44 protein-coding genes (2 of these 44 only partly in view) are annotated in these 57,671 nt (G+C 60.3%); 19 read left to right on the top strand and 25 right to left on the bottom strand.

From position 1 onward, the window contains the following. A protein-coding gene (locus ACXX9E_RS23235; RefSeq protein ID WP_458556269.1) for a translocation/assembly module TamB domain-containing protein crosses the window boundary here: on the top strand, positions 1-1,545 show its 3' end. Its footprint begins 2,130 nt before the window's first position; 1,545 of the gene's 3,675 nt are visible here — the last part of the coding sequence; its start codon lies beyond the left edge, outside the window; its stop codon occupies positions 1,543-1,545. A gap of 165 nt (positions 1,546-1,710) precedes the next feature. Here the strand turns inward: ACXX9E_RS23235 and ACXX9E_RS23230 are convergent, their stop codons facing one another. The 8 genes from ACXX9E_RS23230 to ACXX9E_RS23195 all read right to left on the bottom strand — a co-directional run bounded on the left by ACXX9E_RS23230 (position 1,711) and on the right by ACXX9E_RS23195 (position 14,762). Then, positions 1,711-4,221, bottom strand: a complete 2,511-nt coding sequence (locus ACXX9E_RS23230) for a fimbria/pilus outer membrane usher protein (RefSeq protein WP_458556268.1) — start codon at positions 4,219-4,221, stop codon at positions 1,711-1,713. Between the two features lie 85 nt (positions 4,222-4,306). After that, positions 4,307-5,056 carry a fimbrial biogenesis chaperone gene (locus ACXX9E_RS23225; protein ID WP_458556267.1) on the bottom strand — a complete coding sequence of 250 codons (750 nt, stop codon included), beginning with the start codon at positions 5,054-5,056 and terminating at the stop codon, positions 4,307-4,309. Positions 5,057-5,128: 72 nt separating this feature from the next. Further along, a complete protein-coding gene (locus tag ACXX9E_RS23220) occupies positions 5,129-5,725 on the bottom strand; it encodes a fimbrial protein (RefSeq protein ID WP_458556266.1) in 597 nt (198 codons plus the stop codon). A gap of 109 nt (positions 5,726-5,834) precedes the next feature. Next, entirely contained in the window at positions 5,835-6,482 is a 648-nt protein-coding gene (locus ACXX9E_RS23215) for a response regulator (protein WP_127652064.1), read from the bottom strand. Positions 6,483-6,504: 22 nt separating this feature from the next. Then, the gene (locus ACXX9E_RS23210) at positions 6,505-9,666 is read right to left on the bottom strand and encodes a hybrid sensor histidine kinase/response regulator (RefSeq protein WP_458556265.1); all 3,162 of its coding nucleotides are present in this window, start codon (positions 9,664-9,666) and stop codon (positions 6,505-6,507) included. An 84-nt stretch (positions 9,667-9,750) separates the two neighbouring features. Continuing rightward, complete coding sequence (gene pvrR, locus ACXX9E_RS23205; RefSeq protein WP_458556264.1) at positions 9,751-10,938, bottom strand: response regulator cyclic di-GMP phosphodiesterase PvrR; 1,188 nt, start codon at positions 10,936-10,938, stop codon at positions 9,751-9,753. Next, the gene (locus ACXX9E_RS23200) at positions 10,925-13,738 is read right to left on the bottom strand and encodes an ATP-binding protein (protein WP_458556263.1); all 2,814 of its coding nucleotides are present in this window, start codon (positions 13,736-13,738) and stop codon (positions 10,925-10,927) included. The genes pvrR and ACXX9E_RS23200 overlap by 14 nt, the downstream gene beginning before the upstream one ends. Before the next feature lie 55 nt (positions 13,739-13,793). Continuing rightward, positions 13,794-14,762: a fimbrial protein gene (locus ACXX9E_RS23195; protein WP_458556262.1), complete on the bottom strand. Its 969-nt coding sequence runs from the start codon at positions 14,760-14,762 to the stop codon at positions 13,794-13,796. Between the two features lie 306 nt (positions 14,763-15,068). Between ACXX9E_RS23195 and ACXX9E_RS23190 the strand changes: the two genes are divergently transcribed. The 4 genes from ACXX9E_RS23190 to ACXX9E_RS23175 all read left to right on the top strand — a co-directional run bounded on the left by ACXX9E_RS23190 (position 15,069) and on the right by ACXX9E_RS23175 (position 19,995). Beyond that, positions 15,069-15,551, top strand: a complete 483-nt coding sequence (locus ACXX9E_RS23190; protein ID WP_222832546.1) for a MarR family winged helix-turn-helix transcriptional regulator — start codon at positions 15,069-15,071, stop codon at positions 15,549-15,551. Further along, positions 15,541-17,010, top strand: coding sequence for an efflux transporter outer membrane subunit (locus ACXX9E_RS23185; RefSeq protein WP_458556261.1), 1,470 nt, complete (start codon positions 15,541-15,543; stop codon positions 17,008-17,010). Before ACXX9E_RS23190 ends, ACXX9E_RS23185 begins: the two co-directional genes overlap by 11 nt. A gap of 15 nt (positions 17,011-17,025) precedes the next feature. Next, the gene (locus ACXX9E_RS23180; RefSeq protein ID WP_123462418.1) at positions 17,026-18,228 is read left to right on the top strand and encodes an HlyD family secretion protein; all 1,203 of its coding nucleotides are present in this window, start codon (positions 17,026-17,028) and stop codon (positions 18,226-18,228) included. A 237-nt stretch (positions 18,229-18,465) separates the two neighbouring features. Further along, complete coding sequence (locus tag ACXX9E_RS23175) at positions 18,466-19,995, top strand: DHA2 family efflux MFS transporter permease subunit (RefSeq protein ID WP_123462419.1); 1,530 nt, start codon at positions 18,466-18,468, stop codon at positions 19,993-19,995. A gap of 180 nt (positions 19,996-20,175) precedes the next feature. Here ACXX9E_RS23175 and lpxH read toward each other — a convergent pair whose 3' ends face one another. Both lpxH and ACXX9E_RS23165 read right to left on the bottom strand, forming a co-directional pair. Beyond that, positions 20,176-20,922: a UDP-2,3-diacylglucosamine diphosphatase gene (gene lpxH / locus ACXX9E_RS23170; protein ID WP_123462421.1), complete on the bottom strand. Its 747-nt coding sequence runs from the start codon at positions 20,920-20,922 to the stop codon at positions 20,176-20,178. Next, entirely contained in the window at positions 20,919-21,425 is a 507-nt protein-coding gene (locus ACXX9E_RS23165; protein ID WP_186744373.1) for a peptidylprolyl isomerase, read from the bottom strand. Before ACXX9E_RS23165 ends, lpxH begins: the two co-directional genes overlap by 4 nt. A 250-nt stretch (positions 21,426-21,675) precedes the next feature. On the opposite strand from ACXX9E_RS23165, the gene ACXX9E_RS23160 reads away from it, so the two are divergent. The 3 genes from ACXX9E_RS23160 to ACXX9E_RS23150 all read left to right on the top strand — a co-directional run bounded on the left by ACXX9E_RS23160 (position 21,676) and on the right by ACXX9E_RS23150 (position 26,459). Then, a complete protein-coding gene (locus ACXX9E_RS23160) occupies positions 21,676-23,376 on the top strand; it encodes a glutamine--tRNA ligase/YqeY domain fusion protein (RefSeq protein ID WP_123462425.1) in 1,701 nt (566 codons plus the stop codon). A 15-nt stretch (positions 23,377-23,391) separates the two neighbouring features. Then, positions 23,392-24,774 (top strand): cysteine--tRNA ligase, encoded by a 1,383-nt coding sequence (cysS, locus tag ACXX9E_RS23155; protein WP_103522141.1) that lies wholly within the window; start codon positions 23,392-23,394, stop codon positions 24,772-24,774. A 467-nt stretch (positions 24,775-25,241) separates the two neighbouring features. Then, positions 25,242-26,459, top strand: coding sequence for an MFS transporter (locus ACXX9E_RS23150; protein ID WP_458556260.1), 1,218 nt, complete (start codon positions 25,242-25,244; stop codon positions 26,457-26,459). Positions 26,460-26,649: 190 nt separating this feature from the next. Here ACXX9E_RS23150 and ACXX9E_RS23145 read toward each other — a convergent pair whose 3' ends face one another. Further along, positions 26,650-28,500, bottom strand: a complete 1,851-nt coding sequence (locus tag ACXX9E_RS23145; protein WP_458556259.1) for a sigma-54-dependent Fis family transcriptional regulator — start codon at positions 28,498-28,500, stop codon at positions 26,650-26,652. 372 nt (positions 28,501-28,872) lie between these two features. Between ACXX9E_RS23145 and ACXX9E_RS23140 the strand changes: the two genes are divergently transcribed. The 6 genes from ACXX9E_RS23140 to ACXX9E_RS23115 are packed head-to-tail and all read left to right on the top strand — an operon-like array spanning position 28,873 to position 34,823. Next, positions 28,873-29,967 carry an ABC transporter ATP-binding protein gene (locus ACXX9E_RS23140; protein ID WP_123462433.1) on the top strand — a complete coding sequence of 365 codons (1,095 nt, stop codon included), beginning with the start codon at positions 28,873-28,875 and terminating at the stop codon, positions 29,965-29,967. Further along, a complete protein-coding gene (locus ACXX9E_RS23135; protein ID WP_458556258.1) occupies positions 29,967-31,076 on the top strand; it encodes an ABC transporter ATP-binding protein in 1,110 nt (369 codons plus the stop codon). Before ACXX9E_RS23140 ends, ACXX9E_RS23135 begins: the two co-directional genes overlap by 1 nt. Next, the gene (locus ACXX9E_RS23130; protein ID WP_007912484.1) at positions 31,073-31,939 is read left to right on the top strand and encodes a carbohydrate ABC transporter permease; all 867 of its coding nucleotides are present in this window, start codon (positions 31,073-31,075) and stop codon (positions 31,937-31,939) included. The genes ACXX9E_RS23135 and ACXX9E_RS23130 overlap by 4 nt, the downstream gene beginning before the upstream one ends. Before the next feature lie 10 nt (positions 31,940-31,949). Then, positions 31,950-32,750 carry a carbohydrate ABC transporter permease gene (locus ACXX9E_RS23125; protein ID WP_123450806.1) on the top strand — a complete coding sequence of 267 codons (801 nt, stop codon included), beginning with the start codon at positions 31,950-31,952 and terminating at the stop codon, positions 32,748-32,750. A 10-nt stretch (positions 32,751-32,760) separates the two neighbouring features. Continuing rightward, a complete protein-coding gene (locus tag ACXX9E_RS23120) occupies positions 32,761-33,033 on the top strand; it encodes a DUF2160 domain-containing protein (protein ID WP_007912485.1) in 273 nt (90 codons plus the stop codon). Between the two features lie 47 nt (positions 33,034-33,080). Beyond that, the gene (locus ACXX9E_RS23115; RefSeq protein ID WP_123462437.1) at positions 33,081-34,823 is read left to right on the top strand and encodes an ABC transporter substrate-binding protein; all 1,743 of its coding nucleotides are present in this window, start codon (positions 33,081-33,083) and stop codon (positions 34,821-34,823) included. Between the two features lie 131 nt (positions 34,824-34,954). Here ACXX9E_RS23115 and ACXX9E_RS23110 read toward each other — a convergent pair whose 3' ends face one another. Together ACXX9E_RS23110 and ACXX9E_RS23105 are read right to left on the bottom strand one after the other, a co-directional pair. Further along, the gene (locus ACXX9E_RS23110) at positions 34,955-36,388 is read right to left on the bottom strand and encodes a heavy metal sensor histidine kinase (protein ID WP_458556257.1); all 1,434 of its coding nucleotides are present in this window, start codon (positions 36,386-36,388) and stop codon (positions 34,955-34,957) included. Next, positions 36,385-37,059 carry a heavy metal response regulator transcription factor gene (locus tag ACXX9E_RS23105; protein ID WP_128614809.1) on the bottom strand — a complete coding sequence of 225 codons (675 nt, stop codon included), beginning with the start codon at positions 37,057-37,059 and terminating at the stop codon, positions 36,385-36,387. The genes ACXX9E_RS23110 and ACXX9E_RS23105 overlap by 4 nt, the downstream gene beginning before the upstream one ends. A gap of 590 nt (positions 37,060-37,649) precedes the next feature. On the opposite strand from ACXX9E_RS23105, the gene ACXX9E_RS23100 reads away from it, so the two are divergent. The 5 genes from ACXX9E_RS23100 to ACXX9E_RS23080 all read left to right on the top strand — a co-directional run bounded on the left by ACXX9E_RS23100 (position 37,650) and on the right by ACXX9E_RS23080 (position 44,106). After that, positions 37,650-38,897 (top strand): TolC family protein, encoded by a 1,248-nt coding sequence (locus tag ACXX9E_RS23100; RefSeq protein ID WP_186744360.1) that lies wholly within the window; start codon positions 37,650-37,652, stop codon positions 38,895-38,897. A gap of 49 nt (positions 38,898-38,946) precedes the next feature. Then, a complete protein-coding gene (locus tag ACXX9E_RS23095) occupies positions 38,947-40,140 on the top strand; it encodes an efflux RND transporter periplasmic adaptor subunit (RefSeq protein ID WP_458556256.1) in 1,194 nt (397 codons plus the stop codon). A 15-nt stretch (positions 40,141-40,155) separates the two neighbouring features. Beyond that, positions 40,156-43,308, top strand: coding sequence for a CusA/CzcA family heavy metal efflux RND transporter (locus ACXX9E_RS23090; protein WP_458556255.1), 3,153 nt, complete (start codon positions 40,156-40,158; stop codon positions 43,306-43,308). 198 nt (positions 43,309-43,506) lie between these two features. Next, positions 43,507-43,707, top strand: a complete 201-nt coding sequence (locus tag ACXX9E_RS23085) for a co-regulatory protein PtrA N-terminal domain-containing protein (protein WP_222832557.1) — start codon at positions 43,507-43,509, stop codon at positions 43,705-43,707. Between the two features lie 66 nt (positions 43,708-43,773). Next, a complete protein-coding gene (locus ACXX9E_RS23080; protein WP_123462451.1) occupies positions 43,774-44,106 on the top strand; it encodes a DUF2790 domain-containing protein in 333 nt (110 codons plus the stop codon). A gap of 169 nt (positions 44,107-44,275) precedes the next feature. On the opposite strand, the gene ACXX9E_RS23075 is transcribed toward ACXX9E_RS23080, so the two are convergent. The 12 genes from ACXX9E_RS23075 to nuoG all read right to left on the bottom strand — a co-directional run. Then, positions 44,276-45,463, bottom strand: a complete 1,188-nt coding sequence (locus ACXX9E_RS23075; protein ID WP_458556254.1) for an acyltransferase family protein — start codon at positions 45,461-45,463, stop codon at positions 44,276-44,278. A 177-nt stretch (positions 45,464-45,640) separates the two neighbouring features. Beyond that, positions 45,641-46,966: an OprD family porin gene (locus tag ACXX9E_RS23070; RefSeq protein ID WP_458556253.1), complete on the bottom strand. Its 1,326-nt coding sequence runs from the start codon at positions 46,964-46,966 to the stop codon at positions 45,641-45,643. Between the two features lie 174 nt (positions 46,967-47,140). Beyond that, a complete protein-coding gene (locus tag ACXX9E_RS23065) occupies positions 47,141-47,455 on the bottom strand; it encodes a helix-turn-helix domain-containing protein (RefSeq protein WP_123462457.1) in 315 nt (104 codons plus the stop codon). Further along, the gene (locus ACXX9E_RS23060) at positions 47,445-47,795 is read right to left on the bottom strand and encodes a type II toxin-antitoxin system RelE/ParE family toxin (RefSeq protein ID WP_128614670.1); all 351 of its coding nucleotides are present in this window, start codon (positions 47,793-47,795) and stop codon (positions 47,445-47,447) included. Before ACXX9E_RS23060 ends, ACXX9E_RS23065 begins: the two co-directional genes overlap by 11 nt. A 578-nt stretch (positions 47,796-48,373) precedes the next feature. After that, on the bottom strand, positions 48,374-49,837 hold the full coding sequence (nuoN, locus tag ACXX9E_RS23055) for an NADH-quinone oxidoreductase subunit NuoN (RefSeq protein ID WP_007920173.1): 1,464 nt from the start codon (positions 49,835-49,837) through the stop codon (positions 48,374-48,376). Between the two features lie 7 nt (positions 49,838-49,844). Next, complete coding sequence (nuoM, locus tag ACXX9E_RS23050) at positions 49,845-51,377, bottom strand: NADH-quinone oxidoreductase subunit M (protein ID WP_016986254.1); 1,533 nt, start codon at positions 51,375-51,377, stop codon at positions 49,845-49,847. Positions 51,378-51,416: 39 nt separating this feature from the next. Then, entirely contained in the window at positions 51,417-53,270 is a 1,854-nt protein-coding gene (gene nuoL, locus ACXX9E_RS23045) for an NADH-quinone oxidoreductase subunit L (protein ID WP_458556252.1), read from the bottom strand. Next, positions 53,267-53,575: an NADH-quinone oxidoreductase subunit NuoK gene (gene nuoK / locus ACXX9E_RS23040; RefSeq protein ID WP_003180046.1), complete on the bottom strand. Its 309-nt coding sequence runs from the start codon at positions 53,573-53,575 to the stop codon at positions 53,267-53,269. Before nuoK ends, nuoL begins: the two co-directional genes overlap by 4 nt. A gap of 3 nt (positions 53,576-53,578) precedes the next feature. Further along, positions 53,579-54,079 carry an NADH-quinone oxidoreductase subunit J gene (gene nuoJ / locus ACXX9E_RS23035; protein ID WP_007951462.1) on the bottom strand — a complete coding sequence of 167 codons (501 nt, stop codon included), beginning with the start codon at positions 54,077-54,079 and terminating at the stop codon, positions 53,579-53,581. A 9-nt stretch (positions 54,080-54,088) separates the two neighbouring features. After that, positions 54,089-54,637: an NADH-quinone oxidoreductase subunit NuoI gene (gene nuoI, locus ACXX9E_RS23030; protein ID WP_003223795.1), complete on the bottom strand. Its 549-nt coding sequence runs from the start codon at positions 54,635-54,637 to the stop codon at positions 54,089-54,091. Positions 54,638-54,648: 11 nt separating this feature from the next. Next, a complete protein-coding gene (gene nuoH, locus ACXX9E_RS23025) occupies positions 54,649-55,656 on the bottom strand; it encodes an NADH-quinone oxidoreductase subunit NuoH (RefSeq protein ID WP_007964859.1) in 1,008 nt (335 codons plus the stop codon). After that, positions 55,653-57,671: the 3' portion of an NADH-quinone oxidoreductase subunit NuoG gene (gene nuoG / locus ACXX9E_RS23020; RefSeq protein ID WP_340134199.1), read on the bottom strand. 696 nt of this gene lie beyond the right edge of the window; the window shows 2,019 of its 2,715 coding nt (coding positions 697-2,715); its start codon lies beyond the right edge, outside the window; its stop codon occupies positions 55,653-55,655. The genes nuoH and nuoG overlap by 4 nt, the downstream gene beginning before the upstream one ends.

Here is a 57,671-nt window from a genome sequence, read left to right as displayed (position 1 = left end):
CAATTCCCGATCGAAAGCCTCGCGCAATGGTTGCCGAAGGATTTCGCCTGGCAAGGCAAGCTCAACGCCGACCTGCAACTGGACCTGCCGGCCAGCGGCCCGAACGGTGTGGTCAGTATCGACGCCAGCGGCGGCACTTTGCGCATGAAGGAAAAGGATCAGTGGCTGGACTTTCCGTACCAGACCCTGAAACTCACCAGCAAACTCACACCGAAGCGCATCGACACAGACCTCAACTTCGTCGGCGGCAAGCTTGGCGAACTGATGGTGCAGGCCCAGCTCAATCCACTGCCAAAGAACAAACCGCTGAGCGGCTCGTTCCGTCTTAGCGGGCTGGATCTGTCGGTGGCGCGGCCGTTTGTACCGATGGTCGAAAAGCTCACCGGGCACTTGAACGGCAGTGGCACGATTTCCGGCGGGCTGCTGGCGCCGCTGGTCAACGGCACGGTGAAACTCAGCGACGGCGAAGTGTCCGGCGCCGAGTTGCCGCTGGAACTGAAGGATCTGCAACTGCAAGCGGTGATCGCCGGTGAAGCGGTGCGCCTCGACGGTGGCTGGAAGAGCGGCAAGACCGGCCAGGGCAGCCTCAACGGCAACGTCGCCTGGGGCCAGGCGCTGATGGTCGATCTGGCGTTGAAAGGCACGCAGTTGCCGGTCACCGTCGAGCCCTACGCCAAGCTGGAAGTAGCACCGGACCTGAAGATTTCCATGGCCGGCGACGAGTTGAAAATTGCCGGCAAGGTGCAGGTGCCGAGAGGCGAAATCACTGTGCGCGAACTGCCGCCCTCGACGGTGAAAGTCTCCGACGACACGATCATCGTCGGTGCGCAGACCGAAGAGGGCAAGCCGCCGATGGCGATGAAAATGGACATCGACGTGGTGGTCGGCGAAGACAAACTGAGTTTTGCCGGCTTCGGCCTGACCGCCAACCTGCAAGGTCACGTGCACATCGGCGACAACATGGACACCCGCGGCGAACTGTGGCTCAACGACGGCCGATACCGCGCCTACGGCCAGCGCCTGAACGTGCGCCGTGCGCGTCTGTTGTTCGCCGGCCCCATCGATCAGCCGTATCTGGACATCGAAGCGATTCGCCAGACCGATGACGTGATCGCCGGTATTCGCCTGAGCGGCAGCGCCGAGCAGCCGACCACGCAGATCTTCTCCGAGCCGGCCATGAGCCAGGAGCAGGCGTTGTCGTATCTGGTCCTCGGGCGGCCGCTGAGCACCAACGGCGAAGACAACAACATGCTCGCGCAAGCGGCGTTGGGGCTAGGCCTGATGGGCAGTTCCGGGGTGACCAGCGGGCTGGCCAAGGACCTGGGCATTCAGGACTTCCAGCTCGACACCCAAGGCAGTGGCAACACCACCAGCGTGGTCGCCAGTGGCAACATTTCCGAGAAGCTCAGTTTGCGTTATGGCGTCGGCGTGTTCGAACCGGCCAGTACCATTGCGCTGCGTTACAAGCTGAGCAAGAAGGTCTATCTGGAAGCGGCCAGCGGTGTCGCCAGTTCGCTGGATATCTTCTACAAGCGCGATTTCTAGATCGCGCTTGCTTCTTGAATCGGGTCGCTGCCATCGCTGGCAAGCCAGCTCCCACAAGTCTGTCCGGCGCACCTGAATGTTGTGCCCGGCAAGGACCCTGTGGGAGCTGGCTTGCCAGCGATGGCGTCCTCTGAGGCGCAATCGCTGGTGGGCGCAGACGAAGGGTTACTGGAGATCCGCTGATTTCTCAGAGGTTGTCGGGCGGCACACCAGCGCCACCCGCTCGTAGTTCAGCGCCTTGTTGCGTTCCGGCAAGGCATAAGGCGCTTCGCAGCGCTGGTTCTGCCAGTTGATGGTCAGGGTACCGGCGTCGGCTTCCACCAGCGCCAGTGCCTTGCCGCCCGGGTCGGAGATCGCCAGTTGCTTGCCGGCGCTGTCCTCCAGCGAGGCGCCAAACGGGATCGGCTGGTGTTGCGCGTCGAACAAGGCGAACTGCACGCGGCGTCCGGTCTTGCTGGTGTAACGCGCCAGCACCACCGCACCACGGCGTGGCACCACTTGCCGGGTCGCATTGTCGATCTCGATATCGCCGCCCAGATCGCGGGTGTCGAGGTTGATCCAGTTCACCCGATAAGGCTGCGCATTGGGCACCACGGCGAAGCCGTTACTGCCGGTCTTGGCCCCGCTGAAACTGCCGATTTTCACCCCTTCCACGCCTTCGACCTGCGCCAGCGCGAATGTCTCGCCCACGGTTTGTCCCAGGTTGACCCCGCCGCCGTGGCCGACGATCGAACCTGCCAGGTTAAGGTTCTGCGAGTTGTAGCCGCGTCCCTGACTGTAGCCGGCACTGATATCCATCACCGAGGTGCGAGTGCTGAGGTTGACCGACCCAGAGCTGCCGCCGGTGCTGCTGTTGCCGGCTTGTACCGAGTAATAGGTGTCGCTGTCTTCCGACAGATAGCCATTGATGCCCATTTGCGTGGTGTCGCTGGATTTCTGCGTGCTGGCCGAGACAAAGGCCCGTGGTGCACGGGGCTTGGAACCCAGCGGGAACGACACGGACAGGTTGACCAGCGTGTCGTTGTTCGCCGGGCCGTAATTGCCGACATCTTTGGAGTAGGTGGCGCCGATGTTGTAACTCACATCCCCCCAATAGTTGCTGTAACCGGCCGACAGGCTTTGCGAACCGCCGCGTCCCCAATAACGCTGGTCGCTGGCATTCACGTAGACGCTGCCAAATTCCTGGTTGCGCCCCAGGCTCTGGTTGACGGTCAGGTCGGTGCGGGTTTTCGAGTTGCCGCTGCGTTGCTGGCCATCGCGGCTCAACTCCTCGACGTGCTCGGTGAGAGTGCGATAGCCCTCGGTCGAGTAACGGTAGGCGGCGAGGGTGAAGTTGGTGTCGGTGCCGGTGAACGTCTTCGCATACAGCGCGCGCAAGCTGTTACCGGTGACCGTTTCGCCGAAGGTGTTGCTCATGGAGTGGGTCAAGTCCAGTGAGATCGCACCGATGGCAGTATTGCGACCGGCCCCGACGGACAACGCCTTGAAATTGTCCGTGGCCTGCACACCGACGATCCCGGACAAGTTGCTGCTGATGCCATACGCCAGTGTGCTGCTGACAAACTGCGGGGTCTGCTGATCCTCGCTGTTGCTGTTGTACTGGCCGGCCGAGACGCTGTACTTCAACTGGCCCTGACGGACCATGATCGGCAGGCTGGAAAATGCTTGCACCGTCACCCGGCGTCGACCATCGGCTTCGATAATCGTCACTTCCAGGTCGCCATTGGAACCGCTGGGGTAGATATCGCTGATCTCGAACGGCCCCGGCGGCACGTTGGCGGTGTAGAGGATGTAGTCGTTCTGGCGAATCTCCACGGTCGCACTGGACTGCGCAATGCCGCGAATCACCGGCGCATAACCGCGCTCGCTGTCGGCACGCATGCCGTCGTCGGACGCCAGTTTCAGGCCACGATAGCGCACGCTGTCGAACAGGTCGGCATCGGAGAAAATATCCCCGGCGCTGAACTGGCCTTTGAGTGCGGTCACGTCATGTTGCAGATAGCTGCGGTTGCTCTTGAACGTGCTGGGCTGGCCGGTGCTGCTGTTGAAGTTCGACTCGTTGCGCAAGCGCCAGCCACCGAGGTTGATCCCGTTGCGCAAGCCGAGGTTGTTGGACAGGGTGTTGTCAGCCTGGGTGCTGTTGCGGCTGCTGCTCAACTGGTAGTTGATGAATGCGGCGGGCACGCCTTCGTCCCACAGCGCCGGGTCGACGTAACCACGGCGGCCACGCTCCATGGCGCTTTGCGGCACGCTGACCATCAGGCGCAGGCGCGGCACGTCGTAACGCACGCTGGCATGATCGATCAGGGCGGGCAAGTCGATGCAGGCGTCGGCGTCATCAGCGGCCAGTTTGCCGCTGGCTTGCAGTTGGCCGATATCGACCCCCAATTGCTGCACCATCTCCAGGGTCAGGCAGGCCTCGACCTTGCCCGTGCCGGGGTGGCGACGGAAGTCGATATCGCGACGGCCGACCAGGGTCTCGTTGCCGTAGAGGTCGACCCGGTAAATGCCGGGTAACACGCGACTGCTGGCGAGCAGCGATTGCAGGTCAACAGAGGAGGGCGCGCCTTGCAGAAACGATGTATTGAATTGTTCTTCGTCATCGGCCAGGCAGGTGCAACTGAACACCAGGGCAATCGAAAATGGCGCCAATCCGTCGCGCTTGAGTAAAAACATACAGGAACCCTATATCACCTCCGAAACGAACTAACGGAGCGAAGAGAAATACAGTGACAGTGCGGCTGTAGCAGCGGCACGGAAGTTATGGCGCTTCTTTATTCAAACTGGCGCGGGCATCGAGATTGTTCGAAAGTTGCGCGCTGTAACGGTCTTGTGCGCCATAGTCATTAATGCTGCTGAATAACAAGCGCACTGTATTGGCGTTGTGAAGTTGTTTGAGGCTGAACTCTTTCTGTTCGCCGGGGGCGATCATCATCGAATCAAAAGGGTGTTCGCTGCCTGCGCCGGATTGCAGGGTGATATCGGCAATCGACACGTGATACTGGCCCGGGTTGTTCACCTGCAGTACTCGTTTGCCGGCGCGATCGGCCAGGCGCCAGGTCAATTCGCTCGGCGCCAGATACGCGTTGTTTTTCAGTGCCGGCGGGCGGAAGAACACCTTGATGCGCTGGCGCACGGCCAGTTGCAAAGTGTTCGCCGATTTAGCCGACTGGGGAATTTCCTGCACGTTGAGCCAGACCACCGACTCGCGGTCGGTCGGCATTCCCGCGCCTTCGTAGATCACCCGCAAGATCTGCTGTTCGTCGCCGCTGACGCGCACCAGTGGCGGCGTGACGGCAAAGGGGACCGCGGCGGTTTCACTGGAATCGGTGTCGATCCACGACTGAATCAGTACATCTGCACCGCTGTTACGCACGGTGATCCCAGCTTCCTTGTGTTGGCCGTCGAAGACCAGACGGGTGCTGCTCAAGGAAATGCCGGCCATGGCCTGATTGGCCACGAGCAGACCCAAAAGGCCCGCACAAAAGGACAATGAGTGACGATAAAACATAGGGGGTACCGCGCAATTGAATGAGGGTGCAGGGCCGACCGGCCCCGCACCAGGCGTGAGTGTTCGCGCGGGTTATTCGTATTGCAGCGTGAACGGCAGGGTGGCATCGCCGCGACCGGCAACAGCCAATTTCGGATCTGCAGTGGTGACGTAGGCGGCCGAGAATTTCAGCGAAGTGTTGCTGTCTTGCAGGGTATTTTCGATCTTCGCGGTGGACGGCGAGCTCAGGTCGATCAACGCGCCGTTGGAGTCGAGCAAGGCGATACCGATGTTCTTCGCAGCGCCCAGGCCGTCGATCAGCTTCAGCACTTTGGTCCCGGCAACGATGCCCGAGCCTGCGCCCTTGGTCGGTTCGAAAATCATCGCCACTTTGGTGCCGGCGTTGCAGTTGATCTTCATGTCGAAGTTTTCGGCGCTCAGGGTGCCGTTGCCTTTAGGTGCAGTGGCGGTGCCCATGTCCTTGATCGACACTTCGCCCATGTTGACCGAAATGGTTTTGTTGCTTCCGGCGCCTTCAACCGAGCAGGCATCGTTGTTGATGGTGCCGGTGAAGTTGATGGTGCCGCTACCAGCCTTGGTCGGGGTTGGGGCCGGTGGATCTTCTGCCAGCGCATTGCCCGTGGCGGCAATGATCGAAAGGGCGAGAAGTGCGCGAGTCAGCTTTTTCATGTTGCTTTTCCATTGGTTGGGGTTAAAGCAACACAATAAAACCCGGGTTCCCGGTGGAACATCAGACGATTCCTAGATGCGGGGATGTTACGTCGAAGTGCAGAGTCGTTTATTTGAACAAGTTGCGTTCTATGCAATAAGCCAGTAACTCTTGATCGCTATTTACTTCAAGTTTGCGCATGGCTGAGATTTTCTGCGTACTGATGGTTTTGGCACTTCTGTTCAATCCTCTGGCAATTTCGTTAACGCCCTGGCCTTGAACGAACAGCCGCAGAATTTCATGTTCCTTGGGCGACAGTCGGGAAAAGCGTTCATCCAGATCGGCGCCATCGTTGAGCACCGACGTTGGCGCTGGTCCTTTGCTACGTACCCGATTGCCTTTGGCAATGGCTTTGAGCGCCACCTCTATTTCAACGTGCAGCTGGCTTTTCTGAATCACCGCCAGTACACCAAGTTCCTGCAGGCGGGTCAGGATCAGAGGATTGGAAATCATGGTCAGGACCAGCACCTTCACTTCAGGAAAATGCCGGGTCACGAACTCCACCAGCTTCAGGCCGTCACCGTAGGGCGAGTCACCGGGCATGTTGAAATCGGTGATCAACAGATCCACCGCCTGAGACTTCAGCAACTCGATCAAGCCATCGGGACACACTGCCTCGCCCACCACGTTGAAGCGTCGGTCACGCTCGACCAGTTCCCGTACCCCCAGAAGGACGATGGGATGATCGTCGGCGATGACAACGTTGAAGGTTTCCATGGGTGCTTTATCCAGAGTGAAATTATTCGAGGGTGTCGAGCAGGTCAGTCAGACGCGCCAGTTGTTGGCGCACTTGCAGGGCCAGCGCCGGGGTGATCGCCATGCCGGTCAAGCGACATTCCAGCTCGACAAACGTGCTGGCCAGGGCCTCGACCCGCACGGCGCCGAGTGCCCCGGCCATGCTGTGCAGTTGCTGTGCGACGCTGCTGGCGTTGGCCGCATCGAGCGCCGTCAGTGTGGCCTGAACGTCGCGGCGCAGGGTCGCGACAAACAGCTCGCGCATTTTGGGTGAGAGGGGTGGCGCGGCGTCTGCCACCGGCGCGATCGCTGTCTGGCAGTGGCTTTGCAGCTGTGTGCGCAGTGTCGCCAGGTTCAGCGGCTTGACCATCCATGCGTTCATGCCGACGGCGGCGCAACGTTCGCCTTCTTCGCGCAGGGCATTGGCGGTGACGCCGATGATCGGCAGCGTTGCATCCTGCTGGCGCAGTGCAGCGGCCAACTGGTAACCGTTCATGATCGGCATGTTGACGTCGGTCAGCAGCAGATCGAAGCGTCCGGGTGCCCATTGCACCAGCGCCTGTTCGCCATTGGCGGCGACCACTACCGAACAGCCCAGCGCCTCCAGTTGTTCCTTGATGATCGCCGCGTTGATCGTATTGTCCTCGGCCACCAGTACGCGCAGGTTCAGCGTTCGGCTGTTTTTCTGCTGCGAAGGCGCACGCGGGTGACTGGCGCCGTGTCGGGCCAGCGCAATTGCCCAGCCAATTGCACGTACATCGTCGGCATCAACCAGCCAGTCGCTGCCGCTCACCTGCGCCGGATTGGGGCCGCCCGCCATGGCGATGATTCGCGGGCCATCGAATACGCTGGCGTTGGCCAGCGGCGCAAGGTCCACCAGCAGCGCCGGGGAGGGCGGCAGCTCGTTCGTCACCAGGCGGCAATCAAGACCAAAGCGGTCAAGCCAGGCGCTCAGATGCTGCGCCAGTTCGGCCACCGGTGCCCGTACATAAACGGCGGCGCCGCCGGCCACGAACGATGGGCAATCGGCGAGGCTGCCAGGTGCGCAATCCAGGGTCAGTTGCAAGTTGAAGCGGCTGCCCAGTCCCGGCTCGCTGACCACGTTCAACTGACCCTGCATCAACTCACACAGCCACTTGCAAATGGCCAGACCCAACCCGGCACCGGCATGACTGTCGGCTTCGTTGACTTGATAGAACGGGTCGAACAACTGCTGTTGCTGCGCCTGGGAAATGCCCACGCCCGAATCGCTGACCTGCCACTGCACCTCGGCGCGCCCGCCAGTGTTTTGCAGCACATGAACGCGCATGACCACACGGCCATTGTCAGTGAACTTGATTGCGTTGCTCAGCAAGTTATTGAGGATCTGGCGAATGCGCTGCGCATCACCGAGCAATTGATCCGGTAGCGCCGCATCGATGCAGGCATACAGTTGCAAACCTTTGCCACGGGCAAACGCGCCGAAGCTGCGCACGACGTCTTCGGTCAGCTCCAGCGGACAAAACGGCTGAAGCTCGAGATTCATTTGCCCGGCCTCGATCTTCGACACATCCAGCACGTCGCTGATCAGCTTGAACAGACTGGCCGACGAGCGCTGGATGGTGTCCAGATAAGCCTGTTGACGCGGGTTCAGCGTGGTCAGACCGAGCAGTTCCAGAGTGCCGAGCACGCCATACAGCGGCGTGCGGATTTCATGGCTCATCGTCGCCAGAAACCGGCTCTTGGCTCGATTGGCCGAATCAGCGGCCTGGCGCGCGACCTCAAGCGCCGCCGCGTCTTCGACATGGCGGGTCACATCATGCAGTGCACACAGCCAGGCGTCCTGGCCCTGATAACGGGTGGCGACGAAGGCGACATGCAAATGCCGACCGTCAATCTCCAGTTCGGCATGGCCTTGGCCGGTCGCTGCCTGCCGGTCGAGCAGGTTTATCAGTTCGCGGGTGTCGTGCCATTGCTGGGCGCGCTGGTTCTCCAACAACACCTGATGATCGCGGCGACTGATCACGCACAGGCCAGTGGGCGCGGTGTCGATGACCGCGCGGCTGAACGCTTCGCTTTCGGCGATGCTCGCGTGGGCACTTTGCGCGGGAAGAATGACGCGCTGGGTGTACCAGCGATTGAGTGCCCGGCCACTGCCGAGCAGGGCGAGCACGAGAACCAAAAGGCACAGCAATGGCCACAGCGCGTAATCGAGAAAGCTCTGCACACTGATAACGTAAATCGCCGTCCACGGACGTTCGTCGGGGCTGGTCAGCTTGAACACCAGGCCATCCGCGGTCAGATTCGTGCCTTCATTGAGCACTTGATCGGGCTTCAGCGCACCGATCAACACCGTACCGTCGGGCGTGAGCAGGGTGAAGTCGTCGTAAATCGACCACGCCATCAAACGCTCGATGTTGTTGACCTGGGACAGTTTCAGCAGCGCGCCGACCACCGCCCAGGAGTTGGCACCTTCGATGGCCTGCGTCGGTTTGCTCAGATTGATCCGCACGTAGGCCAGCAGAGTCGGGGTAACGTTGTCCTTCTCGGCGAACGCGTAGGGCACCCAGTGAACCTGCGTTGAAGTCTGCGTGCGCCGTTGCATGTTCATCCGGGTCATGAGCTCGACGAAGGTGCTTATCTGCGTCGGCCCTGCACCACGCAAACGGCCGGCGGCGGGCACGGCGATATCGAAATTGTCCGGCCCGTTGAGCAGGATCACCTGCGGTGACTGGTAATGCGAGGCTGCCCAGAAGGCGCTGTAATAAGCTGCCAGATAGCTGCCGAGGGCAAACACCTTGGGGTGTTGGCTGGGGGCGATTCGCTCCGGATCGATCTTTACGCTGAACGGCAGCGAAAACGGCAGCCCACGGCCTTCGTAAATGTTCGGCCCTTCTTCGGGCAAAAGCTTTTGGACAACAGGTGGCGTCACAGCCTCGGAAAGGTACACACCCTTGGCGCTGGCCCTTGAGATAGCGTCGAGAAAGGCTTCCTGCTCGTGAATGTTTTCCATCAGTCGGGCGAAGTGGAACTGCAGGGTATCGCGCTGTTCTTCCACCATACGCTGCACGCCCAGATAACTGATGCCCAGCAACAACAGGGCCAGCGCACCGAGCACCAGCAAGCTCTTGTTCAGGCGTAGCGAACTGCTGGCGAGTCTTTCCAGAAATGCGTTGGGCTGCGGCATTACAGCGCCTGATCAGTCAAAGTGGAAAAGTGTCTGGACACAAAGACCTCGGTAGCAAACGGTGTCGTCAACAGCGTCTGGGGTTCACCAGGCATTGGCCGGTCCATCATGGGTCAGCAACTGCTGGAACTGCTCCGCAGACACGGCGTGGGAGATCAGGAAACCCTGAACCTGAGTGCAGTCGATCTTACGCAACAGAGCAAGTTCTTGCGCGGTTTCCACGCCTTCGGCGACCACCGTCAGGCCCAGTTGCCGACCCAGGGTGACAATGCTGGTCAGCGCCTGGGCCAGCTCGGCGTTACTGTTGCAACCCTGCACCAGCGCGCGGTCGATTTTAAGCTCGGTGAAAGGCGCCGACACGAGATTCATGTAAGAACTGTAGCCTTTGCCGAAATCATCCTGAGACAAACCGAAACCCTTGATCCGCAAGCGGCAGGCGCCGGCGTAGAAATTACTGATGTCATCGGGCACCGAACAGTCCATCAGCTCGAAACAGATCCGCGCCGGCAGGCCTTCATGTTGCAGCACGAAAGCGAGGATGCGGTCGGGCAGGTCATGGCTGTTAAGCAGGTGCGTGGGCAGATTGATCGACACCGGAATGTCATAGCCCTGCTGGCGCCATACGGTTTGCGCGGCAATCGCCTGTTCCAGCATTCGCCAGAGCAGCCGTTCTTCGAGGTCATAAGCAATCAGCGCCGGTAGAAATGCCCCTGGCAACAGCGTGCCATGTTCGGGATGCATCCAGCGCACCAATGTTTCGGCGGCGACGATGCGGCCATTGTCCAGTGCCTTTTTGGGTTGGAACCAGGCCTGTAATTCACCCTTGTCCAAGGCATGCAGAATACTTTGCCGATCAATGCCGGGCTGCGTCGCGACCGGGCCGGCCTGGCGCAGCGTCTGTAACTGCTCGATCAGACAACGCAGGGCAGCGCTGTTGACCGGTTTGGAAATCAGCCCGATGACTTTGACCTGCAGGTTGCTCGCCACCAGGCTCGCGCCCATCAACATGCGCCGCGAGGCAGCGCTCATGATCGCCAGTGCCGGGCGCGAGGGCTGCGCGGCCAGGCCCTGGATGAACTGCACGCCGTCCATGCCCGGCATCAGCAGATCGGTGAGGACCAGATCGAACTCGCGGTTTTTCAGACGCCGCAAGGCTTCTTCGCCGTCCCGGGCAAACTCCAGATCGAATACGCCCAGCTCGTTGAACAGGTTCTGCAAGTACAGGTGCTGGAACGGATGATCTTCGACAATCAGCAGGCTAGAGGACTTCATGGGTGACTCGTTCGTAGGGAGCCAGGACGATCGACAAGGCTCTTAGCGTAAAAGGTTTGACCAGGCAGTGGTTCATGCCGGCCGCCAGGCACAGGGCCTCTTCACCGCGCAGGGCGTTGGCGGTGGCGCCGATGATCGGCGTGGTGCAGCCCAGGCGACGCAAGGCTTTGGCCAATTCATAACCGTTGAGTCGTGGCATGTTGACGTCGCTGAGCACGACGTCGAAGGTGTCGTCCTGCCACAGTGACAAGGCCTCTTCGCCATCGCTGGCCAACGCTACCGTGCAGCCCAGCTCTTGCAACTGGTCGCGCAGGATCAACTGGTTGATTGCATTGTCTTCGGCCACGAGGATGTGCAGGTGCAGCGGCGCCAGCGCCTGGCTTTCTGCCTGTTGCGGATGCTCAATGGTCTGGCCGCCCTGAGCCTGACGCACGGCTCGGCGGATCGCGGCCAGATCACTCAGATTCGCCACCCAACCTTTACCCGTGCATTGCGGTTCACAGGCAGCATCGCCGCTGGCCAGTACCCGCGGCCCTGACCATTGCAGTTCGCCGCGCTGCTCCATCGGTGCCGGGTACAGTTCCAGCAACACGCCAGCGTCGGCAGATTCGTGGTTGTCCGGCGCGCCGAGGTGCGGTCGGGCTCCCCAACGGCGCAGCCAGCCAGCGAGGCTTTCGGCCAGTTCGCGTACCGGCGACACCACGTAAACGGTTTCACCCGCCAGATTCGGCGCTGCTGCGGGCAATCCGCTGCCCGCGCGCTGCTCCAGTGGCAAGGTCAGGGAAAAACTACTGCCCAGCCCCGGTTCGCTGACCATGCGTAGCGTGCCGTTCATCAAATTTGTCAGCCGCTGGCAGATCGGCAGGCCCAACCCGGTGCCCGCGACCGCATGGCTATTGCCCTGAGTCTGATAGAACGGATCGAAGATAAATGCCTGATCAGCATGGGCAATTCCGCGCCCGGTGTCCGACACCTGCCATTGCACGCACACGCGTTCGCCTTCACGGGACAGCGCTATGACCCGCAACACCACGCGTCCGGAGTCGGTGAATTTGACCGCGTTGCTCAACAGGTTATTGAGAATCTGCCGCACCCGGCTGACATCGCCCACCAGGCTGTCGGGCAGTTGCGGATCAAAGCATGCGTACAGCTGCAAACCTTTGCTCTGCGCCGCCGCCGCGTATCCCTGCACCACCTCCTGCGCCAGCGCAACGATGGAAAAATCGCTCAGCTCCAGCGCCAGTTGCCCGGCCTCGATTTTCGACACATCAAGCACATCGCAGATCAATTGCAGCAGGGTCGCGGACGAGCCTTCGATCGCGCGCAAATAGCTTTTCTGCTGGTTGTCGAGCCGGGTGCGGGCGAGCAGTTCGAGGGTGCCGAGCACGCCATACAGCGGCGTGCGGATTTCGTGGCTCATGGTCGCGAGAAACAGGGTTTTCGCTTCGTTGGCGGCATCGGCCGACTGGCGCGCCTGCTCCAGCGCCGCTTCGATTTGCCGGCGCGCGCTGATATCGCTGAAGGCGCAAAGCAATACGTCTTCACCCTTGTAGCGGGTCGGCGCGCAACTCAAGTACAGGTGCCGGCCATCAGCGGTGTCGAAATAGTCGGTCAGGCAGGGCGCATTGTCGTCAAACGCAGCGCGAATCCAGCCGGGGCCCAGTTGCCGGCTGCACGTGCCCAGCCATTGTTGGGCAAGGGTATTTTCCAGTACCACCTGGCCATCGCTGCGGCGCAACACGCAGAGTGCCACGGGTGCGGTCTGGATTACGTCGCGGCTGAACAGCTCGCTTTCCACCAGCGCCTGAATCCGGTGCAGTGTGGGCGTGATGAAGCGATGTTCCAGGCGCCGGGTCAGAAGACACACCAGGTTGATGCTCGCCAGACAGAACACCAGTGCGCCAAGCATCTGCGGCCACAAGGCCCAAAGCACCGCCAGCAAGTCGATGGAGTAGGTGAGTTGCCAGTCCGACGACTTCAGTTGTTTGCGCAACACCAGTTGCTCGGGCAGCCAGCCGTTGCCGACGAATCCGAAGAAATCCTGCTGGCGCAGCAGTGGCAGATGCTGCCCCGCTGGCGGCTTGTGGCTGTTGCTGAAGAGCGGCATCCCTTGCGAGTTGAACATGGTGAACTCGCCGGCACTGTGGTCGCTCAGGGCGCTGGAGACTTCGCGGTCGTCCATTTCCAGACCGAGCCAGCCGGAATCGGGGTCGCGATCATCCAGGCGAATGAAGATGTACAGCTGCGAGTGCCCTGGCAAGTTGTGGGTCAGCCAGATTTCTTTGAGGGCGCTGGTGTTGTCGCGTTTGAAGGTTTCCAGGCGATCAAGCATCGCACGCGGAAAATCGCCAGCCATAGGCGTCGTGTTGTACAGGCGCCACACCTGCGCCTCGGCGCCGCTGCTGACGTAGAGCAGATTCAATTTGCGCGCTTGCAGATAGTCACGCATGCGCTGGGTCAGCCAGATGCTCCATTGCTTGCCGGGGGTTTGTCCCAGCAGCAGCCGGATTTCTTCCTCGGACAGCGGCGCGCTCAAAGCGGTCTGGCGAGTCGCCGACAAACTCAGGCTTTCCAGCAGCGCCTCGCGGGTGGTGAAAAAGGTGTGCGCCTCGGCGATGGCGCTGCTCATGTAACTGCGCCGCTGAGAAATTTCGTTGTTGAAGGTGAACAGCAGAAAGCTGTACACGCCGCCGAGAATGCCCAGCAGCAGTACCAGCGCAAAAATGCGCAACAGGCGTCGCGCAGCGTGGGGCGTGGACAAGACCGGGCTGATCTGGTGGAGGTAGTTCTTCAATCGCATCCCGGCACAGTAGGGGCGAGCGGACGCCGGGAGAATCAGACAATCCTTAAAAGCGTCACAGGTAATTGACGATGAAGGTCACTTCGGTATTTGCACTGCCGGCCTCGACATTCTCTGTGCCCAGACGGTAATACGCGGCCGAAAAGGGGATTTTGAAACTGAGCCCGGTGGTGGTGAAGCCGTTGAACGGGTAGGTGGTGTCGAAAGCGATGGGCTGGCCGAGTTCATTCATCACTTGCAAGCCGATGCCTTTGGCGGTGGAACTGGAGTTGAGCGCAACGACACCTTTGGTGGCATCAAGGATCGGGGTGTTGGCTTTGAGTGAATAAGTGACTTTCTTGATCCCGGTCTGGCATTGGTTCAAGGCAATGTCGAAGCGCACCTTGCGTGACGTGGCGCCGGCTTCGCGAAAGTCGTCGAGCTGGTAATCGTCACCCATCGCCACCGGTACAGACGGGGTCTGGCAGGAGGCGGCGTTCAGCACGATGGGGTTCATCAGGTTAAGGTTCTTCAAGATGAGATCATCGTCCTGCAGGCTGCCCAGATACCCCGCGTCGATGTTGACTTTCGACGTCAGCTCGCCGGTCTTGATAATTTCCAGACGCACGGAGTTCGCGCCGAACCCATAGCTGGTGTTGGCGGCGATGGCTTGCAAGGCTGTTTCGTAACGGCTCAGGGCTTCGAACCAGACGCGGTAGGACAGTCCGCTCTTGCCCAGCGGAAAAATACTGTCCTTACCGGTGGCGGTGCCCAGTTTCGGATTCATCTGAATGCCAAACATGGAAGTCTTCGAGCAGCTCCAGATATGGCCGGTTGACTGCACGGTGTCCTGATAGACCACGGTGCCATTGGGTGTGTCGGCAGGAATGGTCAGAGTGGAACTGGCGAGACTGGCGCCAAAGTTGAGGGTTTCAGTCTTCGAATTGACCGCAACACAGCTGCCGGCCAGCACGTTGGAGGCGCAGGCAAACAAGGTGGTTGCGATACAGAGCGGGAGCGGGCGCTGGAGTTTGAAACGCTTCATGGAGAGGGTTTACGTAATCGGTCAATGAACTGCGTACGTTAAACACGCCGTCTGGTTGTAGACATCAGGCGATTCTTAGAAAGCATCTCTTCCTTTGCACCGTGTCGCGGCCATCGCGAGCAGGCTCACGCCTACATGTGGAATGCGTTCCCCCCGTAGGCGTGATGGCGTTCTTCTATGCGCGACAAAAACCCAGGCCATTGGTCAACTAATTACAAAGCAACCTAACTATTGCGTTGACATTCGCTGCCTAGGCAGTAACATCTCGACATACATTCACTGCCTAGGCAGTTATTAGGTGAGCAAATGAAGCATTTCACCCCGGACGAATTCAAACACTGTCATCTCGGCCTGTTGCTGGGCCGTGCCGCGTTGCTCAAGGACCGGATCATCGACACCCACATGGAGCCGCATGGCATTACCGCCGCGCAGTTCAAGGTGTTGATCATCATGGCCCAGTTCGGCGTCGACACCCCGGCCGAGCTGTGCCGGCACCTGTCGCTGGACAGCGGTTCGATGACACGCATGCTCGATCGTCTGGAGCAGAAAGGTTTTCTCGCTCGCCACCGCAGCGAAGGCGATCGCCGTCAGGTGCAACTCAAACTCACCGAGCAGGGCCAGCAACTGGCCGATCGCCTGCCATACATCGGCGCTGACGCGATGAATGAACTGGCCGGCGCCGTCACTCCGGACGAGTTGAAAACCCTGGAATACATCCTCAAGAAAATCCTGCTGGCAGCCGGTGACCCGATCACTATCCAGCGGTTAGGTGAACACAATGAGCGGTAAAACCTTGCGCAGCAGCCTGACCTTGGTGCTGTCGGCGATGATCCTCGCCGGCTGCGCCAACTACAGTGGCCTCGACACTCAGGGCAAACGCCTTGATGCGAAAAGCCTCAATGCCAGCCAGTCCCTCAGCGGCGTGACCCTGTCGCCGGCCGCGTGGCCGAAAAGCGACTGGTGGACCAGCCTCGGCGATTCGCAACTCGACGGCCTGATCCGCGAAGCCCTGCACGACAGCCCGGACATGCAGATCGCCGAAGCCCGCGCGCATCAGGCCAGCGCCGCCGCGTATGCCGCCGATGCCGAGCGTTATCCAACCCTCGACGCCAGCGCCGGCATCAGCCGTTCGCGCCTGGCTCGTGATCAGGATCCGCTGGGGCAGGGCGGGGCTTATTCGACGGTGCGCAATGTCAGCGCCGGTTTCAATTACAACTTCGACCTCTGGGGCGGTCAGCGTAACGCCTGGGAAGCCGCACTCGGTCAGGCTCGCGCCGCTGAAGTCGATCGTCAGGCTGCACAACTGACCCTCGCCGCCGACGTCGCCCGCGCTTACAGCGATCTTGGTCAGGCGCACATCGTTTATGACCTGGCGAACGAAGACCTCAAACGCACCAAACAAATGCTCGACCTAAGCCAGCGTCGCCTGAGCTCCGGGATCGACAGCCAGTATCAGTTCCAGCAAACCCAGAGTCTGGAAGCCAGTTCCGAAGCCAGTCTGATCGACGCGGAAAAACGCCTGAACAGCGCGAAAATCGCGTTGGCCGTGCTGCTCGGCAAAGGCCCGGATCGCGGCAACGAAATCGCCCGACCGAAAGTCCTGCAAGCCAGCGCTGTCGCCGTGCCGTCGGTGCTGCCGGCGGAACTGCTCGGTCGTCGCCCGGACCTGGTCGCTGCGCGCTGGCGCGTCGAAGCGGCGAGCAAGGACATCGACTCGGCGAAAACCCGCTTCTATCCCAACCTGAACCTCACGGCCTCGGCCGGTGCCGAATCGTTGTTGGGTGACGCGATGTTCGGCTCGGCCAGTCGTTTCTTCAACATTGCCCCGACCATTTCGGTGCCGATTTTCGACGGCGGACGCCTGCGCGCCAACCTCGATGCGCGCGATGCCGATTACGATCTGGCGGTGGCGCAGTACAACAAAAGCCTGGTGAAAGCCCTGGGCGATGTCAGTGACACGATCAACCAGCTGCGTGATATCGGCCGGCAGATCGGCGCGCAGCAACACGCCACCGACATTGCTCAGGATTCTTACAACACCGTCGTCCAGCGTTACGGTTCCGGCATCGGCAACTACCTGGACGTGCTCAGCATCGAGCAGCAATTGCTGCAGGCCCAGCGTCAACTGGCCAACCTCAATGCCGAGCAGATCGACCTGTCGATTCAATTGATGCAAGCGCTGGGCGGCGGCTTCCAGGGTGAAACCCTGACCGCAGCCAACGCCACCCCAGCCACGCCGCACAACTAATTCAAGGTATTTGTCATGGCCACTGCCGAAAACACTCAAGCTCAAGGCTCCACTCCCGACACCGGCAATCCGCGCAAACGCAAAGTGATGCTGCTGGTGCTGACCGCTGTCGTCGTCCTCGCCTGTGCCGGCGTCTGGGCGTATCACGAATTCATCGGGCGCTTTAACGAAAGCACCGACGACGCCTACGTCAACGGCAACGTGGTGGAGATCACCCCGTTGGTCACCGGCACCGTGGTCAGCATTGGCGCGGATGACGGTGATCTCGTTCACGAAGGCCAGGTGCTGATCAACTTCGACCCCAACGACGCCGAAGTCGGCCTGCAAAGTGCCCAGGCAAAACTGGCGCGCACCGTGCGTCAGGTGCGCGGCCTGTACAGCAACGTTGACGGCATGAAAGCCCAGGTCAACGCGCAACAGGCTGAAGTGCAGAAGGCCCAGGACAACTACAACCGCCGGAAAAACCTCGCCGCAGGCGGGGCGATTTCCCAGGAAGAGCTGTCCCACGCCCGCGACGACCTGACCTCGGCGCAAAACGCCCTGGCCAACGCCAAACAGCAACTGAAAACCACCAGCGCGCTGGTCGATGACACCGTGGTGTCGTCGCACCCGGATGTGATGGCGGCCGCTGCCGATCTGCGTCAGGCCTACCTGACCAACGCCCGCAGCACTTTGATCGCGCCAGTCACCGGTTACGTCGCCAAGCGCACCGTGCAACTCGGTCAACGGGTCCAGCCGGGCACCGCGCTGATGGCGGTGATTCCACTGGATCAACTGTGGATCGACGCCAACTTCAAAGAAACCCAATTGCGGGACATGCGCATCGGTCAGCCAGTGGATATCGAATCTGACATCTACGGCAGTGACGTGAAATTCAGCGGCACCGTCGACAGCCTCGGCGCCGGTACCGGCAGCGCGTTTGCCTTGCTGCCGGCGCAGAACGCCACGGGTAACTGGATCAAGATCGTGCAGCGTGTGCCGGTGCGCATTCACATCAATGCCGAAGAACTGGCCAAACATCCGCTGCGCGTCGGCCTGTCGACCAACGTTGAAGTCAACCTGCACGACCAGAGCGGTCCGGTACTGGCGCAGCAACCGCCGCAAAAAGCCTCGTTCAGCACCAACGTCTACGACCGCCAACTGGCTGAAGCCGACGCGATGATTGCGCAGTTGATCCACGACAACAGCGCTGCGCTGAGCAAAACCGCGCAACGCTGAATCTTTCCCCTGTGGGAACAGGTTCTCAAGGTGATGAGATTTACTGTGGTGAGGGGATTTATCCCCGATGGACTGCGCAGCAGGCCCGGCTTTTCTGAATCAAAGGAGGGGCCGCTTCGCGGCCTATCGGGGATAAATCCCCTCGCCACAGTGTTTCCTTGCAACATTGATTTTTTCCCACAAGGGCTGCTGTGTCTGTAACAGACAGGGCGCCAACCCGGTTCCAAAGGATTCACAATGAGCAATAACGCCTCTTTCACGCCGCCCAGCCTGTTGCTCAGCACCATCGGCCTGTCGCTGGCGACGTTCATGCAAGTGCTCGACACCACCATTGCCAACGTGGCGCTGCCGACGATTTCCGGCAACCTCGGGGTCAGTTCGGAGCAGGGCACGTGGGTGATCACCTCGTTCGCCGTGAGCAATGCGATTGCGCTGCCGCTGACCGGTTGGCTCAGCCGTCGTTTCGGCGAGGTGAAGCTGTTTCTCTGGGCCACCATTCTGTTTGTGCTGGCCTCGTTCCTCTGTGGTATCTCGACGTCGATGCCGGAACTGATCGGTTTCCGCGTGCTGCAAGGCCTGGTGGCCGGGCCGCTGTACCCGATGACGCAGACGTTGTTGATTGCCGTGTATCCGCCCGCGAGGCGCGGCATGGCCCTGGCGTTGCTGGCGATGGTTACGGTGGTCGCGCCGATTGCCGGTCCCATTCTCGGTGGCTGGATCACTGACAGCTACAGCTGGCCGTGGATCTTCTTTATCAACGTACCGATCGGCATCTTTGCGGTGATGGTGGTGCGCTCGCAACTGGCCAAACGTCCGGTGGAAACCAGTCGCCAGCCGATGGACTACGTCGGGCTGATCAGCCTGATCATTGGCGTCGGTGCGTTGCAGGTGATCCTCGACAAGGGCAATGATCTGGACTGGTTCGAGTCGAACTTCATCATCATCGGCGCGGCGATTTCGGTGATCGCGCTGGCGGTGTTCGTTATCTGGGAAATGACCGACCAGCATCCAGTGGTCAACCTGCGCCTGTTCGCTTACCGCAACTTCCGCATCGGCACGCTGGTGCTGGTGCTGGGTTACGCCGGGTTCTTCGGCATCAACCTGATCCTGCCGCAGTGGCTGCAAACCCAGATGGGGTACACCGCAACCTGGGCCGGTCTGGCCGTGGCGCCGATCGGTATCCTGCCGGTGTTGCTGTCGCCATTTGTCGGCAAGTACGCGCACAAGTTCGACCTGCGTCTGCTGGCCGGGCTGGCGTTTCTGGCGATTGGCTTGAGTTGCTTCATGCGGGCGGGGTTCACCAATGAAGTGGACTTCCAGCACATCGCACTGGTGCAGCTGTTCATGGGCATCGGCGTGGCGCTGTTCTTCATGCCGACCCTGAGCATCCTGATGTCCGACCTGCCGCCGAGCCAGATTGCCGATGGTGCCGGCCTGGCGACCTTCCTGCGGACCCTCGGTGGCAGCTTCGCGGCATCGTTGACTACGTGGATCTGGATTCGCCGCGCCAATCAGCACCATGCGTACATGAGTGAAAGCATCAGCACTTTCGAACCGGCAACCCGGGAGACCTTGAATCACCTGGGCGGCGCGAGCCAATCGGCGTACGCGCAGATGGACCAGATCCTCTCCAGCCAGGCGTACATGCTCTCCACCGTGGATTACTTCACGCTGTTGGGCTGGGGGTTCATGGGGCTGATTCTGATTGTGTGGCTGGCGAAACCGCCGTTTGCCGCGAAGGCAGGGCCGGCGGCTTCCGGGCACTAAGGTCAAAAGCCCCTCACCCTAACCCTCTCCCAGAGGGAGAGGGGACTGACCGTGGTGCATGTTCGAGGTACGCCGACTTGCAATACCGAGCCGAACTCAGGTTTTGAAAAGCACAGAGATCGGCTCCCTTTCCCCCTCGCCCCCTTGGGGGAGAGGGCTGGGGTGAGGGGGTAAAGCTCTTCAGCCGTGCGGCAAAGCCAGCGGCGGGGCGAAATCGAACGGCGCCAAGGCGTAGCCGCTCTCATCGACCTGCAACGCCCATCCCTGACGATCCCAATCCCCCAGCACAATCCGCTTGGCCGCCTGCTCGCCGAGCTGCAGTTTGTGGATCGCCGGGCGGTGGGTGTGGCCGTGAATCAGGGTTTTCACCCCGTATTGCTGCATGATCCGTGGAATCTCGTGCGGCGTGACGTCGACAATGTCGTTGGCCTTCATCCGCGTCTGCGCACGGCTTTCGCTGCGTAGTTTGCGCGCCAGTTTATGGCGGGTGCTCAGCGGCAGATGGCGCAGGATGAACAGGGTGATCGGGTTGCGCAGGTAGCGACGCAGCTTCATATAGGCTTCGTCGCGGGTGCAGAGGCTGTCGCCGTGCATCAACAGCACCGGCTCGCCATAGAACTGCACGACACTCGGGTCCTTCAATAGCGTGCAGCCGGCTTCTTTGCAGAAGGCCTTGCCGAGCAGGAAGTCGCGATTGCCGTGCATCAGAAAGATCGCCGTGCCGCTGTCGCTCAATTGGCGCAGGGCCTGGCAGATGGAACGCTGAAAGGGCGTCATGGCGTCGTCGCCAATCCACGCCTCGAAGAAGTCGCCGAGGATGTACAACGCACTCGCCGAGCGGGCGCGTCCGGCGAGCAAATCCAGAAACGCCCGGGTAATGTCCGGGCGCTCCTCTTCCAGATGCAAGTCTGAAATCAGCAATATCACGCTTCGATGATCTCGGCTTTCTCGATGATCACGTCGTCTTTCGGCACGTCCTGGTGACCGGCCTTGGAAGTGGTGGCAACGCCTTCGATCTTGTCGACCACGTCGGTACCGGCAACCACTTTACCGAACACGGCATAACCCCAGCCCTGAGCGGTCTTGGCGGTGTGGTTGAGGAAGCTGTTGTTGGTGGCGTTGATGAAGAACTGTGCCGAGGCCGAATGCGGGTCCATGGTACGAGCCATGGCCAGGGTGTACTTCTCGTTCTTCAGGCCGTTGTCGGCTTCGTTCTGGATGCTGGCGCGCTTGTCTTTCTTTTCCTGCATGCCAGGCTGGAAACCGCCGCCCTGGATCATGAAACCCTTGATCACACGGTGGAAAACCACGTTCTCGTAGTGACCGGCCTTAACATATTCGAGAAAGTTGGCAACGGTGATTGGCGCTTTTTCCGCGTCCAGTTCGATGACGATGTCGCCATGATTGGTGGTCAATTTAACTTGAGTCATGATCGCTACTCTTTATAAGGAATTCGTGGTTTTCGGACACTGAGTCCCGAAACCGGTTCAGCCTGCTTCGGCCAAGGTGCGCAGTTTAGCGTGACAGGCGCGAATTTCGAGGCTGTTTTTCAATTCCCGGCGATTAAATGCGCTCCTTTATAGGCCGTGCTCTGTCAGGCCCTTGACAGCATCGGCTATGATAGCGGCTTTGTTTTGTCTGGCCCCCTTTGCGGCCGCGCACATGTAAGTCAAGGATCCTATGAGCAAGCCCACTGTCGACCCTACCTCGAATGCCAAGTCCGGCCCTGCCGTGCCGGTCAATTTCCTGCGGCCGATCATCCAGGCAGACCTGGACTCGGGCAAGCACACCCAGATCGTCACCCGTTTCCCGCCTGAGCCCAACGGCTACCTGCACATTGGTCACGCCAAGTCGATCTGCGTGAACTTCGGCCTGGCCCAGGAGTTCGGCGGCGTCACGCACCTGCGTTTCGACGACACCAACCCGGCCAAGGAAGACCAGGAATACATCGACGCGATCGAAAGCGACGTCAAATGGCTGGGCTTCGAGTGGTCCGGCGAAGTGCGCTACGCCTCGCAGTATTTCGACCAGTTGCACGACTGGGCCGTGGAGCTGATCAAGGCCGGCAAGGCCTACGTCGACGACCTGACCCCTGAGCAGGCCAAGGAATACCGTGGCACGCTGACCGAACCGGGCAAGAACAGCCCGTTCCGCGACCGTTCGGTTGAAGAGAACCTGGACCTGTTCGCCCGCATGCGTGCCGGTGAGTTCCCGGACGGCGCCCGTGTGCTGCGCGCGAAGATCGACATGGCCTCGCCGAACATGAACCTGCGCGACCCGATCATGTACCGCATCCGCCACGCCCATCACCACCAGACCGGTGACAAGTGGTGCATCTACCCGAACTACGACTTCACCCACGGTCAGTCGGACGCCATCGAAGGCATCACCCACTCGATCTGCACCCTGGAGTTCGAAAGCCATCGTCCGCTGTACGAGTGGTTCCTCGACGCACTGCCAGTGCCGGCGCACCCGCGTCAGTACGAGTTCAGCCGTCTGAACCTCAACTACACCATCACCAGCAAGCGCAAGCTCAAGCAACTGGTCGATGAAAAGCACGTCAACGGCTGGGACGATCCGCGCATGTCCACGCTGTCGGGCTTCCGCCGCCGTGGCTACACGCCGGCTTCGATCCGCAACTTCTGCGACATGATCGGCACCAACCGTTCCGATGGCGTAGTCGACTTCGGCATGCTCGAGTTCAGTATCCGTCAGGACCTCGACGCGAACGCTCCGCGCGCCATGTGCGTGCTGCGTCCGTTGAAAGTCGTGATTACCAACTACCCGCAAGACCAGGTCGAGAACCTCGAACTGCCGCGTCATCCGCAGAAGGAAGAACTCGGCGTGCGCAAGCTGCCGTTCGCCCGTGAAATCTACATCGACCGCGATGACTTCATGGAAGAACCGCCAAAGGGCTACAAGCGCCTGGAGCCGAACGGCGAAGTGCGTCTGCGCGGCAGCTACGTGATCCGAGCCGACGAAGCGATCAAGGATGCCGACGGCAACATCGTCGAACTGCGCTGCTCCTACGATCCGGACACCTTGGGCAAGAACCCGGAAGGCCGTAAGGTCAAAGGCGTGATCCACTGGGTGCCGGCGGCTGCCAGCATCGAGTGCGAAGTGCGTCTGTATGATCGCCTGTTCCGTTCGCCGAACCCGGAGAAGGCCGAGGACAGCGCGAGCTTCCTCGACAACATCAACCCTGACTCACTGCAAGTGCTGACCGGTTGTCGTGCTGAGCCATCGCTTGGCGACGCACAGCCGGAAGACCGTTTCCAGTTCGAGCGCGAAGGCTACTTCGTCGCGGATATCAAGGACTCGAAACCCGGTCAGCCGGTATTCAACCGTACCGTGACTCTGCGTGATTCGTGGGGCCAGTGATTCAAGGGATTTAACGTGCTAACGATCTACAACACGCTCACCAAGAGCAAAGAAGTCTTCAAACCGCTGGATGGCAACAAGGTGCGCATGTACGTGTGCGGCATGACCGTGTACGACTACTGCCACCTCGGCCATGGCCGCAGCATGGTCGCGTTCGACCTGGTGACCCGCTGGTTGCGCTTCAGCGGCTACGACCTGACCTACGTGCGCAACATCACCGACATCGACGACAAGATCATCAATCGTGCCCGCGAGAACGGTGAATCGTTCGACGCGTTGACCGAGCGCATGATCGCCGCGATGCACGAAGACGAAGCGCGCCTGAACATCAAGAAGCCGGACATGGAGCCGCGTGCCACGGATCACATTCCGGGCATGCACGCGATGATCCAGACCCTGATCGACAAGGGTTACGCCTACGCCCCGGGCAATGGCGACGTGTACTACCGCGTCGCCAAGTTCATGGGCTACGGCAAGCTGTCGCGCAAGAAGATCGAAGACCTGCGCATTGGTGCGCGCATCGAAGTCGACGAGTCTAAAGAAGACCCGCTGGACTTCGTCCTGTGGAAAGCCGCCAAACCGGGCGAGCCGAGCTGGGAATCGCCATGGGGCGCCGGGCGTCCGGGCTGGCACATCGAGTGCTCGGTGATGTCCACCTGCTGCCTCGGCGAGACCTTCGACATTCATGGCGGCGGCAGCGACCTCGAGTTCCCGCACCATGAAAACGAAATCGCCCAGAGCGAAGCAGCCACCGGCAAGACCTACGCCAACGCGTGGATGCATTGCGGCATGATCCGCATCAATGGCGAGAAGATGTCCAAGTCCTTGAACAACTTCTTCACCATTCGCGACGTGCTCGACAAGTACCACCCGGAAGTCGTGCGTTACCTCCTGGTGTCGAGCCACTACCGCAGCGCGATCAACTACTCGGAAGACAACCTCAAGGACGCCAAGGGCGCACTCGAGCGTTTCTACCACGCGTTGAAAGGCCTGCCGAGCGTTGCCCCGGCCGGCGGCGAAGCGTTCGTCGAGCGTTTCACCACGGTGATGAACGACGACTTCGGCACGCCGGAAGCCTGCGCCGTGCTGTTCGAGATGGTGCGCGAGATCAACCGCCTGCGCGAGAGCGATCTCGACGCAGCGGCAGGTCTGGCGGCGCGTCTGAAAGAGCTGGCGAGCGTGTTGGGTGTGTTGCAGTTGGAGGCGGATGACTTCCTGCAGGCGGGCGCTGAAGGGCGTGTCGATGCGGCTGAGGTTGATGCACTGATTGCTGCACGTCTGGCGGCGCGGGCGGGGAAGGATTGGGCTGAGTCCGATCGTATCCGTGATCAGCTGACGGCGATGGGCGTTGTGTTGGAAGACGGGAAGGGTGGGACTACCTGGCGTCTGGCTGACTGATAGCTGTGATTAGCTTCAAAACAAAACCCGCCTTGTGCGGGTTTTTGTTTGGGCGCAAGAAAAGTCCCTCATCCTAACCCACCCGAAACGTCGGGCCGCCCGGAGGGAGAGGGGACCGATTGGGGGATGTTCAGGAAATACGCCGACTTGAACGTGCTGCTTTGAATCCATAATCGACTGGTTTTTCAGGTCGATGTACAACGCCAGACACCTCGGTCAGCTCCCTCTCTCTCCGGGAGAGGGCTGAGGTGAGGGTGAGGGTGTCAAAGTGCCGACCTGGACCAGATTTGAATCCATAATCAACTCGGTTTTTCAGGTCGATGTACAGCGCCAGGCAACTCGGTCAGCTCCCTCTCCCTCCGGGAGAGGGCTGGGGTGAGGGTTGCTTTTGACGTTCGCGTAGGTCTTGATGTCGGCAACGCGTTCAGCCGGATGCTGAGCAGCGACGATCATGTAAGGGAAACACCATGGCCAATCACTATCGCGAACTGCTAACGACCCCAGGCGCCACCGGGTTAGTGCTCGCGAGTTCTATCGCGCGCTTGCCACAGGCAATGATCGGCATCGGCATCATCACTATGCTGGTGCAGCAAACCGGTGTGTACTGGCTGGCCGGTGCCGTCGCCGGGACTTTCACCCTGGCCAATGCGTTGCTCGGCCCACACATCTCCAGACTGGTTGATCAGCATGGCCAGAGCCGCGTGCTACCCGTCGTCACGGCGTTCAGCATTGCCATGTTGCTGGCACTGATCCTCGCGGTTTACATGCGGGCACCGGCCGCACTGCTGTTTGTTCTAGCGGCGCTGGCGGGGACGATGCCGAGCATGCCGTCGATGATCCGCGCGCGATGGACACAGTTGTTTCGGGGCAAGCCGCAGTTGCACACGGCGTTCTCGCTGGACACGGTCCTCACCGAGCTGGCCTATATCGTCGGCCCGCCACTGGCGATCGGTCTGAGCGTGAGTTTTTTCGCCGAAGCCGGGCCGCTGGTTGCGGTCGGGTTGTTGGCTATTGGGGTGACCGCGTTTCTGCTGCAACGCCAGACTGAACCTAAAGTTGTCGTGGGCCACGCCAGCCATGGCGGCTCAACCCTGCTGATTCCCGGCGTTCGCACCATTGTTCTGGCGCTGTTGGCGATGGGCGTCATTGGTGGCGCAATCGATGTCGCGGTCGTCGCCTTCGCCAATGCGCAGGGCTGGCCAGCGTCGGCGACCTTCATCCTTGCTGCCTATGCGTTTGGCTCATTGGTGGCGGGCCTGACGTTTGGTGCATTGCGGGTTTCCCTGGCGATTGAAAAACAGTTTCTGGTCGGGATATTGGTGACGGCGTTCACCGGTGTGCTGCCTGTTTTTGCAACGGATGTTTATGTGCTGACAGCGGCGCTGTTTATCGCGGGCATCTCGTTTGCTCCGACGATGGTCGTGGTGATGAAAATGGGGACGATCATTATTCCTCCGTCGCGGATTACCGAAGGGCTGACGTGGATGACCACGGGTATCAGCATTGGCGTTGCGCTAGGCGGCATGCTGGCGGGGCTGGTGATTGATGCGTGGGGCGCGCGGGCAGGGTTCGGCGTGGCGATTGGTGCAGGGTTGATGATGGTGGTGGTTGTGCTGGTGGGGTTGCGGACATTGGAGGCGGCTTCGGTTGCGCATGTTGAGCCAGAATTTTCGCCCTCACCCTAGCCCTCTCCCCCAGGAGAGGGGACTGAATGGGGGGATGCTCAATAGATACGCCGACCTGAACGTGCGGTACCGAATCCATAATCGCCACGATGTTTCGGGTCGATGTTCAGCGCCAGACACCTCGGTCAGCTCCCTCTCCTGGGGGAGAGGGCTGGGCGGGCGGCGTTCCGATGAGGGGAACGGGGTTCACTCAACCCTCAATCTGGCGCAGCCGCTTGTAAAGCGTATTCCGACTCACCCCCAACCGCCGCGCCAGATGTGAAATATTCCCCCCGGAAGCCTTCAGCTCCCGGTTCAGTGCCTCAACATTATTCAAATCCAGCTCCAACGGCGCCGCACTCTCCACCGGCTCCATCTCCAGATCCACAAAAAAATCATCCGGTAAATGCTCAGGCCTCACCGGTTGCTCCTCAGCCATCGCCAGCGCCACTTGCATCACGCTGCTGACTTGCCGCAAATTCCCCGGCCACGGATGACGACTGAACAGCTCCAGCACTTCCTGGCTCAAACCCGCCCATTGCGTCGGCTCACGATGCTGTTCCCACAGTCGTTTAAACAATGCCTGCTTATCACTGCGCTCGCGCAGCGGCGGCAGTTCCAGGGTCAAACCGCCAATGCGGTAGTACAAATCCTCACGAAACCGGCCCAATTGCACTTGTTCACGTAAAGAGCGGTTAGTCGCCGAGATAATCCGCAAATCCACCGGGAACAGCTCGCTACTGCCCACCGGTTGCACGCAACGCTCTTGCAGCACGCGCAGCAACCGCGCTTGGGTCGGCAACGGCATATCGCCAATCTCGTCGAGGAAGAGGGTGCCTTTGTCGGCTTTGCGGATCAGGCCGATGCTGCCTTTCTGGTTGGCACCGGTGAACGCGCCTTTCTCGTAGCCGAACAGTTCAGACTCGACCAGTTCGGCGGGGATCGCCGCGCAGTTGACGGCAATGAACGCCTGTTTGCTGCGGGAGCTGGCCTGATGCAGGGCTTTGACGAAGACTTCCTTGCCGACGCCGGTCTCGCCGTGAATCAGCAGCGGAATATCCTTTTCCAGCAAACGCTCAGCCTGGCGCACGGCTTTTTCCACGCGACTGTCGCCGAAGTGCAAGGTATTGAGGCTGATCGCGTTCGACGTTTTAACCGGTGGTTCCGCACGTTTCGGCTCGGCAAACACCCGCGGCTGGAGCGGCGCCTGTTGCGGCCGCTTCAACAGACACTGAAAACGGTTACGCCCGGACGTCTGCAAGGCAAACGGCAAGCCCTCCGGCTGATTGAGCAACTCCAGCAGCGACACCTTGAACAGGCTTTCGACGCTGACCCGCGACAGGCGCACACCGAGCAGATTGTCCGCGCGCCGATTGGCCGACAGCACCTGACCGCTCTCATCGAAGATCAACAACCCCGCCCACTGGCTGTCGAGGTTGTTCAACCCGGTGTTGAAGGTCAGTTGAAAATGCTGGCCGTGGAACAGGTTGAGAATCAGCCGGTTTTCCACGGTCTGGCTCATCATCTTGACCATGCCCAGGGTGTGCGACGGCGGCAGGTAGCTGTCGCTGGACACGTCGAGCACCGCGATGACTTTGCGCTCGGCGTCGAAAATCGGTGCGGCGGAACCGGTCATGAAACGGTTGGCCTTGAGGAAGTGCTCGTCGTGCTCGATATGCACCGCCTGTTCGCAGGCCAGCGCGGTGCCGATCGCGTTGGTGCCGCTTGAGCGTTCCCTCCAGCTCGCGCCGGCCCGGAACCCCCGCGCCAGATTCGGTTCGATAAAGCGTTGCGTGCCCCACGACGTCAGCACCTGGCCCTGATTGTCGGCGAGCATGATCAGGCAATTGGAATTGCTCAGGATGTTTTCGTAATAGGGCAGGACTTCCTGATGGGTGGTCTGCACCAGCGCATGGTGACTGTCGAGCAACTGCGCGATGCCGGCGGCGGGCAGTTGATCGAAGGCCGGGGTGCTGTGGTGGTCGAGACCGAAGGCGCGGCAACGTTGCCAGGACGTCTGGACGATCGCGTCGTGGGACAGCGGCGGGGCAGGTGCGGCCATGGCGGGTCAGCCTCTGATGCAGCGTTTTTATTGTTGTTATGAACCCAAATCCCGAGAACCACACAGATCAACTGTGGGAGCGAGCTTGCTCGCGAAAGCGTCGTATCAGTCACCGAATCGGTTGAATGACACACCGCATTCGCGAACAAGCTCGCTCCCACAGGATCTCCGGTGTTCACCGAAATGAGTTCATAGAGTGTTGTTCACTATTGTTCATTGTCAATCGCTCAACTGTTCAAATGTGTTCAGCAATGAACGCCCGTTCGCCACGTTTTCGCCACTTTTCACGACAAATCAACCACTTGCCATTTCTGGCACGAATGTCGCTCTGATGCACAGGTCGCTTGACTCCAATAATAAAAAGGCCGAGCCATGTCACTCACCCTGGAGCACGTCAGCCGCACCGTCGAGGGCCAGACCTGGATCGACGATGCCTGCCTGAAATTCGAACCCGGTTCGTTCAACGTTTTGCTTGGGCGCACGCTGTCCGGCAAAACCAGCCTCATGCGGTTAATGGCCGGGCTGGACAAGCCCGACAGCGGGCGCATCCTGATGAACGGCGTCGATGTCACCCAGCGCCCGGTGCGGTTGCGCAACGTGTCGATGGTCTATCAGCAGTTCATCAATTACCCGACCATGACCGTGTTCGAGAACATCGCCTCGCCCCTGCGTCAGGCCGGGGTCTCGAAAGAAATCATTCAGAGCAAAGTGCTGGAAACCGCGAAGATGCTGCGCATCGAGAAGTTTCTGCAGCGCTATCCGCTGGAACTCTCCGGCGGCCAACAGCAGCGCACCGCCATGGCTCGCGCGCTGGTCAAGGATGCCGAGCTGATCCTGTTCGACGAGCCGCTGGTCAACCTCGATTACAAGTTGCGCGAGGAACTGCGTCAGGAAATGCGCGAGCTGTTCAAGGCGCGCCATACCATCGCGATCTACGCCACCACCGAACCCAACGAAGCGCTGGCACTCGGCGGCACCACAACCATTCTTCACGAAGGCCGGGTGATTCAGAGCGGCCCGTCGACTTCGGTGTATCACCAGCCGCAAACCGTGTTGGCGGCGGAATTGTTCTCCGAACCACCGATCAACCTGATGCCCGGACGCATCGCCGGCAACGAAGTCAGCTTCGCCAATTTCGTGCACTTCCCGTTGAACGTCGATCTGCGCCCGGTGGGTGAGGGCGAGTTCCGCTTCGGCGTGCGCCCCAGCCACATTTCGCTGGTGCCGAGCAACGATGACGATCTGGAACTGGCGGTCACCGTCGAAGTGGCGGAGATCAGCGGTTCGGAAACCTTCCTGCACGTGCGCAACGAGCATTTCCTGCTGGTGCTGCACCTGCCCGGGGTTCACGAATACGACGTCGATGCGCCGATCCGCATCTACATCCCGACCCATAAACTGTTTGTGTTCGATGCGCAGGGCCGTCTGGTGCAAGCACCGGGCCGGCGTGTCGCGAGGGTTGCCTGATGGCCGAAATCCGTTTGCAGCACCTCGCCCACAGCTACAGCAAAACCCCGAGCGGCGCGGAGGATTATGCCATCCGCGAGATGGATCACGTCTGGGAGCAGGGCGGCGCCTACGCCTTGCTCGGGCCGTCGGGTTGCGGCAAGTCGACGTTGCTCAACATCATTTCCGGCCTGCTCAGCCCCTCGCAGGGCCATGTGTTGTTCGACGGCAAAGCGGTGAATGACCTGACGCCGGAGAAGCGCAACATCGCCCAGGTTTTCCAGTTTCCGGTGGTCTACGACACCATGACGGTGTTCGATAACCTCGCCTTTCCGCTGCGCAATCAGGGCATGGCCGAGGCGAAAGTGCACAGCAAGGTGCAGGAAATTGCCGAAGTTCTCGACCTGCAAAACCTGCTGAGCAAAAAGGCCTGTAACCTCACCGCCGACGAAAAACAGAAAGTCTCCATGGGCCGTGGTCTGGTGCGTGACGACGTCTCGGCAATCCTCTTCGACGAACCGCTGACGGTGATCGACCCGCACCTGAAGTGGAAACTGCGGCGCAAGCTCAAGCAGATCCACGAGCAATTCAACATCACCATGGTCTACGTCACCCACGATCAACTGGAAGCCTCGACCTTCGCCGACAAGATTGCGGTGATGTACGGCGGCCAGATCGTTCAGTTCGGTACGCCAAGGGAATTGTTCGAGCGGCCGAGCCACACCTTTGTCGGCTACTTCATCGGCAGTCCGGGGATGAACCTGATCGACGTGCAGCCGCAACCCGGCGGCGTCGGTTTCGCCTCGACGCACCTGCCGTTGTCCGACGCCATGCAACGGCATATCGAGCACGGTCAGTGGAAAAATCTGAAGGTCGGCATCCGCCCCGAGTTCATTCATGTGTGGGACGAGCCGTTTGATGACGCGATGCAGGCGCGGGTCGTACACGTCGAAGACCTCGGCACCTACAAGATCATGACCCTCGACCTTGATGGCGCGCCGCTCAAGGTGCGCCTGACCGAAGACAAACCGGTGCCGCAGGGCACGGCGTACATCAGTTTTCCAGCGCAGTGGTTGATGGTCTATGCCGATGAATTTCTGCTTGAAGCCGGTGATGAGGTGCAGCCATGAACAAGGTGCAGAACAACAAGGCCTGGTGGCTGGTGTTGCCGGTGTTTCTGCTGGTGGCCTTCAGTGCGGTGATCCCGATGATGACCGTGGTCAACTATTCGGTGCAGGACATCTTCGACCAATCCAGCCGCTACTTCGTTGGCGCCGATTGGTACAAGCAAGTGCTGCTCGATCCACGTCTGCACGACTCGCTGCTGCGCCAGTTCATCTACTCCGCGTGCGTGTTGCTGATTGAAATCCCGCTGGGCATCGCCGTCGCCCTGACCATGCCGACCAAGGGCCGCTGGTCGTCGGTGGTGCTGATCATTCTGGCAATCCCGCTGCTGATCCCGTGGAACGTGGTCGGCACGATCTGGCAGATCTTCGGCCGCGCCGACATCGGCTTGTTGGGTTCGAGCCTTAACGCGATGGGCATCAGCTACAACTATGCGGCCAACACCATGGACGCCTGGGTCACGGTGCTGGTGATGGACGTCTGGCACTGGACTTCATTGGTGGCGCTGTTGTGCTTCTCGGGTCTGCGGGCGATTCCCGACGTGTATTACCAGGCGGCGCGCATCGACCGGGCGTCGGCGTGGGCAGTGTTCCGCCACATTCAGTTGCCGAAGCTGAAAAGCGTGCTGCTGATCGCGGTGATGCTGCGTTTCATGGACAGCTTCATGATCTACACCGAGCCGTTCGTGCTCACCGGCGGCGGGCCGGGTAACGCCACGACCTTCTTGAGTCAGACGTTGACGCAGATGGCGGTAGGGCAATTCGACCTCGGTCCGGCAGCGGCGTTTTCGCTGGTGTACTTCCTGATCATCCTGTTGGTTTCGTGGCTGTTCTACACCGCCATGACCCATTCCGACGCCAACCGCTGAGGGCCCGGCCATGAGCAAGAGAAAGCTGATTCCGCTGCTGGTGTACATCCTGTTCCTGCTGGTGCCGATCTACTGGCTGCTGAACATGTCGTTCAAGAGCAACACCGAAATCCTCGGCGGCCTGACCCTTTTTCCCCAGGACTTCACGCTGGCGAACTACAAGGTGATCTTCACCGATCCGAGTTGGTACAGCGGCTACATCAACTCGCTGTACTACGTCAGCCTCAACACGGTGATCTCACTGAGCGTGGCGTTGCCGGCGGCGTATGCGTTTTCGCGTTATCGCTTCCTCGGCGACAAACACCTGTTCTTCTGGCTGCTGACCAACCGCATGGCGCCGCCGGCGGTGTTTCTGCTGCCGTTCTTCCAGTTGTATTCGTCGATCGGGCTGTTCGACACGCACATCGCCGTGGCGCTCGCGCACTGCCTGTTCAACGTGCCGCTGGCGGTGTGGATTCTCGAGGGCTTCATGTCCGGCGTGCCTAAGGAAATCGACGAAACCGCCTACATCGACGGCTACAGTTTCCCCAAGTTCTTCGTGAAGATTTTTATCCCGCTGATCGGCTCCGGCATCGGCGTGACGGCGTTTTTCTGCTTCATGTTTTCCTGGGTCGAACTGTTGCTGGCGCGCACGCTGACCTCGGTGAATGCCAAGCCGATTGCCGCCGTGATGACGCGCACGGTCTCGGCCTCGGGCATCGACTGGGGCGTGCTGGCGGCGGCGGGGGTGTTGACCATCCTGCCGGGCATGCTGGTGATCTGGTTTGTTCGCAACCACGTGGCCAAGGGCTTTGCCCTCGGTCGGGTCTGAGGAGCTGATGATGGAATGGATGAGCTGGACTACACCTACCGCAGCTTTCTTCATCGTCATCGGCCTGATTCTGGTTGGTATGACGACATGGGAGTTGCGCTCGCCGAGCATCCTGCGGCGAGGTTTTCTGCCGATTGCCACCACCCGTGGTGATCGCTTGTTTATCGGTCTTCTCGGCAGCGCCTACCTGCATTTGCTGGTGATCGGCGCCACCGACTGGAGCATCTGGGTGGCGTCCGCGTTGTCCCTGGTGTGGCTGTTGGCTGTGATGCGTTGGGGCTAGTCGAGTCGTTCGGCAACGCGGCTCCACAACTTAAACAGGAGGTCTCTATGTTCGACAAAAACAATAAGCTGCGACATAGCATTTCATTGGCAGCCATGCTGGCACTCAGCGGTTTGAGCGCCGCCGCGTGGGCGGATGCCTACGAAGACGCGGCGAAAAAATGGATCGGCAGTGAATTCAAACCGTCGACCCTGACGGCGGAGCAGCAACTCGAAGAACTGAAGTGGTTCATCAAGGCCGCCGAGCCGTTTCGCGGCATGGAAATCAAAGTGGTTTCCGAGACCCTGACCACCCACGAATACGAGTCCAAGGTGCTGGCCAAGGCCTTCACCGAAATCACCGGGATCAAGCTGACCCACGACCTGCTGCAAGAAGGCGACGTGGTGGAAAAAATGCAGACGGTGATGCAGTCGGACAAAAACATCTACGACGGCTGGGTCAACGACTCGGACCTGATCGGCACGCACTTTCGCTACGGCAAGACCGAGTCGATCACCGACCTGATGGCCAACGAAGGCAAGAACTTCACCTCGCCGACCCTCGACATCAAGGACTTCATCGGCATCTCGTTCACCACCGCGCCGGACGGCAAGGTTTATCAGCTGCCTGACCAGCAGTTCGCCAACCTGTACTGGTTCCGTGCCGACTGGTTCGAACGCGCCGACCTGAAAGCCAAGTTCAAGGAAAAGTACGGCTACGAACTCGGCGTGCCGGTGAACTGGTCGGCCTATGAAGACATCGCCAAATTCTTCAGCGAAGACGTCAAGGAAATCGACGGCAAGCGCGTCTACGGACACATGGACTACGGCAAGAAAGACCCGTCGCTGGGCTGGCGTTTCACCGATGCCTGGTTCTCCATGGCCGGTGGCGGCGACAAGGGCCTGCCCAACGGCTTGCCGGTGGACGAGTGGGGGATTCGCGTCGAGGACTGCCACCCGGTCGGCTCCAGCGTGACTCGCGGCGGCGACACCAATGGTCCGGCGGCGGTGTTCGCCACCACCAAGTATGTCGACTGGCTGAAGAAGTACGCGCCACCGGAAGCGGCAGGCATGACCTTCTCCGAATCTGGTCCGGTACCGTCGCAAGGCAACATCGCCCAGCAGATTTTCTGGTACACCGCGTTCACCGCCGACATGACCAAACCGGGTCTGCCGGTGGTCAACGCCGACGGCACGCCGAAATGGCGCATGGCGCCGTCGCCGCGCGGACCGTATTGGGAGGAGGGCATGAAGCTTGGGTATCAGGACGTGGGGTCGTGGACGTTCATGAAATCCACGCCTGAGAAACAGAAACTCGCGGCGTGGCTGTATGCGCAGTTCGTCACCTCGAAAACCGTTTCGCTGAAGAAAACCATTGTGGGCCTGACGCCGATTCGCGAGTCGGACATCAACTCGCAGGCGATGACCGATCTGGCGCCGAAGCTCGGTGGCCTGGTCGAGTTCTACCGCAGCCCGGCCCGCGTGCAATGGACCCCGACCGGGACCAACGTGCCGGACTATCCGCGTCTGGCGCAATTGTGGTGGAGCCACATCGCCGAAGCGGCCAGCGGCGAGAAGACCCCGCAACAGGCGCTGGATGGTTTGGCCAAGGATCAGGACGCGATCATGACGCGTCTCGAACGCTCCAAGGCGCAAGCGGTGTGTGCACCGAAAATGAACCCGGAGCGCGACGCGCAATACTGGTTTGATCAACCGGGTGCACCGAAACCGAAACTGGCCAACGAGAAGCCGAAGGGCGAGACCGTGAGCTACAACGAACTGCTGAAATCGTGGGCGGATGCGCGCAAGTGATAGTGGAACGGTGAAAGGCAAACGGCACCGCAAGGTGCCGTTTTCATTTGTGCTTGATCGACCGCCATCGCTGGCAAGCCAGGCTCCCACAGGTTTCTGTGGTGTGCACAAAACTCTGTGTACACCGCAATTCACTGTGGGAGCTGGCTTGCCAGCGATGGGGCCATTGGTGTCGCCACAGGAAAGCCCAGGCGGAACACGGTCATGGCGCCGGGCAGGCTTTTCACCTCCGCCACCCCCTGATGCAGGCTCATGATCGAGCGCACAATCGCCAGCCCCAGCCCGGTGCTGCCCTGCGAACGCGAGCGGGCGCTGTCGACGCGGTAGAAACGATCGAACAGATGCGGCAGATGCTGCGCCTCGATCCCCGCCCCCGGATTGCTCACCAACAGCGCAGCCTGTGTCGCACCTTGCTCGATCAGCAGCGTCACGGTTTTCCCCTCCGGGCAGTGGCGCAGCGCATTCGACAGCAAATTGGAAACCGCCCGCTGAATCATCAACCGGTCACCCTGCACCGACGCGCTGCCGACGACGTTCATGTGAATGTTCTTTTCCTGCGCCGACAACGAAAACATTTCGGCCACTTTTGCGACCTCAGCCTCCAGCGCCACCGATTCAAACGGCGCCAGCGCCGACGGATGACTGACTTGCGCCAGAAACAGCATGTCCGAAACAATCCGCGCCACGCGCTCCAGCTCCTCGGTGCAGGACACCAATACGTCCTTGTATTCCTCGGTTGTGCGTTCGCGGGACAAGGTCACCTGGGCTTTGCCCATCAGGTTGTTGATCGGCGTGCGCAGCTCATGGGCCAGGTCATCGGAGAACTGCGACAACTGCTGCACCCCGGCATCCAGCCGATGCAGCATGACGTTGATGCCCTGGGCCAGTTCGCTCAATTCCTGTGGCATGTTCACCACCGACAGCCGATGGTCCAGGTCCTGGGTCGAGACCATCGCCGCCACTTTGCGAAACTCGCGCATCGGCGCCAGGCCGCGCTGCACCGCACCCCACGCGGTGAGGCCGATGAACACCAGCAACAGCGGCAGGGCAATCAGCGTCGAGCGCAGATAGGCGCTGAGCAAGGCCTGATCGTGGGCGTTGTCCATCGACAGCAACACCGGCACGCGGTTGCCATCCTTGAGCCGAATCAACTTCGATGCGGTAAGGAATTTCGCCCCCTCGGCATCGGTACTGTCGCTGTAGGTCAACTGATCGGTCGCCGCTCGCACTGCCCGCAATTCGACCCGCGGATCCCTCAGCCCGGAGCCGGTTTTGAGCAACGGCGAACGCAGGTTCAAGCGGTCATAAATGGTCAGCGTCAGGTTGTCATGGCCCATGACCTGATCGAGCAGAATGTGCGGCTTGCCACTGACTTCCTTGGCGTCGACGTACAGCGACAGGCTGTGCTCCACCTGCGCCATCTTCTTTTGCAAGCTGTCGCGCGACAGCGCGTTGAGCTCATGGGTCAGGGCGAAATACGCCAGGATCGCCAGAAACACCACCAGCATCGCGCCGAGCGTACTCACCGTCAGACCGAGGCGCATCGACAGGCTGGCCGGCTTCATTCCCGTGCCTCCAGCACGTAACCGACACCGCGCAGGGTATGGATCAGCTTGTGCTCGAACGGGTCGTCGATTTTTGCCCGCAAGCGGCGGATCGACACTTCGACCACGTTGGTGTCGCAATCGAAGTTCATGTCCCACACCAGCGAGATGATCTGCGTGCGGGTCAGCACCTCGCCGGACTGGCGCATCAGCAGGTGCAGCAGGGCGAATTCCTTGGTGGTCAGGTCGATGCGCTGCGCGCCACGAAACGCCCGATGGCGGCCCGGATCGAGTTCCAGATCGGCGACTTTCAGTACCTGCGGCACCGGGATGTTTTCGCTGCGGCGCATCAAGGTGCGCACCCGCGCCAGCAGTTCGGGAAACTCGAACGGCTTGACCAGATAGTCATCGGCGCCCAGGTCCAGACCGCGGATTTTGTCCGCCAGCCGCCCGCGTGCGGTGAGCATCATCACCCGCGTTGAGTGGGTGCGGCGCAGTTGTTCCAGCACGCCCCAGCCGTCCAGTTCCGGCAGGTTCACGTCGAGAATGATCAGGTCATAAGTCTGCTGTTGCGCCAGATGCAATCCATCGGCACCGGTGGCGGCGTGGTCAACGATATAACCACTTTCGGTCAAACCCTGATGCAAGTATTCGGCAGCTTTAAGCTCGTCCTCGACGACAAGGATTCGCATGATCTATCACCACTTTTATTTAATGGATATTTAATTAAGGTGACCGGGAAAGTTATTGTTTTTGTAAGGTCTTCCGGACGTTGTTCTATAACGATAAGAAGCCCCTCACCCTAACCCTCTCCCAGAGGGAGAGGGTTAGGGTGAGGGGCTTCAGAACTGCACCGACGTGGAACATCTTTACGGAATCCATAGTCGACTTGATTTAACAGGTCGATGGAAAGTGTCATACACCTCGGTCGGCTCCCTCTCCCCCGGGAGAGGGCTGGGGTGAGGGGAAGTCCGGACAATAAAGGTTGTAGTGGCTACAGGGTCAACCGCCAAGCGCTTTAAAACGCTGCTCTGCGACAGCCGGTCGCAGCACAAGCCACAAAATCCTTATGAGTTTGATTCCCGCAAGTGCTGTTCAGCAGATAACTATTGTGTTTTTGTTTCGATGTATTTCGATAGAACCGTTTGCACTTCGCATCCTAGAACAAAACAACTTCGGCAAACCGTGGATGACGGATTTGTAATCTTCCAGTCACCTTGTCGATAAGTTCAAAACTCTACCGTGGCGGCATCAAAGATTCTTGATTAAAGGAAGTCTTCCATTGCCCGGTTTAACAGAGCTGATGGCGCGATCACGCCTGAAAAAAATAGCCAGCGGCATTCTGTTGCTGGCCACTGCAAACCTTGCGGTTGCATCGACCCTGACTCTGGAGCAGGCCCTGCAAACGGCCTTCGCCGGCAACCCCGATCTGGCCGCCGCGCAGTGGGAAATCGGGATTGCCGAGGGCGATCGCCAGCAGGCAGGCCTGATCCCCAACCCCGAGGTGTCGTGGGAGGCTGAAGACACCCGGCGCAACTCGCGCACCACCACGGTGATGCTCAGCCAGCCGATCGAACTGGGCGGCAAACGCGGCGCCCGCATCGACGTCGCCAGCCGCGCGCAGGACGCTGCCGGCATCGAACTGGAGCGCAAGCGCAATGCCTTGCGTGCCGATGTAATTCAGGCGTTCAACAGTGCGCAAACCGCGCAGCAGCGTTTGCAGCTGTCCCGGCAATCTCTGCAATTGGCCGAGCACGGTGTGCGCGTAGCCCAAGGGCGCATTGAGGCGGGTAAATCGTCGCCGGTCGAGGGTACGCGGGCGCAAGTGCAGCTCTCGGAAGTGCGCCTTGAACTGAGCCGAGCCGAACGCGATCAGGCCACCGCGTACCAACAACTGGCGCAGGTCATGGGCGCGCCGTTGCCGACGTTGACCAAGGTGCAGGCACCCACGCAAAGCATGCCGGCCGTTCCACCTCCGACAAAATTGCTTGAGCGTCTGAACGAGACCGCCGAACTGCGTCTGGCCACGTTGCAGATTGATCAGCGCGAAGCGTCGCTGGGCCTCGAAAAGTCCCAGCGCATTCCCGACCTCACCGTGAGTATCGGCAGTCAGTACAGCGAAACCGAGCGCGAGCGGGTCAACGTGGTCGGGCTGTCGATGCCGATTCCGTTGTTCAACCGCAATCAGGGCAACGTGCTCGCCGCTGCTCGCCGAACCGATCAGGCGCGGGATCTGCGCAACGCCACCGAGCTGCGTTTGCGCACGGAAATCCAGACCAGCCTCGAGCAATGGCAGACCGCCAACGGCGAAGTCAAAGCCTTCAATCAGACCATCCTGCCCGCTGCGCAAAGTGCGGTGGACAGCGCCACCCGTGGTTTCGAAATGGGCAAGTTCGGCTTCCTCGATGTGCTCGACGCCCAACGCACGTTGATCGCCGCGCGCAGCCAATACATCCAGGCCGTCAGCGAGGCGACCGACGCCCGCGTGCGCCTCGAACGGATCTTCGGCGACCTCAGTGTCAGCCCTTGAATTTGACTTTTCACATCACTGCGCGCGGGCACGGCGCAGAGGAGTTTGCATGGATAAAAAACTGATGGTGGTCGCGGTGGCGACCCTGGCGCTGGGCATTGGCATCGGCTCGATGTGGGCGGGCAATGCACCGCTCGAGGCTCACGCCGATGAGGCGGCAGAACATGCGGATCACGCCGAAGAAAACGCGGCAGCCGAAGGCGAGCATGACGAAGAGGGGCATATCGAATTGAGCGCCGAGCAGATCACCTCGGCGGGCATTCAACTGGCCGAGGCGCAGGCGCAGCGCTTCAGCCTCGGCCTGTCGTTCCCCGGTGAAGTGCGTTTCGACGAGGATCGCACCGCCCACGTTGTGCCGCGAGTGCCGGGAGTGGTCGAGTCAGTGGCGGTCAACCTCGGGCAACCGGTGAAAAAAGGTCAGTTACTGGCGGTGATTGCCAGCCAGCAGATCTCCGATCAGCGCAGCGAACAGGCGGCTGCGCAACGCCGTCTGGACTTGGCGCGGACAACCTACGAGCGCGAGAAAAAACTCTGGCAGGACAAGATCTCCGCCGAACAGGATTTCTTACAGGCTCGCCAGGCACTGCAAGAAGCGGAAATCACCATGAACAATGCTCGACAGAAAATCAGTGTGCTCAGCGGTAGCGTGGTCGCCAGCGGCGGCAATCGCTATGAACTGCGCGCACCGTTCGACGGCGTGGTGGTGGAAAAACACCTGACACCCGGCGAGGTGGTCGATGAAAGCACGGCTGCTTTCACCCTGTCCGACTTGTCCCGCGTGTGGGTCACGTTCGGTGTTTCACCCAAGGACTTGACCAAGGTGCAGGTGGGCAAACCAGTCACCGTCAGCGCGCCTGAACTGAAAGCCGAAGTGACTGGCAACGTGGCCTACGTCGGCAGTCTGCTCGGTGAACAGACCCGCACCGCGACCGTTCGCGTGACGCTGGAAAACCCGCAGGGCTCATGGCGCCCGGGGCTGTTCGTCAGCGCACGGGTGGCCACCGACAGCCGCGAAGTGAAAGTCGCTGTGCCGGAGACCGCGATCCAGACCGTCGAGGACAAACCTACGGTGTTCGTCCGAACCGATGATGGCTTCAAGGCGCAAGCGGTGGAGCTGGGCGGCCGTGCAGCCGGCCACGTCGAAATCACTCAAGGGCTGGAACCGGGCGCGCAAGTCGCCAGCGCCGGCAGCTTCGTCCTCAAGTCGGAGCTGGGCAAAGCCTCAGCCGAGCACAGCCATTAATTCTGGAAGGTCCTCATGTTCGAACGCCTGATCCAGTTTGCCATCGAGCAGCGCATCATTGTGCTGCTCGCCGTTCTGCTTATGGCCGGCCTCGGCATCGCCAGTTATCAAAAGCTGCCGATCGACGCCGTGCCCGACATCACCAACGTTCAGGTACAGATCAACACCGGCGCCGCCGGGTTTTCGCCGCTGGAAACCGAACAGCGCATCACCTTCCCGATTGAAACCGCCATGGCCGGTCTGCCGGCACTCGAACAGACCCGTTCGCTGTCGCGTTCGGGGCTGTCGCAAGTGACGGTGATCTTCAAGGACGGCACTGACCTGTTCTTCGCCCGTCAATTGGTCAACGAGCGTTTGCAGATCGCCAAGGAGCAATTGCCTGAAGGCGCAGAGGCGGTGATGGGGCCGATCTCTACCGGGCTCGGCGAGATTTTTCTGTGGACGGTTGAGGCGAAGGAGGGCGCGCTCAAGGACGACGGCACCGCGTACACGCCGACCGATCTGCGGGTGATTCAGGACTGGATCATCAAGCCGCAACTGCGCAACGTGCCGGGTGTCGCCGAGATCAACACCATCGGTGGTTTTGCCAAGGAATATCAGATCGCGCCGGACCCGAAACGCCTGGCCGCGTACAAGCTGACCCTCACCGATCTGGTCACCGCGCTGGAGCGCAACAACGCCAACGTCGGCGCCGGTTATATCGAGCGCAGCGGCGAGCAGTTGCTGATCCGCGCACCGGGGCAAGTGGCGAGCACCGAGGACATCGCCAACATCGTCATGGCCAACGTCGACGGCACGCCGATCCGGGTGAAGAACGTCGCCACCGTGGAAATCGGCCGTGAATTGCGCAGCGGTGCGGCCACCGAAAACGGTCGGGAAGTGGTGCTGGGCACCGTGTTCATGCTGATCGGCGAGAACAGCCGTACCGTGTCGCAAGCGGTCGCGAGCAAGCTCGAACAGATCAATAAATCCCTGCCCCAAGGCGTGATTGCCGTGCCGGTTTACGACCGCACGCACTTGGTCGACAAAGCCATTGCCACGGTGAAAAAGAACCTCGTTGAAGGCGCGGTCCTGGTCATTGCGATTCTGTTCCTGTTCCTCGGCAATATCCGTGCGGCGCTGATTACCGCGATGGTGATTCCGCTGTCGATGCTGTTTACCTTCACCGGCATGTTCAGCAACAAGGTCAGTGCCAACCTGATGAGCCTCGGCGCGCTGGACTTCGGGATTATTGTCGACGGCGCGGTGGTGATTGTCGAAAACACCCTGCGCCGCTTGGCCCATGCGCAGCAGCATCACGGCCGTTTGCTGAGCCGTGCCGAGCGTTTCAGGGAAGTCTTTGCCGCAGCGAAAGAGGCGCGGCGGCCGCTGATTTTCGGCCAGTTGATCATCATGGTGGTGTACCTGCCGATCTTCGCCCTGAGCGGCGTCGAAGGGAAAATGTTCCACCCGATGGCGTTCACCGTGGTCATCGCGTTGCTCGGTGCCATGTTGCTTTCCGTGACCTTCGTGCCGGCGGCGATTGCGCTGTTCGTCACCGGCAAGGTCAAGGAAGAAGAGGGCGCGGTGATGCGTGGCGCGCGCCGGGTGTATGCGCCGGCGCTGGCGTGGGTGATGAGTCATCGGGCAATCGCAGTGGGCGCGGCGTTGGCCGTGATCGTGCTCAGCGGCGTGCTCACCAGTCGCATGGGCAGCGAGTTTGTGCCGAGCCTCAGCGAAGGCGATTTTGCCCTGCAAGCGTTGCGCGTGCCGGGCACCAGCCTGACGCAGTCGGTGGACATGCAGCAGCGGCTGGAGACCTTGATTCTGGCAAAAGTGCCGGAAGTCGAACGCGTCTTTGCCCGCACCGGCACCGCCGAAATCGCTTCCGACCCTATGCCACCGAACATCTCCGACAGTTACGTGATGCTCAAACCCATAGACCAATGGCCAGACCCGAAAAAGCCCCGTGAAACCCTGATGGCTGAACTGCAAGCCGCTGCCGCGACGTTGCCGGGCAGCAACTACGAACTGTCGCAGCCGATCCAGTTGCGCTTCAACGAACTGATCTCCGGCGTGCGCAGCGATGTCGCGGTCAAGGTGTTCGGCGATGATATGGATGTACTCAACGCCACGGCGGCGAAGATTGCGGCAGCGATGCAGAAGGTCAGCGGCGCGTCTGAAGTGAAGGTCGAGCAGACCACCGGGTTGCCGGTGTTGACCATTAACATCGACCGCGACAAGGCGGCGCGTTATGGCCTCAACGTTGGCGATGTGCAGGACACCATCGCCGTCGCAGTGGGCGGGCGTCAGGCCGGCACCTTGTACGAGGGCGATCGGCGTTTCGACATGGTGGTGCGCTTGTCCGATGCCATGCGCAAGGACATCGACGGCCTGGCGGCGTTGCTGATTCCGGTGCCGGCGCTGAGCGGTGCGGCGAATCAGATCGGTTTTATCGCGCTGAAGGACGTCGCCAGCCTCGACCTGGTGCTCGGGCCGAATCAGGTCAGCCGCGAAAACGGCAAGCGTCTGGTGATCGTCAGCGCCAACGTGCGCGGGCGCGATATCGGTTCGTTTGTCAGCGAGGCCGGTGAGGTGATCGAGCGCGATGTGCAGGTCCCGGCCGGTTACTGGACCCGTTGGGGCGGGCAATTCGAGCAACTGCAATCGGCGGCCAGGCGCTTGCAGATCGTGGTGCCGGTGGCGTTGCTGCTGGTGTTCGGGTTGCTGTTCATGATGTTCAACAATCTCAAGGACGGCTTGCTGGTGTTTACCGGGATTCCGTTTGCCTTGACCGGCGGCGTCATGGCGCTGTGGTTGCGCGATATTCCGTTGTCGATTTCGGCTGGCGTGGGGTTTATCGCATTGTCCGGGGTGGCGGTGCTCAACGGGTTGGTGATGATCGCGTTCATTCGCAATTTGCGTGAAGAGGGAAGGTCGCTGGCGGAGGCGATTAATGTCGGCGCGCTGACGCGCTTGCGGCCGGTGTTGATGACGGCGCTGGTGGCGTCGCTGGGCTTTATTCCGATGGCACTTGCGACAGGTACCGGCGCGGAAGTGCAGCGGCCGTTGGCGACGGTGGTGATTGGCGGGATTCTGTCTTCGACGATCCTCACGTTGCTGATCTTGCCTGCGCTGTACCAGATCGCCCATCGCCGGGATGAGGACCCGATCCCCACTGGGCCGTGATCTTTTGTAGGGGTGAACCTGCTCGCGATATCGGTCTATCTGCCGGATTTACATCGGCTGACCCACCGCCATCGCGAGCAGGCTCACTCCTGCGGGTTTTGTATACGTACATGACGAATCTGTAATTCCCCCGCCACCGTCACGAAAGGTGCGCCTTGTTACCTTGATCCCGTCAGCTACTTAAACGAGGAATCAACGATGAAATTCGCCCGACTGAGCACCTTTGCAGCCGCCCTGATGCTGTCGTCCCTGGCCTTGGCCGAAGGCGGTGGTGACCGCACTTTCGACCGCATGATGAGCGCCAATGACCGCGCCGTAGAGCTGTTCGTCGCCAAGGAACAGGCTCGCGACCCGGTCGTCGTCAACGAGAAGAAAGACGACCAGAGCAAAAAACTGTAAGCACCGCGCACTGGAACAAGCCCGTTGTCGCGTGTCGATGCCGGGCTTTTATAGGGAGGAGTAAACATGCAGTTGATCAAATGGATGACCGTCGCCGGCATCATGGCCATGTCTGCGAATGTGCTGGCCGAAGGCGGTGGTGATCGCACTTTCGAGCGCGCGTTCAGCGCCAATGCCAAAGCCATGCAGCAATACGCGGCCGCGCGCGGCAAGGCGGCGCCAGTGGTCAAGGAATATGAATACGGGATGAAGCTCGACGTGGTGAACATCGTCAGCGTGGTGAAGCCGCAACCCGCTTGCTCGGTGGTCCCGACCGCCATGACCTACGAGGATTCCAAGGGGCAGCTCAATACGCTCAGATACAGCGTGGCAGGCGCGTGCCGCAACCGCGGCGGCTAACCAACAGCCAACCTCAGACCTGCCGAAGGCTGCGATCTTTTGAGCTTGATCTTAAAAATCAAAATCAAAAGATCGCAGCCTTCGGCAGCTCCCGCACGGGGGGATTTTCAGTCTCACGATCGGTATGTCGATTCGTGATGTTCATCCCCGCGCACCGCTGCGACTCGGACTATTTGGCCGGCAATCGCGCGACGTCGGCTTCGGCGGGTTCTGGCGCGGCTTCCTGGTTCAACTTGCGGCGGGCGATCTCGGCGCCGCGCAGACGCAGTGGCGTTTCGATGAAGCGATAATTGAGTTCGCTGAGCACCAATAGCAACCCCACCGATGTCAGCAGCAACTCCAGCGTAAAGCGCCCATCCAGCGGTACATCCTGACTGGCGGCGACACGCGTCCAGATCTCGGTACTCAGGTGATTGGCGAACACGTGGATCACATAGAGGCCATAGGACCGCGAACCGAGCCACTGCATGAAGCCGCGCAGGACGGCCGGGCAGTAGATGTAGCCTTTCTGGTAGCTGGCCAGCCAGACTATCAGCACCGCGACGATCGCGATCAAACCGACGGCAATCGGCACCGCGATCAGCTGAGTGGCGATCGCGCCCAGCATGTAGAGCAGAAACAGCGTGCACAGCAACGGTTTGAGCATTCCCTGACCCAGCCCGACCGGTTCTATCTGTTGATAGAGACGGGTACGGGTAAACAGGCACAGGAGAATGCCCCAGAGCATGGCGTCCAGGCGGAAGGACGAGAGCATGCTGCTGGCGGGGTTGCCGAAGGGATTGCGGTCCAGACCGAACTGCAAGGCAATGAGTGCGAACAGTGCGATGACCCGCCAGCGTGGGGCCGTGATGAACAGCAGGAAAAACGGGAATACGAAGTAGAACTGCTCTTCGAGCGCCAGGCTCCAGTACTGAGGGCTTGGGCCCAGCAGGCTGTTGTATTGATTCGCCAGGTTACCGCTGAAAGTCGCAACGGCGGTGAAACTGCGCAGATTGTCGAACCACGAACCGAAGATGTTCGACTGGTTGAACGCAATGGAAAAGATCAGCGGGATCAGTATCCAGAGCCAGGCCGTCGGCAATAGACGGTAGGCACGGCGCAGCCAGAAACACGCCGCTGCCAGGCCGAACTGGCCTTGTGCGCGGTGTTTGTCGAAATAGTCCAGATAGGCCTTGCTGACTACGAAGCCGGAAATACAGAAGAACAGATCGACGCCGGTCCAGGGCATGAAGATCGAGAAAATCCGTAGCAGCACATCAACATGGAACGGCAGCAACATGTTGACATGGCTCAGGAGGGTCATGGCGACAGCAGCCCCTCGCAAGTATTCGATTTCCAGGTTTTTACGGCTACTCATCGATCCCTCGTTATTCTTGTTGGTCTGCGCAGGCGAAGATGGCAGGTCGCCGACGGTCCGGTCAAGAAAACGATAACTTTTTGCGAAGCAAAAAAGGCGCCCCGAAGGACGCCAAAGGATTCACCTCTTACCAAAGGAGCAAGGAGCTTCTAAAGGTGAATTTTCATCAACGAGCAGTCAGAGAATGGCCAGCGGGTATTCGACAATCACCCGTACTTCATCCAGGTCGGACTCGAACGCCGTGGCGCGGGTGGTGGCCTGGCGCAAGCGCAGCGACAGGTCTTTCAGTGAACCGCTCTGCACCACGTATTTGACTTCGATATTGCGCTCCCAGCGCTTCTGGTCGGTCAGCGGATTACCCTCGGCGTCGCGGCGCATGTACACGGCATTGGCGTTGCTGTAATCGGCATCGGTGCCGCGCGCATATCGGGTCATGAACGACAGGCCGGGCACGCCGTAAGTGCTCATGTCGAGGTCATAACGCACCATCCACGAACGTTCTTGCGGCGAGTTGAAGTCGCTGTACTGAATGGAGTTGTCGAGAAAGATCGAGTCGGACTGGCGCAGGTAATCGAAGTCGTCATTACCGTTGTTGCGCTGGTGGGAGAGGGCGACGGAGTGGGCGCCGAGCTTCATACCGACCCGGCCGCTCCAGATGTTGTTGTCGAACTCGCCAAGCAGTTGTTTGCCTTCGTCGACCGCCTTGTAATAGTTCAGGCCGCCGAACAGCGAGAGGTCGTCAGACAGGGGATAGGTCCATGCGGTGCCGGCGTAGTATTGATTCCAGGCATCCTTGAGGCGACTGGAGTACAGACTGAAACTGAGGTTCTTGTTCAGCACGTAGTCGCCACCGCCGTAAGCGATCCACGGCGAATTGACCGGGCCGCCGTAGAACGTGGCGAAGTTTTCGCGCAGGTCGCTGGACACCGGTTGGCTCATCGCATGCAAACGCCCGCCCTGAATCGACAGGCCCGCAATGCTGGTGTTGGTCGCCGTCACCCCGCGAAAGCTTTCCGGCAGCAGGCGCGAGTCACCGGCCGCCACCATCGGGTTGGCCGGGAACACATCACCGACCTTGACCACTGTACCGAACGCCCGCACTTTGGCGGCGCCACCGATTTTGCTGTATTCGTCCCGTGCCTGGCCGTCTCGGTTGACCGGCAACACATCGAACGAACTGCGCCCACCGTTGCGCCCGTCACCGGTGTCGAGTTTCAAACCGATCATGGCAAACGCATCGACCCCGACCCCGACGGTGCCTTGGGTGAAACCGGATTCGAACTTGCTGATCACCGCATGCGCCCAGGCTTCGGAATAACCATTGCCGGTAGGGCTGGACTGGCCGTTACGGTGATCACGATTGAAGTAGAGGTTACGGTTGAGCACCGTCAGGCTGCTGCCTTCGACAAAGCCTTCGGGCTTGTCCTCTGCAGACACCAGGGACGGCCCTGAACCGACCACCACCGCTAAAGCGGCCAACGATATTTTTGTAGGGTTAACCATCAAACACTCCTTGGGTTCGGCAGAACGGGAACGTGCGTCGGCGTGGGTTTTATTGTTCGACGGGCAAGGGCCCGTCGGCATGGGTCGCCGGGTGACATCGTTGCAAGCTGCGGATAACGCCAAGGTGATGGGGGAATTACAATTTGGTCATGTGGGCGGGGTGGAAATGCTGTGTCAGGTCAGCGCTGCGAGTTGTTCGATCGTTTGTGGGAAGCGTTCGACCAGACGGATCAGGGTGGTGGCCTGAGCATTGGGTGTCGCTCGTCCTTGTTCCCAGTTTTCCAGCGTTCGCGTGTTGGTGCGCAGATACATTGCGAATACTGACCGGGACAGATTCAGTTGCTGACGGATGGCGACGACTTCATCCGCAGTGATCGGCATCAGTTTTGGCAACTGAACCTTGTGGGTACGCAAGGTGATTTTGCCTTGGCGTTCATCGGCCAGTGCTTCCAGTCCATCCATCAGTTCGGAAAAAATGTCACGTTTCATAGTGGGTTCTCGCGTTGAGTTCTTTATCCAGTGTCTTTCTGAAAAGTTTTTTCTGGGCAGGCGTCAAATCGTCCTGCTCGTTTTTGCTGTAGACGGTAAAGAGCCAGAACTGATCGAAGCCTGACCACCAGTAATAAATCACTCGTAATCCGCTACGTTTACCTTTCCCTCTTCGTTGGTCGCTAAAGCGAATTTTACGAAGCCCGCCTGTGTCCTCGATGAGATCGCCCGCTTCCGGATTTTTCAGCAACTCCAGTTGCAAGCTGCGAAACAGATCGTCATCCAGATAGTCGTCTCGGTGCTTCTGAAACACAGGCAATTCGATAAATAGAGCATCCATGTTCTGTACGTTACCTGCGTATAGTGTTGTCTCGATAATCGAATCGGTCAAGGCCTCCTGGCCTTGCTTTTCGTCCCTTTTTTAACGGTAGACGCCGGTCGTAAAAACACCTGTAGGACGAATCGCCGCGTGTGGTGAGAACGTTCGATGGATCTATGAAGAAGCTTCGCAACTGGCGTGTCAGAACAATCGCGCAGCAGTGTCCAGCGCCGAATGGCGATAGCGGCGGGGTGTCAGGTTATGAAGAGGTTGAGTGTGCCGACGCCTTCGCGGGCAAGCCACGCTCCCACAGTCATCCGGGAAGACACAGAATCTGACAACGACACACGACCTGGAGCGAGCCTGCTCGCGATAGCGGATTGTCAGGCAATGAAGATGTTGAATGTCCCAACACCTTCGCGAGCCGGCTCACTCCCACAGTGGTTTCAGATGTGCCCGAATGTTGTGAACGGCACACAAACCTGTGCGAGCCGGACTTGCCCGCGATGAGGCCAACGGCAGTGCTCGAGGTGATAAATCCCGCAAAAACAAAAACGGCACCCGAAGGTGCCGTTTCCGTTTTGTAGCCCGCCAGGCAATCAGCCCGCCAGACCCGCCTGCTGAACCAGAGTCAGCAATGGCTGCGGGTACACACCCAGGAAGAACGCAACCAGGGCGATAGCCAGCAGCATCACGCCGCCTGCCTTCTGTTCCCAGTGCAATTGGGCGTCGTGGCGACGCAGGTTTGGCTCGATCAGGTACAGGGTGACCATCACGCGCAGGTAGTAGAACACGCCGATGGCGCTGCCCAGAACCAGCGAGCCGACCAGCCACCATTGGTGCGATTCAACACCGGTAGCGATGATGTAGAACTTGCCGATGAAGCCCGCGGTCAGCGGGATACCGGCCAGGGACAGCATCATCACGGTCAGAACGGCGGTCAGGTACGGACGGCGCCAGAACAGGCCGCGGTATTCGTACAGAGCGTCTGCGTCACGGCCGTTGTACGGCGAGGACATCAGGGTGATCACGCCGAAGGCACCGAGGCTGGTGATCACGTAGGTGACCAGGTAGACGCCAATGGCTTCCACCGCCAGACCCTTGCTCGCCACCAGAGCGATCAGCAGGTAGCCGAAGTGCGCGATGGACGAGTAACCGAGCAGACGCTTGAGGTTGCTCTGGGTCAGGGCCAGCAGGTTACCGAACAGGATCGACGCAATCGCGATCACGGTCAGCACGTCGCTCAGCACGCCGCTGCTGGCAGCAGGGGAGATCTGGAACAGACGCACCATCACCGCGAACACCGCAACCTTGGAAGCGGTCGCGAGGAACGCCGCCACCGGTGCCGGAGCACCTTCGTAGACGTCCGGCGTCCACAGGTGGAACGGCACCAGCGACAGCTTGAACGCCAGACCGATCAGCATCATGCCCAGGCCCAGTTGTGCCAGCGAGCTCGGCAGGCCAGTTGCAGCCAGCGCCTGACCGATGCCAACGAAGCTCAGCGAACCCGAGTCGGCGTACAGCAGGGCCATACCGAACAACAGGAACGCGGAACCGGCGGCCGACAGCACCATGTACTTGATGCCGGCTTCCAGCGAACGCTTGTTGAAGAAGGCGTAAGCCACCAGACCGTAAACCGGTACCGAGAGCAGTTCCAGACCGATGAACAACCCGGCCAGGTGCTGCGCGCTGACCAGAACCAGGCCACCGGCGGCGGCCATCAGGATCAGCAGGTACAGTTCTTCACGGTTGCCCGGGTAACCCGAACCGCCATCGCCCAAATAGGCGTGGGCGAGGGTGACGCAGGCGAGGGTGGCGACCAGGATCAGCGCCATGTACAGGCAAGCAAAGGTGTCGATCTGCAGCAATGGGGTCACGGCCAGAGGCGCGACTTTCAGGGCTGGCAGGATCGACAGCAGGGCCAGGTTCAGACCGGCGACCGAGATCAGGAAGGTCTGCGAGTGGTTGCGGCGCCAGGCGATTGCCAGCATCACCACGATAATGGTGAGGCTGGTGATCAACAGTGGCGCAAGCGCAATAAAGTGTTGAATCGTGAATTCCATAGCGCTCTTACCGGGCCGAAGCGAGTTGAGTGAAGGCGGTGCCGAGCCACTGCTGCACGCCATGCATCGTGGCGGCAGACGTGTCGAGGAACGGTTGCGGGTAAACGCCGAGGTAAACCAGCAGTACCGCAAGGCCCAGCACCATGATCAGTTCGCGAGCGTCCATGCCGTGCAGGATCGAATCCGATTTCGACGGACCGAAGTAGGCACGGTGGATCATGATCAGCGAGTAGACCGAACCGAACACCAGACCGGAGGTGGCAATCGCAGTGATCCAAGGCCAGCTGGCGAAAGAGCCGATCAGGATCAGGAACTCACCGACAAAGTTACCGGTACCCGGCAGACCCAACGAAGCGGCTGCAAAGAACAGGCTGATCGCCGGCAGGTAAGCGATACGCGACCACAGACCGCCCATCTCACGCATGTCACGAGTGTGCAGACGCTCGTACAACTGACCGCTGAGGATAAACAGTGCTGCCGCCGACACACCGTGCGCCAGCATCTGGATCACTGCACCTTGCAGGGCCAGTTGGCTGCCGGAGTAGATGCCGATCAACACGAAGCCCATGTGGGACACGGAAGAGAAGGCGATCAGACGCTTGATGTCGGTTTGTGCGAAAGCGAGGAACGCACCGTAGAAGATCCCGATTAGACCGAGGGTCATGGCGATCGGCGCAAACTCGGCCGAAGCATTCGGGAACAGCGGCAGGGCGAAACGCAGCAGACCGTAGGCCGCGGTTTTCAGCAGGATACCGGCGAGGTCGACGGAACCGGCAGTCGGCGCCTGGGCGTGGGCATCAGGCAACCAGGAGTGGAACGGTACGACTGGCAGCTTGACCGCGAAGGCGATGAAGAAGCCGAGCATCAGGATGTACTCGGTGGTCATCGACATCTTGGTTTTCAACAGATCGGCGTAGTTGAAGGTAATCACGCCGGTGTTGTTGAAGTTGACCAGCACCAGACCGAGGATCGCCACCAGCATGATCAGGCCGGAAGCCTGAGTGAAGATGAAGAACTTGGTCGCTGCGTAGATCCGGGTTTTCTTGCCGTCCGAAGAACTGTGACCCCAGAGCGCGATGAGGAAGTACATCGGCACCAGCATCATTTCCCAGAAGAAGAAGAACATGAACAGGTCGAGGGCGAGGAACACGCCGACCACGCCGCCCAGGATCCACATCAGGTTCAGGTGGAAGAAGCCAACGTGACGTTGAATCTCTTTCCACGAGCAGAGTACCGAGAGGATACCCAGCAGGCCGGTCAGCAGGATCATCAACAGCGACAGGCCGTCGAGGGCCAGATGCACGTTGATGCCGAAGCGCTGGATCCAGACGTGCTTGAACTCAAGCGCCCAGGTCGGATCGGCGCCAGGCGCCGGAGCAAATGAATAGTCACCGTGGGCCCACAGCCAGAGGCCGAGGGCGAGTTCCAGGGTCATGGTCAACAGCGCAATCCAGCGGGGGAGGGTAGCGCCGAAGCGCTCACCCATCCAGCACAGCAGGCCGCCGATGAAGGGGATCAGGATTAGCCAAGGCAGAATCATGACGGGCTCGTTTCCTTTCGCAAATTCGCAAGGTTCATATCAGACCGCTACCAGCACGATGGCGCCAATGACCAGCACGGCACCAGCAGCCATCGAAGCAGCGTACCAACGCAGTTGACCGGTCTCGGTGCGGCTCAGGGCAGTGTGACCACCCTTGGCCATACGCGGGATCAGACCGATGGTCTGGTCGAGCGGGTCTTTGCGCAGTACGTGGCTGATCGCCAGGTAAGGCTTGACGAACAGTTTGTCGTAGATCCAGTCGAAGCCCCAGGCAGCGAACCACCAGGCCGAAAGGAAACGGCCGATGCCGCTGTTGGCAATCGCCGTCACGAAGCGACGCTTGCCGAGGAACAGCAGCGCTGCCAGCAGGATACCGGCCAGGGCAATGGCGCCCGAGGCGATTTCCAGACTGTGCTTGGCTTCGCCACCGGCATGCCCAACGCTTTCCGGCAGTACGCCGTGCAGCGGTGGCACGATCATGGCGCCGACGAAGGTCGACAGCACGATCAGCACCGACAGCGGCAGCCAGTGCGAGATGCCGTGACCGGCGTGGGCTTCAGTCTTGGCTTCACCGTGGAACGTGATGAAGATCAGGCGGAAGGTGTACAGCGAAGTCATGAACGCGCCGACCAGACCTGCGTAAAGCAGACCGTGGTTGCCGCTGGCGAACGCTTCCCAAAGGATTTCGTCCTTGGAGTAGAAGCCTGCGGTGACCAGTGGCAGAGCGGCCAGCGCAGCACCACCGACGATGAAGCTGGCGTAGGCCAGTGGCAGTTTTTTCCACAGACCGCCCATCTTGAAGATGTTCTGCTCGTGGTGGCAGGCAACGATCACCGCACCGGAAGCAAGGAACAGCAGGGCCTTGAAGAAGGCGTGGGTCATCAGGTGGAAAATCGCGCCATCCCAGGCGCCAACGCCCAGCGCCAGGAACATGTAGCCGATCTGGCTCATGGTCGAGTAGGCGAGGATACGTTTGATGTCGGTCTGTACCAGTGCGGCGAAGCCTGCGAGAACCAGGGTCACACCACCAACGATGCCGACCAGGTGCAGGATGTCCGGCGCCAGGGTGAACAGTCCGTGGGTACGGGCGATCAGGTAGACACCGGCGGTCACCATGGTTGCAGCGTGGATCAGTGCCGACACCGGGGTCGGGCCGGCCATTGCGTCCGCGAGCCAGGTTTGCAGTGGCAGTTGCGCCGATTTACCGACCGCACCACCCAGCAGCATCAGGGTCGCCAGAGTGATCCAGAAGTCGCCGACCTGGAATTTCTGCGGTGCCAGCACCAGCAGTTCCTGGATGTTCAACGTGCCCACTTGCTGGAACAGGATGAACAGGCCGATGGCCATGAACACGTCGCCGATCCGGGTGACGATGAAGGCCTTGAGTGCGGCGTTACCGTTGTTGCGGTTGCTGTAGTAGAAACCGATCAACAGGTACGAGCACAGGCCCACGCCTTCCCAGCCGAAGTACAGGAACAACAGGTTATCGCCGAGTACCAGGAACAGCATGCTGGCGATAAACAGGTTGGTGTACGAGAAGAAGCGCGAGTAACCCGCTTCGCCGCGCATGTACCAGGACGCGAACAGATGGATCAGGAAACCGACGCCCACCACCACGCCGAGCATGGTGATCGACAGGCCGTCGATGTAGAGGGCGAAGTCAGGCTTGAAGCCTTCGACCGCCATCCACTTCCAAAGCACCAGGGTGTAGTGACCGCCTTCGGGAGGCGCGACGTTGAATTGCCAGATGACGTAGGCGGCGACAATCGCCGACAAGCCAATGGAACCCACGCCGATCAGCGCCGAGAGGTTTTCCGACCAGCGTCCACGGGAGAACGACAGCAGCAGGAAACCGATCAGAGGGAATACGAAAGTCAGAAAGATTAGGTTCATCCGCGCATCTCACTGGCAGCGTCGATATCGAGCGTGTGGAAGCGGCGATACAGTTGCAGCAGGATCGCCAGGCCAATACTGGCTTCGGCGGCTGCCAGGCTGATCACCAGGATGAACATGATCTGTCCATCCGGTTGCGCCCAGCGGGCGCCCGCAACGATGAAGGCCAGTGCAGAGGCGTTCATCATCACTTCCAGACTCATCAACACGAACAAAATGTTGCGGCGGACCATCAGGCCGACCAGACCAAGGCAGAACAGGATGCCGGCAACGGCCAATCCATGCTCGAGAGGGATAGCAGGCATGTCTTACTCCTTCGCCTCGTTACGGCCCAAATGGAACGCCGTGACGGCTGCGGCGAGCAGCAGCATCGAGGCGAGTTCGACCACCAGCAGGTACGGACCGAACAGGCTGATGCCCACGGCTTTCGCGTCTACGGTGGTGTGGCCGATGGCCTGACCGCTCTGATGAGCGAACAGCACATACAGCAGTTCGGCCAGCAGCAGGGCGGCGAGAATCACCGGTCCTGCCCAGATGCCGGGCTTGAGCCAGGTGCGTTCCTGCTGAACCGAGGCGGGCCCCAGGTTCAGCATCATCACCACGAACACGAACAGCACCATGATGGCGCCGGCGTAGGCGATCACTTCCAGCACGCCGGCGAACGGTGCGCCGAGTGCGAAGAAGGTCATGGCCACGGCGATCAACGAGATGATCAGGTAGAGCAGGGCGTGCACAGGGTTGGTGTTGGTGACCACACGTAGCGTGGACACAACAGCGATACCCGATGCGAAATAGAAAGCGAATTCCATCGTTCTTCCTTAAGGCAGCAAGCTCTTCACGTTGATCGGTTCGGCTTCGTTCTGCGCAGAGCCTTTCGGCTTGCCAGCGATTGCCATACCTGCAACACGATAGAAGTTGTAATCAGGGTTTTTGCCGGGGCCGGAGATCAGCAGATCTTCTTTCTCGTACACCAGGTCCTGACGTTTGAACTCGGCCATCTCGAAATCCGGGGTCAGCTGGATTGCGGTGGTCGGACAGGCTTCCTCGCAGAGACCGCAGAAAATGCAGCGCGAGAAGTTGATACGGAAGAAGTCCGGGTACCAGCGACCGTCTTCGGTTTCAGCTTTCTGCAGCGAGATGCAACCCACCGGGCAAGCCACGGCGCACAGGTTGCAGGCTACGCAACGTTCTTCGCCATCGGGGTCACGGGTCAGGACGATGCGACCACGGTAGCGTGGTGGCAGGTAGACCGGCTCTTCCGGGTATTGCAGGGTGTCGCGCTTGCGGAAGCCATGGCCGAAGACCATGACCAGGCTGCGCAACTGGGTACCAGTACCCTTAACGATGTCGCCAATATATTTGAACATGGGTCAAATCCTCACTGAACCGCAACCGCAGGTGTGTTCCACAACACAACCGCAGCGGTTATCAGCAAATTGATCAGGGTCAGTGGCAGGCAGAATTTCCAGCTGAAATCCATCACCTGGTCATAACGCGGACGCGGAATGGAAGCGCGCAGCAGGATGAACAGCATGATGAAGAACGCGGTCTTCAGTGCGAACCAGACGAAGGACAGTTGCGGCAGGATGCCGAACGGACCGTGCCAGCCACCGAAGAACAGGGTGACCAGCAGCGCCGAGATCAGGATGATGCCGATGTATTCACCGACGAAGAACATGCCCCATTTCATACCGGCGTATTCAATGTGGTAACCGTCGGCCAGTTCCTGTTCCGCTTCCGGCTGGTCGAACGGGTGACGGTGAGTCACGGCCACGCCAGCGATGAAGAAGGTACAGAAGCCGAAGAACTGCGGAATGATGAACCACAGGTTCTGCGCCTGGTACTCGACGATGTCGCGCATGTTGAACGAGCCGACCTGCACCACGATGCCCATCAGGGCCAGGCCCATGAACACTTCGTAGGACACGGTCTGCGCCGAGGCACGCAAGCTGCCGAGCAGGGCGAACTTGTTGTTACTCGACCAGCCGGCGAACAGCACCGCGTAGACCGACAGACCGGCCATGGCGAAGAAGAACAGCAGGCCGATGTTCAGATCCGCGACGCCCCAGGTCGGGGTGATCGGGATGATCGCGAAGGCGATCAGCAGGGCGGACATGGCCACCACCGGTGCCAGGGTGAAGATCACCTTGTCGGCAAACGGCGGGGTCCAGTCTTCCTTGAAGAACATCTTCAGCATGTCGGCGGCGATCTGGAACATGCCGAACGGGCCAACGCGATTCGGACCGTAACGGTCCTGCCACCAGCCCAGCAGGCGACGCTCGACAAAGCTGAGCAACGCGCCTGCGACCACAACGGCCAGCAGGATCACGATGGCTTTGATGACCGTCAGGATCACGTCGATCACTTCAGGGGTGAACCAGGTCATTGCGCTGCCTCCTGCAGACCGTCGACGGACACGCCGGCGAATGCCGGTGGAATGCCGGCGATGCCCGCAGGCAAGGCCACCAGACCCGCGCCCAGTTCTTCATTAATGCGCAGCGGCAGACGCAGGGTCTGACCGGCCACGTTCAGGCTCAGCAGGGCACCGTCGTTGACGCCCAGGCGATCCGCTTCGGATTTGGCCAGTGCCACGTATGGAGCCGGGATGCGCTCTTGCACCGGCGCAGCTTTCGACGAAGTCTCGTCGCTGCCGAACAAGTGGTAGAACGGCACGGCTTGCCAGGTGCCCGGCGCCGGATTGAACGCACGCGGAGCGGCAGCGAACCAGTTCAGCGAGTCGCCCGTGCTTTCGATCAGGCGGGTGCCCGGGTCGCCAGCGCGCAGGTGACCACCGACTTCGTCCTGGAACTTGTTCCACGCTTGTGGCGAGTTCCAGCCCGGCGACCAGGCGAATGGCACTTGCTGACGTGGTTCAGCCGAACCCGAGTAACCTTCCATGGAGAAGGCGAACGCGGTGTCTTGGTCTTGCGGGGTACGCGGTTCGTGAACGCTGATGTCGGCGCGCATCGCGGTGCGACCGGAATAACGCAGCGGCTCACGCGCCAGTTTCAGACCCTTGATGCGGAACGCGGCCGATGGGGCTGCGTCGACGATACGCGCCAGTTGCTCGGTGCTCGAGGCAACGGCAGCGGTGACGTGGTCGAGTTGCGTCCAGTCGATCGGCTGGTTCAGCAGGGTCGAGCGCAGGGCGTGCAGCCAGCGCCAGCCTTCGTGAACCAGGATGCTCGCATCCATGTATTGCGGATCGAAAACCTGGAAGAAGCGCTGGGCGCGACCTTCCTGGCTGACCAGCGTACCGTCGCCTTCAGCGAAGCTCGCGGCTGGCAGAACCAGTTGCGCGCGGTCGGTGGTGGCGGTCTTCTGGTGGTCGGCAACGATCACCACTTGCGCAGCGTTCAGGGCTGCGTCGACCTTGGCTTTCGAGGTGCGGGTGTACAGATCGTTTTCCAGCACGACGATGGCGTCGGCCTTGCCGTCGATCACGGCTTGCAGCGCTGCGTCGACCGATTCGCCACCGAGCATGGCCAGGCCAAGGCTGTTGGCTTCCGGCACGATCAGGCTGATCGAACCGTTTTTCTCGCGCAGCTTCAGGGCTTTGGCGATGTTCGCCGCCGCTTCGATCAGCGCTTTCGAACCCAGCGAAGTACCGGCGATGATCAGCGGACGCTTGGCCGCGAGCAGGGCGTCGGCGATGCGCTTGGCCAGTTCCAGGGCTTCGGCGTCCAGACCTTCAACGGCCGGGGCGCTGGCGTCCAGCGCGTGAGCAACGGCGAAACCGATGCGCGCCAGGTCATCCGGAGCGGCGTGTACGCATTCTTCGGCGATGTCGTCGAGCTTGGTTTCAGCGAGGCTGGCGATGAACAGCGGGTTCAGTTCGTGCTGACCGATGTTCTTCACCGCCGCGTCGAGCCACGGCTGAACGCGCATGGCTTCGGCCATGTCTTCAGCCTTGCCCTTGACCGACTGACGCAGGGCCAGGGCCATACGCGCAGCAGTCTGGGTCAGGTCTTCACCGAGGACGAAGATCGCGTCGTGGTCTTCGATGTCGCGCATGTTCGGCACGGGCAGCGGGCTGTCTTTCAGCACTTGCAGGACCAGACGGATGCGCTCCAGCTCGGACGCTTCGATACCCGAGTAGAAATGCTCGGCGCCGACCAGCTCACGCAATGCGTAGTTGCTTTCGAGGCTGGCACGCGGCGAACCGATACCGACGATATTGCGCCCGCGCAGCAGATCGGCAGCCTTGTCCAGCGCCTGATCCAGGCCCAGCTTGGTGCCGTCGGCCAGCATTGGCTGACGTGGACGGTCGGTGCGGTTGACGTAGCCATAACCGAAACGGCCACGGTCGCACAGGAAGTACTGGTTCACCGAACCGTTGAAACGGTTTTCGATGCGACGCAGCTCGCCGTAACGCTCGCCCGGGGAGATGTTGCAACCGCT

Source organism: Pseudomonas sp. GNP014 (genome assembly GCF_054344005.1).
The sequence above is the reverse complement of the archived record's forward strand: the minus strand, read 5'-3'. Positions and strand labels throughout refer to the sequence as shown.

What these genes read in the sequence shown, in the direction of transcription:
- ACXX9E_RS23130 (WP_007912484.1), top strand. Translation starts at nt 31,073, where the DNA reads ATGAACAAGGTGCAGAACAACAAGGCCTGGTGGCTGGTGTTGCCGGTG.
- nuoK (WP_003180046.1), bottom strand. Translation starts at nt 53,575, where the DNA reads ATGCCTGCTATCCCTCTCGAGCATGGATTGGCCGTTGCCGGCATCCTG.
- nuoL (WP_458556252.1), bottom strand. Translation starts at nt 53,270, where the DNA reads ATGAACCTAATCTTTCTGACTTTCGTATTCCCTCTGATCGGTTTCCTG.
- ACXX9E_RS23060 (WP_128614670.1), bottom strand. Translation starts at nt 47,795, where the DNA reads ATGGATGCTCTATTTATCGAATTGCCTGTGTTTCAGAAGCACCGAGAC.
- ACXX9E_RS23085 (WP_222832557.1), top strand. Translation starts at nt 43,507, where the DNA reads ATGAAATTCGCCCGACTGAGCACCTTTGCAGCCGCCCTGATGCTGTCG.
- ACXX9E_RS23165 (WP_186744373.1), bottom strand. Translation starts at nt 21,425, where the DNA reads ATGACTCAAGTTAAATTGACCACCAATCATGGCGACATCGTCATCGAA.
- ACXX9E_RS23125 (WP_123450806.1), top strand. Translation starts at nt 31,950, where the DNA reads ATGAGCAAGAGAAAGCTGATTCCGCTGCTGGTGTACATCCTGTTCCTG.
- ACXX9E_RS23150 (WP_458556260.1), top strand. Translation starts at nt 25,242, where the DNA reads ATGGCCAATCACTATCGCGAACTGCTAACGACCCCAGGCGCCACCGGG.
- ACXX9E_RS23090 (WP_458556255.1), top strand. Translation starts at nt 40,156, where the DNA reads ATGTTCGAACGCCTGATCCAGTTTGCCATCGAGCAGCGCATCATTGTG.
- ACXX9E_RS23145 (WP_458556259.1), bottom strand. Translation starts at nt 28,500, where the DNA reads ATGGCCGCACCTGCCCCGCCGCTGTCCCACGACGCGATCGTCCAGACG.
- ACXX9E_RS23190 (WP_222832546.1), top strand. Translation starts at nt 15,069, where the DNA reads ATGAAGCATTTCACCCCGGACGAATTCAAACACTGTCATCTCGGCCTG.
- ACXX9E_RS23065 (WP_123462457.1), bottom strand. Translation starts at nt 47,455, where the DNA reads ATGAAACGTGACATTTTTTCCGAACTGATGGATGGACTGGAAGCACTG.
- nuoN (WP_007920173.1), bottom strand. Translation starts at nt 49,837, where the DNA reads ATGGAATTCACGATTCAACACTTTATTGCGCTTGCGCCACTGTTGATC.
- ACXX9E_RS23175 (WP_123462419.1), top strand. Translation starts at nt 18,466, where the DNA reads ATGAGCAATAACGCCTCTTTCACGCCGCCCAGCCTGTTGCTCAGCACC.
- ACXX9E_RS23140 (WP_123462433.1), top strand. Translation starts at nt 28,873, where the DNA reads ATGTCACTCACCCTGGAGCACGTCAGCCGCACCGTCGAGGGCCAGACC.
- ACXX9E_RS23225 (WP_458556267.1), bottom strand. Translation starts at nt 5,056, where the DNA reads ATGTTTTATCGTCACTCATTGTCCTTTTGTGCGGGCCTTTTGGGTCTG.
- ACXX9E_RS23210 (WP_458556265.1), bottom strand. Translation starts at nt 9,666, where the DNA reads ATGCCGCAGCCCAACGCATTTCTGGAAAGACTCGCCAGCAGTTCGCTA.
- ACXX9E_RS23070 (WP_458556253.1), bottom strand. Translation starts at nt 46,966, where the DNA reads ATGGTTAACCCTACAAAAATATCGTTGGCCGCTTTAGCGGTGGTGGTC.
- ACXX9E_RS23115 (WP_123462437.1), top strand. Translation starts at nt 33,081, where the DNA reads ATGTTCGACAAAAACAATAAGCTGCGACATAGCATTTCATTGGCAGCC.
- ACXX9E_RS23110 (WP_458556257.1), bottom strand. Translation starts at nt 36,388, where the DNA reads ATGAAGCCGGCCAGCCTGTCGATGCGCCTCGGTCTGACGGTGAGTACG.
- ACXX9E_RS23185 (WP_458556261.1), top strand. Translation starts at nt 15,541, where the DNA reads ATGAGCGGTAAAACCTTGCGCAGCAGCCTGACCTTGGTGCTGTCGGCG.
- pvrR (WP_458556264.1), bottom strand. Translation starts at nt 10,938, where the DNA reads ATGAAGTCCTCTAGCCTGCTGATTGTCGAAGATCATCCGTTCCAGCAC.
- ACXX9E_RS23095 (WP_458556256.1), top strand. Translation starts at nt 38,947, where the DNA reads ATGGATAAAAAACTGATGGTGGTCGCGGTGGCGACCCTGGCGCTGGGC.
- ACXX9E_RS23220 (WP_458556266.1), bottom strand. Translation starts at nt 5,725, where the DNA reads ATGAAAAAGCTGACTCGCGCACTTCTCGCCCTTTCGATCATTGCCGCC.
- ACXX9E_RS23230 (WP_458556268.1), bottom strand. Translation starts at nt 4,221, where the DNA reads ATGTTTTTACTCAAGCGCGACGGATTGGCGCCATTTTCGATTGCCCTG.
- ACXX9E_RS23080 (WP_123462451.1), top strand. Translation starts at nt 43,774, where the DNA reads ATGCAGTTGATCAAATGGATGACCGTCGCCGGCATCATGGCCATGTCT.
- ACXX9E_RS23105 (WP_128614809.1), bottom strand. Translation starts at nt 37,059, where the DNA reads ATGCGAATCCTTGTCGTCGAGGACGAGCTTAAAGCTGCCGAATACTTG.
- ACXX9E_RS23200 (WP_458556263.1), bottom strand. Translation starts at nt 13,738, where the DNA reads ATGCGATTGAAGAACTACCTCCACCAGATCAGCCCGGTCTTGTCCACG.
- ACXX9E_RS23215 (WP_127652064.1), bottom strand. Translation starts at nt 6,482, where the DNA reads ATGGAAACCTTCAACGTTGTCATCGCCGACGATCATCCCATCGTCCTT.
- nuoJ (WP_007951462.1), bottom strand. Translation starts at nt 54,079, where the DNA reads ATGGAATTCGCTTTCTATTTCGCATCGGGTATCGCTGTTGTGTCCACG.
- ACXX9E_RS23135 (WP_458556258.1), top strand. Translation starts at nt 29,967, where the DNA reads ATGGCCGAAATCCGTTTGCAGCACCTCGCCCACAGCTACAGCAAAACC.
- nuoH (WP_007964859.1), bottom strand. Translation starts at nt 55,656, where the DNA reads ATGACCTGGTTCACCCCTGAAGTGATCGACGTGATCCTGACGGTCATC.
- ACXX9E_RS23195 (WP_458556262.1), bottom strand. Translation starts at nt 14,762, where the DNA reads ATGAAGCGTTTCAAACTCCAGCGCCCGCTCCCGCTCTGTATCGCAACC.
- nuoM (WP_016986254.1), bottom strand. Translation starts at nt 51,377, where the DNA reads ATGATTCTGCCTTGGCTAATCCTGATCCCCTTCATCGGCGGCCTGCTG.
- ACXX9E_RS23075 (WP_458556254.1), bottom strand. Translation starts at nt 45,463, where the DNA reads ATGAGTAGCCGTAAAAACCTGGAAATCGAATACTTGCGAGGGGCTGCT.
- nuoI (WP_003223795.1), bottom strand. Translation starts at nt 54,637, where the DNA reads ATGTTCAAATATATTGGCGACATCGTTAAGGGTACTGGTACCCAGTTG.
- ACXX9E_RS23160 (WP_123462425.1), top strand. Translation starts at nt 21,676, where the DNA reads ATGAGCAAGCCCACTGTCGACCCTACCTCGAATGCCAAGTCCGGCCCT.
- ACXX9E_RS23120 (WP_007912485.1), top strand. Translation starts at nt 32,761, where the DNA reads ATGGAATGGATGAGCTGGACTACACCTACCGCAGCTTTCTTCATCGTC.
- ACXX9E_RS23180 (WP_123462418.1), top strand. Translation starts at nt 17,026, where the DNA reads ATGGCCACTGCCGAAAACACTCAAGCTCAAGGCTCCACTCCCGACACC.